Below are 56,538 nucleotides of genomic sequence, written 5' to 3'. Positions count from 1 at the left end.
AACGCTCGGCCTCGGCCACGGCATCGGCCTGATGCCGGCGATGAAACTCGGCACGTGTGACAGGCGCGTGGTCAGCGTGAGTCATTCACTGGCCTTGAAGGTGGTCAACTCACCCTTGCGCCATTTGGCAACCTTGCCGGTCACCGCCTTGAGCAACTTGCCCAGGCCTTCCTGCACCTGCTGCTGCGCGGCGAAGACCAGCATCACGCCGTGGCCTTCACGGAATACGATGCCCTCGCCTTCCGGCACCGACACGAACGCGTAATCACCCACGCCATAAACATTCAGCTTGATTTCGCGAAAACGCATTTCCAGTTTGCCACCTTCCCGGCTGGGTAATACGGCAGCGCGGAAATGGTCGCCGACTTTCAGTTCCAGGCGCTGTTTGTCATCGACCACCAATGCGCTTTCGGTGTCGATTTCGGCCATATACAGGCCCTCAGGGTTCTGTTCGGTGACATAGACAAAACGGCCCTGGAACAGTTTGGCCAATTTTCCGCGCAAATCGCCCAAGGCGAACAACGCATGGGTATCAAGAGTGTTGACTGCCAATGAAGTAATCCTCAACCGGTTACAACCCGCCCTCACACAAGCTCGGTGAGGCACGGCCATTTCTTATCGATAGGCGAAAAGAGTAATGAAGCGATATGCGAAATGTCTGCGCCCGCTGGCGATACAGCGTGCAGGATTCTTTACTCTGGCTTGCCAGATCTGGCCTCAATACAGGCTTTCGACATATTCCCAACTCGGGAAGCGTAATATCTGACAACAAACCCGCCAAAAAAGATGCGGCAGGCAATGCCAGAGCGCGCGCAAGAACGGGCTCTGTCATCCATCAGCGCATTACTGGAGAAAGAATATGCACGAAAACACCGAAATCCGTCGAGAGGCAAAGCGCATTTCTTACATACCAACGGCCTGGGCAACACCCCGCCTGCTCGCCCGGAGCACTCAAGGCGCTCAGGCTGCCAGCCCTTTCCTCAACTGCTGCAGCCAAGCAGCCTGACACTCCAGCGCCTCCTCACGGGTGGCGAATGCGGTACCACGGCGCTCGCCATTGACCAGCACCACCCAGCAGATGCGCTTGCCCAGCGCCTGCAGTGTGGCTGGCACACCCGAACCAATCATCACGGCTACATCGACCCGGCTATTCATCATTCCCTCCGGAATTTAATTAGCACCCTAACGATAAAGCCATGATACGCCTGCCCACGGCGAGGTAACAGCACATCGCCGTACAGCAGTGTTACGCGCGGGGCAACAAAGCCAGCAGCTGGCAAGAAACGCAAAAAGCCCCAGGGATCGCTCCGTGGGGCTTGGCACCGCGCGCGGGGTTATACCTGGCGCTGGTGGCGGTCGAGCTGCTCGTGGCGCTCCTGGGCTTCGATGCAGTACTTGGTGGTCGGGCTGATCAGCAGGCGCTTCAGGCCAATCGGCTCACCACTGTCATCGCACCAGCCGAAGCTTTCGTCGGCAATACGGTCCAGGGCCATTTCCAGCTGTGGCAGCAAGCGCTGGTCGCGGTCGATGGCATTGACCAGCCAGCTACGCTCTTCCTCGACAGAAGCCACGTCAGCAGGGTCCGACGGGGTGTCCAGGCCTTCGATGGTGGTACGGCTCAGCTCGATGCGTTCATGGGTTTCGACTTTCATCGCCTGCAGCAGGCCAGCGAAGAAAGCCAGCTGGTCAGCGTTCATGTAGTCATCGGCCGACATGGCCAGCAACTGTTCCTTGGTCATCGATTTCTCTATGAAAAAATGTGCATTTGGGCGATTCGGGTGCCGCCGACGCCTTGGCATCGGCAGCGGAATTCTTCAAGCGCCAACCGGCACTCTTTTACAGGGGGCGGAAGTCTAAGGCGCCACGTCGCGTGGAGCAACTGCAAATGGGTGCGAATTTGCTTCCGTTGCTTAGAATCCGCTGGTCGGTGCCTTCAGTTCAACCCCACTGCCCTCGCCATACTGTGAGTGCGGCTCTGGCTTAGGCTTTTGATCTGGCTTTTGATCTGGCTTTTGATCTGGCTTTTGATCTTGATCTTGATCTTCGCGACTTCAGGAGGCCGAACGCAGGCCTTGCGGAGGGAGGTGACGGGCATGGATGCCCGTCAAGCGCTGAGGCCCCATGGATGGGGCCTGCAGCGCGTACTCCCGGGAGCGAGGCCGGAGTGAGGGAACCCCGGAGCGCAGCGCAGGGGCCGGATGATGGGAGCGCATGCGTTTTTTGGTTACTTTTTGTCGCGTTTGACAAAAAGTGACTCGCCGTAAGGGCGAAAAGGTGAGTAAGCGTCGCCATCGCAAACGGACTGTTCGCCGTTTCAATACCGCCGCATAAGCTCTTGCTCTTGCTCTGAAGCGTGGGCCTTAACAGAGGGTAAACATTCGTTCGCGATGGTGGCGCCAAGTCACCTTTCCGCCCTTCCGGCGGGTTACTTTGGTCTTGGCCAAAGTAACCAAAGCCGCCCGCTCCCATCATCCGGCCCCTACGCTGCGCTCCGGGGTCCCCTCGCTACGGGCATGCTCCCGGGAGTACGCGCTGCAGGCCCCATCCATGGGGCCTCAGCGCTTGACGGGCATCCATGCCCGTCACCTCCCTCCGCATGCCCTTCGCTCGGCCTCCTGAAGTCGCAATCTGTGTTGCCTGAACTACCGCGCGCTTAGAAGCAAAAACAACGGCAACGGCAACGGCAACTAACCGAGTCTGATCAACGATCCTTGAACTGCGCCTCGCGCTTGGCGATGAAGGCCGCCATACCCTCTTTCTGATCTTCAGTAGAGAACGCCGCATGGAACACCCGCCGCTCAAAGCGCACCCCCTCGCTAAGGGTCACTTCGAACGCACGATTGACGCTCTCCTTCACCATCATGCTCACCGGAATCGACTTGCTGGCAATGGTCGCGGCCACTTTCAACGCCTCTTCCACCAGCTCCGCCTGCGGCACGATACGCGCCACCAAGCCAGCACGCTCGGCCTCTTCAGCCCCCATCAGGCGCCCGGTCAGGCACAGTTCCATGGCCTTGGCCTTGCCCACCGCGCGGGTCAGGCGCTGGGTGCCGCCCATGCCCGGCAACACACCGAGGTTGATTTCCGGCTGGCCGAACTTGGCATTGTCGGCGGCGAGGATAAAGTCGCACATCATCGCCAGCTCGCAACCGCCGCCCAGGGCAAAACCGGACACCGCGGCGATGATCGGCTTGCGCCGGTTGGCAATGCGGTCAGAGTCGCTGAACAGGTCGTCGACGTAGATCTGCGGGTATTGCAGCTCGGCCATTTCCTTGATGTCGGCACCAGCGGCAAAGGCCTTGGCCGAGCCTGTCAGCACCACACAGCCGATGTTCGGGTCACGCTCGAGCTGGTCCAGGGCCTGGTTGATCTCGCCGACGATCTGCGCGTTCAGCGCATTCAGCGCCTGCGGGCGATTGAGGGTGATCAGGCCGACCTTGCCGTGGATGTCCAACAGGATGGTTTCGAATGCCATGCAGTCCGCTCCTTCAAAGATTGCGCGCAATAACCATGCGCTGAATGTCGCTGGTGCCTTCGTAGATCTGGCAGACCCGAACGTCGCGGTAGATCCGCTCCAGCGGGAAGTCACTCAGATAGCCATAACCGCCCAGGGTCTGCAAGGCATCCGAACAGACCTTTTCGGCCATTTCCGAGGCAAACAGCTTGGCCATCGACGCTTCCACCAGCGCCGGCTGCCCGGCATCGCGCAATGCAGCGGCGTGCAGCACCATCTGCCGGGCCACGGCAATTTTCGTCGCCATGTCGGCCAGGCGGAAGGCCACGGCCTGGTGTTCGATCAGCGCCTTGCCGAAGCTTTGCCGCTCGTTGGCATAATCGCGCGCCACTTCGAACGCCGCACGGGCCATGCCCACCGCCTGCGAGGCGATACCAATACGGCCACCTTCGAGGTTGGCCAGGGCGATCTTGTAGCCCTCGCCTTCCGCGCCCAGGCGGTTGGCCACCGGCACGCGCACATTGTCAAAGACGATCTGGCAGGTGTCGGAGGCGTGCTGGCCGAGCTTGTCCTCGACCCGCGCCACCTGGTAGCCCGGCGAATCGGTGGGCACGATGAAGGCACTGATGCCGCGCTTGCCGGCAGCCGGGTCGGTAACGGCAAACACGATCACCACCCCGGCGTTCTGCCCGGAGGTGATGAACTGCTTGCTGCCATTGAGCACATAGTGGTCGCCGTCCAGACGCGCGCGGGCCTTCAGGCTACTGGCGTCAGAACCCGCCTGCGGTTCGGTCAGGGCAAAGGCACCCAGCATTGCGCCGCTGGCCAGCGGGGTGAGGAACTGCGCTTTTTGCTGCTCGCTGCCAAAGCGCAGAATCGGCACGCAGCCCACCGAGTTGTGCACGCTCATGATGGTCGAGCAGGCGCCATCACCGGCGGCGATTTCTTCCAGGGCCATGGCGTAGGCCACGTAACCGGTGTCGCTACCGCCCCACTGTTCCGGCACCAGCATGCCGAACAGGCCGAGCTCGGCCATCTCCTCGATGGCTTCCTTGGGGAAGCGATGCGCCTTGTCCCATTGCTCGGCAAACGGCTTGAGGCGCTCCTGGGCGAACGCCCGTACCGCATCGGCGATTTGTTGTTGCTCGTCAGTTACCAGCATGGTTCACCTCAATACAGGCATTCAACGGCCATGGCAGTGGCCTCGCCACCGCCGATGCAGATGGCCGCCACGCCACGGCGCAGGTTGTTCTGGCGCAGGGCCGACAGCAGGGTCACCAGGATACGCGCGCCGGAAGCACCGATCGGGTGGCCGAGGGCGCAGGCGCCACCGTGGATATTGACCTTGTCATGTGCCAGGTCGAGGTGCTTCATGGCCGCCAGGGTGACCACGGCGAAGGCCTCGTTGATCTCGAACAGGTCGACATCGGCCAAGTTCCAGCCCGTGCGCTTCAGCAGTTTGTCGATGGCGCCGATCGGCGCGGTCGGGAACAGCGCCGGGGTGTCGGCGAATGCGGCGTGGCCGTGGATCACCGCCAGCGGCTTGAGGCCGCGCTTGGCAGCTTCGGAGCGGCGCATCAGCACCAGCGCCGCAGCACCATCGGAAATCGAGCTGGCGTTGGCGGCAGTCACCGTGCCGCCTTCGCGGAAGGCGGGCTTGAGCTGCGGGATCTTGTCCAGGCGCGCCTTGGGCGGCTGTTCATCGTCCTTGATGACGCGCTTTTCCTTACCCTCGGTGACTTCCACCGGAATGATCTCGGCAGCGAAGCGGCCGTTGCTGATCGCCTCCTGGGCACGGGTCAGCGAGGCGATGGCGAACTGGTCCTGGGCTTCGCGGCTGAAGGCATTGGCCTGTGCACAATCTTCGGCGAAGGTGCCCATCAGGCGGCCTTTGTCGTAGGCATCTTCCAGGCCGTCCATGAACATGTGGTCGATGATCCTGCCGTGGCCCATGCGGTAACCACCGCGGGCCTTGTCCAGCAGGTACGGGGCATTGCTCATGCTTTCCATGCCACCGGCCACCACCACATCGGCCGTGCCGGCCAGCAACAGGTCATGGGCCATGATCGCCGCCTGCATGCCCGAGCCACACATCTTGTTCAGGGTGGTGCAGGTGGTGTGCTTGTCCAGCCCGGCCCCCAACGCCGCCTGGCGCGCTGGCGCCTGGCCCTGGCCGGCCGGCAGCACGCAGCCGAACAGCACCTGCTCGACGCTGGCGGCGTCGATGCCGGCACGCTCCACGGCGCCACGAATGGCCGCGCTGCCCAGTTGTGGCGCGGTGAGGCTCTTGAGGTCGCCCTGCAGGCCGCCCATGGGCGTGCGCACGGCACTGACGATAACGATCGGGTCATTGGCGAGGGTCATGTTCGCTCTCCTTACTTCGCAGCCATGCGCAGCGCACCGTCGAGGCGGATCACCTCGCCGTTGAGCATGCTGTTTTCAATGATGTGGCGGGCCAGCGCGGCGTATTCCTGCGGGCGGCCCAGGCGCGGCGGGAATGGCACCCCGGCGGCCAGCGAGGCGCGCACTTCCTCGGTCATGCCGGCCATCATCGGCGTTTCGAAAATACCTGGGGCGATGGTCATCACGCGGATGCCGAAGCGTGCCAGCTCGCGGGCGGCAGGCAGGGTCAGGCTGGCGATGGCGCCCTTGGAGGCAGCGTAGGCGGCCTGGCCGATCTGCCCATCGTAAGCGGCGATAGAGGCGGTATTGATGATCACCCCACGCTCACCGCCTTCATCGGCCGCCCCTTCGGCCATGGCAGCAGCAGCCAGGCGCAGCAGGTTGAAGCTGCCGACCAGGTTGACGTTGATGACCTTGGCGAAGCTGGCCAAACCATGCGGGCCTTGTTTGCCCAGCACCTTCTCGGCACCGACGATGCCGGCACAGTTGACCAGCCCGTGCAGGCTGCCAAAGGTACTGACGGCGGCATCGACCGCCGCCTGCGCGGCCTGCTCGTCGCTGATGTCCGCCACCGCGAAGCGCGCGTTGTCACCCAGTTCGCGGGCCTTGGCCTCGACGGCCTGGGCATTGAGGTCGACCAGCATGACCTTGGCGCCGGCCTCGACCAGCATCTGCGCGGTGGCAGCGCCCAGCCCGGAGGCAGCGCCGCTGACGATGAAATGTTTGTTGGCTATTTGCATGATCGGTTTTCCTTTCAGGCGCTGGCAGGGGTGGCCTGTTGCGCTTGTTGTTTGGCGACTTCCTGGTTACGCAGGATGAAGCGTTGCAGCTTGCCGCTCGGGGTCTTGGGCAGCTCGCTGACGAATTCGATTTCCCTGGGGTAGGCATGTGCATACAGGCGCTGGCGCACGTGCTGGCGCAGGGTTTCCTCCAGCTCGGCGCTGCCCTCGTGGCCGCTGGCCAATACCACGAAGGCCTTGATCAGTTCGGTGCGCTCCGGGTCCGGCTTGCCGATCACCGCCGCCTCGATCACCGACGGGTGTTCGATCAACGCGCTTTCCACGTCGAACGGGCCGACCCGGTAACCGGAGGTGGTGATCACGTCGTCACTGCGGCCGACGAAGCTGATGCTGCCGTCCTGGTTCAGCTCGACGGTGTCGCCGCTGAGGTAGTACTTGCCGACGAAGGCCTTGGTCGGCAGGCCGTGGTAACCAGCGAACCAGCACAGCGGCGACTGCTCGCGGTCGACCGCGAGGATGCCTGGCTGGCCAGCCGGCAGCTCGTTGCCCTGCTCATCCAGCACCACGATGCGATGGCCGGGGATGGCGAAGCCGGCCGAACCCAGGTGCACCGGGTGCTGCAGGCCATGGTGGTTGCACAACACCATGCCCAGTTCGGTCTGCCCGTAATGGTCGTGGATGGTCACACCCAGTTCGTCGGCGAACCAGCGGATCACTTCCGGGTTGAGCGGCTCACCGGCACTGCTGACCACCCGCAGGCGGCCCTTGACCGGCGCCGCGAAGTCCTTGCCGGCAGCGATCAGCAAGCGGTACGCGGTGGGCGACCCGGCCAGGTTGGTGATGCCCAGCTTGTCGATCACCCGCGCGCAGCTTTCTACACTGAACGGGCCATCGTAGAAGGTGGTGGCATGGCCCAGCGACAGCGGGCCAGTGACGGCGTAGTACAGGCCATAGGCCCAACCCGGATCGGCCAGGTTCCAGAAGTTGTCTTCGGGGCGCAGGTCGATGGCATCGCGCATGTAGCCCTGGAAGGCGACGATGGCCTTGAGCGATACCTCGAGCGGCTTGGCAGGCCCGGTGGTACCCGAGGTGAACATCAGCAGAAAAGGGTCGTCGCCCTTGCGCAGCACGGGCTCGCACGTGCTGTCAGCGCAATCCAGCGCGTGCTGGAAGTCCAGCTCGCCAGCACTGGCACCGACGGTGATGATGGTCGGGCACCCGGTGACCTGGTCGAGCTTGTGGCGGTTGCCGCGGTCGGTGACCACCACCCGCGCGTGGGATTGTTCGAGCCGGTGCTCGATGGCCTTGGGCCCAAAGGCGGTGAACAGCGGCTGGTACACCGCGCCCAGGCGCCAGGTGGCAAGGATGGTCACCAGCAACTCGGGCGTGCGTGGCATGAGGCCGGCAACGCGGTCGCCAGGGCCTACGCCTTGCTGGCGAAGCACGTTGGCGAAACGCGCCGCCAGCCCTTGCAATTGCTCGAAGGTGTAGCGGGCGCTGTTACCCTCGCGGTCTTCCCAGATCAGTGCGACCCGGCCACTGCCGGCATGGCGGTCGCAACATTCGATACAGGCATTGAGCGCGTTCAGCGTGCCATGCAGTGCCGCGTCGACGGCACCATGATGGTTGAACGAACGGACGGCCTCGGCGTAATCGCGCATCGTCAGACTCCTGGTTTCTTATTGTTGGAGTTGCACCCTCGGTCTGACGATGTTCGCGCCGCTCGGCGCTGGGGGCAATGGCCAAAGCTGTCAAACGGACTGAGCGGATTGGCCTGCCTCGGGCTCGCCCTCCTCCAGGGCCTCGCGGGTCAGTTGCAAGACCAGGTGATGCTCGGCCGATTGCCGCTCCGTCATCAGTACCTGCCATCGATCCGTGTAGTCCTGGCTCGTCAGGGTAGTGCTCAGGCTGTCGAGCTCGGAACCCCGTGCGGCGAAGTCCTCGGCGATCGCGGCAAAGGCTGCCGCGTGCCGCCGCTTGAGGTGGATGCGCCAGAAGTCCCGTTCGGCGATGTTTTCGGCCAGGGCCCCGCTCGCTTCCGCGCCCCGGACCGCCTCGAGTGCCGCACGCTCGAGGTGGGGTGTGATTTCGGCAAGCCGCTCGAACATCATCGTACGAGGCTGGCAAGGCAGGTCGAGCGCATGAGCCAGATGCACCCGGTAGCCGAGAATGACCTCCAGGACATCGGTATCCGGGTCGCTCGCCAGCCGCTGCAGGGCATCCTGATGAGCGAAGCGCTCCAATGCTTCGAGGCGGAACAGGCGCCGCCCCAGTGCCAGCAAGGCATGGCCCGCTTGTCCGGTAGTACCTTGCAGATTGGCCTGGTGGACCAGTATCTGCAATTGCACGCGGCTGAAGCGCTCTGCGGTGCTATCATGGCAGCCCAGTTCCTCGCGCGCACGGTCGAACACTGCCTGGCGAAGGTCGGCATCCTGCTCCACGGCGCTCAGCACCCCCCAGACCTGCTCGGTAAGCGCTGCCCTGGCATGGGTGAAATCAGTGGTTTGAGTGAGATTGGCCAGCAACTGCAACAGGTCCAGGCTCTCTGGCGCGCCCGCCAAACGGTTCCACAGCGCCGAACGTGTCGTGAACTGGCCAGGGTCGCCGACGGCAAGCCACAGGCTTCGGGCGGTGGCCACGTCCACTTCATTGGCCCGGATAGCCTCATACGGGTCGTTGACATACAACCGCGTGTATTCCTGGTGCGCCAAGGGGTTGCGCAGCAGGTTGAAGCGGCTTCTGAAAGACCACGGCGCTTGTAGCAGTTCAGGCGGCAATGTACTGATATCGTTGTCGCTGAGGTCGACGATCGTCAACAACCTGGACCGCTCCAGGCCCCTGGGCACGCTACTCAACCGGCAGCGCTTCAAGCGCAGTATCGACAGGTGGGGCAACGCCTGGAAACGCAATGCCAACGAACGCAAGGGGTTGTGACTCAGGTCGAGCACGCGCAAGTTCGGTAACGAAGACAGCGTATCGGCACCCGAGGCGTTCATGCGGATTCGATTGGACATCAAGCGCAACGTACGCAACTCGGTCAGTTGGCTGACACCCGCGGGAATGGACGTAAGGCGATTGTTGCTCAGGCTCAACGTGCGCAGAGAGGTGAAGCAATGCAAGAAACCTGTGGGGAACTCTTCTAGCGCCGCCCCGGCCATCACCAACTCGGTGACATGAGAAAAGTCGCTGCCCGCTGGTAGCTCCGGCAGTTGGCCGATGTGCCAACCGCTCAAATCCAGGCTCATCTCGTTGGTCAGCCCATTGCCCCCCTCGTAGCGCCACGCCGAGAGCAGACGGGCCGCGAACTGCCTTCGCGCCCCTGAGCGCGCGCCCCCCGTCCAGCGCGACAGGGTACTTTCGAGTTGCGCGTAATTGTGCTCTTGAGCAAGCAAGCTTTCAAAAGGCGAGCCAGGTTGCAACAGCAGCCGTTCCAGGTATCGATCGACATCCCGATCATGGAGCTGTGGGTAAAGGGCCCGGATGCGGCTCTTGAGCACACTGATAGAGGTTTCCCGCCTTGATGCATTCCCACCCAGCGGATAGCCCACACGCCCATCCGGTAGGCGCTTGCCGGGGTTGAACCATGGTGCGTCATCACGCCAGCCAAGCAGGTTCAGAATCTCCTTGCGCGCGGCGGGCAAACCTTCGACCAGCTTCGACCGCAAGCGCTCTGCCGGCTCGCTGCCAGAGATGCCCATCCGCTGCAGGTCGGCGGGGCCCAGCAACGCCACCAACGCCTGGAAGATGCCCGCCGGCTCCGGCACCTCTGTGGCATGCTCCCGCCCATGGCTGTCGTAAAGGCGGAAGCGACCTTGCCGCCAAACCAGGACTACACGCCCCTCGGGTGCGCCTTGAGGATCCAGCTCGGTCAAGAGCCGGCCGCTGTCCGCCCCCTCGCGCAGCTCGAGGTTGATCGAGCGAGGCCATCCGGGCAGTCGCCGCAGCAAGGCGATGATCAGTTCCCCGGTGCCATTGGTATAGGCACTGCGCAGGAACAAGCCCTCCAGGGCCCGGTTCACCCTGGCCAGTCGAAGCAGGGCACGGGCCTTCCTGGCGACCGCCAGTGGAACACGTGCCTCGACCTGGGCCACTTCAGCCAGGATGGGGTCGACATCACGTACCGCCTCTACCGCATAACGTTCGGGGAGCCCGGAAAAGTCGCGCCGAACCAACGTTGCCAAGGGGTTCATTACCGGCCGGGGCCCAGACAGGTGTTCCAGCAGGTTGCCTTGCAGGTGCGCAGACTCCTCCAGCAGCCAAGCGCCCAGTGCGTCCTCGCCCAACCCTTGTGTTTCCGCGTGCGCGGCGCACCATTGGCGAATCGACGGATCGCGGATGCTGCCAGCGGATTGACCCAGGGCATCCAGTTCACGGCTGATCCGATCATCCGCAGCGAACCGCAGCAAAGTGTCACGCAGGTTGAATGGCGCAGGACGCATCTCGACCAGCACGCCCCGCAATTCCTCCGCGTCGACGCCCGCCACACGCAACACCTGCTCGGCACGGGCCGGGGACAAGGGCGGGTCCTGCGGCCACACACGATCGAGCATGTCGGCACGATCATCCCAGTGCCTGGGCTGTTCGAGGCGAAGACGCCAGGAACGCTCGCCATTGAACTCGACCCGCGGCTCGAAGGCGTTTTCGCGTCGTGAATGACGCAGGCGCCAAGCCTGATGCTCCTCGGGACGATGGACCTCGTAGTAGCGCTGGCCCACACGTAACCAGCGGCGCGTGTCGCTGGCATAGAGCCCGTCGTCGCCAAGGGTGGCGTCTTCAGGGGTCGACTCGTAGGCCAGCAGGTCGCGATGCCACAGGCGTGATTCCTCCTCCCCAGTGCTCACCGGCTCCATTGCATCGACGAAGGCACTGCGTGGGAACCCACGCGCCACCAGGCTCACGCCCGCGACCGTGGCCGCCGTGACGACGACGGTTTCCGCAACCCCGAGCATGTGCTCCAGCGCTTCGTGCTGGTGCCCTTCGTGCCAATCGATAGCGCCTTCGTAGACGTGGTCAAGCGTCTGCACGACCAGCTGGCCGAGCAGCACCATGCCCACCACGGGGCTGGCCAGCCCAGCCAGCCCCAACGCGGCCAGGCCGATCTCCTTCCATTGGTTGAGCCGTGCCTCGGCGGCGCGATGATCGGCATCGGCACTCGAAACCAGCTGCAAGCGGGCATCGTCCTTGACGCGTTCGATTTGGCTTGCCGCCAGTTCGGCGAAGATAGCGCCATGCATCACCGCACCTTCCAGCTGCAGGTCGGGCTGGTCGTCGAGCAGGCGCTTGCCGAGCGTAGCCAGGAACTTTGGGCGGTCCTTCAAGGCGATCAGTTGCCGGATTCGTTCACGGCCATCCGGCTTGAGCAACTCGGCCACCAGGAAGTCGTTCAACCCTGAAACCGAGCCGAAATGGCGCAGCGGCTGCTCGGTGTCACTGGGCATGTAGAGCACGACCCCGAGGCTATCCCCGTGCGCATTGCGCAGCTGGATCTTCAGGCTCTGCGCAACGGGGCACTCCAGCATGTGCAACGCGCCGGCGTACGCCTGTGCGCCACCCTCTTGATTGCCACCCCCATTACCCAACAACCGGCGCAAGGCGGTTAGATGCACCGTCTCGAGCTGCCCCTTGAGCGCGGCCAGCTCACATGCCAGGGCGAACGCCGTGCGCTGGTGACGCGCCAGAGCCTGCTGCGCGGCCGGGGTGAACAGGCGTGCGAGCAGGTCGTGATAGCGCTTGCCCACGTCCTCGGTATGGCAGCGTTGCGTAAAGTCCGCCAGCGAGGTGAAAAGCACGGCCTTGTCGCCCTTCCTGACAAGGCCGCTGCCTTCGTAGAAGGGGTTGCCCGCGGGCAATCCTTGCATCAATCGCAACAGCGCCGGGAAGCGCACATAACGCAGTTCATCCTCAGGCAGGCTACCGCCTGGGCTCACCGTGAAGCGGCGCCGTACATCCAGCCATTCAAGGTCGTCGAGGCTGAGCCCCGGCGGGATTTCGGCCGCCAGCAAGGCCGTGAACCGCTGGGCCGCGAACTGCCGCGGCGACACCAGGCCTGCGGTTGCCGCCGTCACCTGCGCCCGGCTCTGCCGGTGGGCCTGGAAGCAATCGCGCAATGCATTGACCTGTGCCGCGGACGCGCGCTGCAACCAGTCCGGCAGTTGCGTGGCGATGAAATCATCAGTGGCAGAGGCCAGCTTGCGGGCAAGCGCCGGTGGCAGTGAGGGTGGGGTGGATTGGGTCATATCTGCATCCTCGCAGGTCAAAGGAGGCTTGACACTGAGGCAATCACCCACCGCACAGCAGAGGGAAAGGACGCATCCCCGTGTGGCTGATGAGTATGCCCCCTAGGGCGCCGTCCCCTGCAGGATCACGTGGCGGTAGTGGCCAGGATTGCAACCGAACCACTTGCGAAAGGCCTTGTAGAACGAACTGCTGTCGGCAAAGCCAAGGCGCTCGGCGATCTCGGCGAGCCCCAGGTCGACATCGGCCAGCCAGGCGATGGCCAGCTCGCGCCGCACGCTGTCCTTGAGCCCTTGGTAGGTCTGGCCTTCCTCGCCCAGCCGACGGCGCAGGGTCGAGGCCGAGATGCACAAGGCGCTGGCCTGGCCTTCGGCATCGGGCCAGGCGCCTGGGTCGGCGCGCCGCAGTTGCTCACGGATGCGCCAGGCCAGGCTGGCCGGGTCGCGGTACTTGACCAGGATGTTGCCTGGCGCCTCGGCGAGGAAACGTTGCAACTCCTCCTGGGTGCGTCGCAGCGGCAGGTCCAGGCAGTCGGCACTGATGATCATGCGCGTGCGCGGGCGCTCGAACTGAAGATTCTCGGAAAACATCACCCGGTAGTCGTCGCAGAACGGTGGCTCGGCGCAGCGCAGGTCGATGGCGAGGATCGGGATACGGCGCCCGGCCAGCCAACAGGTCACGCCATGGATGATCATCCACAGGGTGAAGTAGGTGAAAGCGCGGCGCGGCGCATCGCGAGGCTCGCCGATGACGATCTCGGCCAGGCTCTGCTGGCGCACCAGGCTCGGCTGCAGGTCTTCGAGCATCAGCGAAAGAAACGCCAGGGCGGTCTGCAGGCCCGCACCGAGAGTCGGTTGGACCATACTCGCACGGCACAGGAAGGCCAGGCTGCCGCTGCGCAGGCCGCGCGGGTCCATGGCGAAGAATTCGTCGTTGCAGCGTCGCGCCAGCAAGCGCCAGAGCCGGGCATAGGCCTCGGCGCTCACACGCGCCTCGGGCAGGTCGAGCTGGGACGCATCGATGCCCGCCCTGGCCAGCAGCGGCGCATCGGGTTGCCCCGCCGGGCAGGTCTGCAACAGGGCTTCGCGCACCAGTTGCATGGAAATGGTGTCTTTCTCGCTCATCGGCCATCCAGCGCCAGTGGTTTCAGCCGGCCATCTTAGGCCCGCCATGGAAAAACGCCAGCCGGTGTCATTGCTTCAGCAACTGCCAGCTCCTATAGAACTGCACACAACTGATTGATTTAGCAGGGACCCTGTGGGCTGCCTCACACGCTGGCAGCCAAGCCCAGGAAAGCCTGGATCAGGCGCAGCTCGCGGCGCCGCTCCAGGCAGCCGATCATATGCTGGTTGACCAGACCAGCACCGGCCAGTGGCCGCGCCACCACCCTCGGATCATGCGCGACTTCGGTGGATGAAACCACGCCGATACCCAACTCCGAGGCCACCGCCTCGGTGACCGCCTCGCGGCTGTCCAGCTCCAGCAGCACGCGGGGCTGCACGGCCGCCCTGGCACAGGCTTGGTCGAAGGTACGCCGGGTGGTGGAACTGGGCTCGCGCAGCACCATGATCTGCTGGTGCAGCTCAGCCAGCGGCAAGTCACCCTCGCCGCTGGCCCAGGCATGCCCCGCTGGCAGCAAGGCGCACAGGCGCGACTCACACAGGTTCTGCAAATGCAGGCCCTTGCGTGGTTCGATCTCGGTCAGCACAGCCACGTCGGCATGCTCGCTGAGCAATGCCGCCAAGGTTTCCTGAGCATTGCCCAGGCGCAGGTTCACAGTGATGCCCGGGTAGCGCTCGCGCAGCAGGGCGAGCATTGGCATTACCCGGTGCGGGCCGTCGGCGGCCACTTCCAGGCGCCCGGTCAGCAATTGCCGGTTGGCCTCGAGCATGGCCTGCGCTTCTTCGGCCAAGCCGAACATGGCGCGGGTAATGGCCGCCAGGCGCGTTCCCTCTTCGGTCAGTTCTACCCGCCGCGCGGTGCGCCGTAGCAAGGTGATCTGGTAATGCTCCTCCAGTGCCTTGACGTGGCCAGTCACCGCCGGCTGGCTGATGAACAGCCGTGCGGCAGCACGGGTGAAACTACCTTCACGGGCGACAGCATCGAAGGCACGCAGCTGGAACAGGTTCATATATATCGGCCTGACTTATAGCTCGGATAACAACAAACAATTTGATTGATGGCAGCGCGAATTGCAACCTAGGCCCCGTAGTTTCACTCCACCGCTTGTGAGGAAAAACGGAATGAGCAACGCCCCTATCCTGCTGACCCCCGGTCCCCTGACCACATCAATCCGCACCCGCCAAGCCATGCTGGTGGACTGGGGCTCCTGGGACCGTGACTTCAACCAACTGACCGCCAGCGTCTGCGAACAACTGCTGGCGATCATCGACGGCAGCGCCAGCCACCACTGCGTCCCCCTGCAAGGCAGCGGCACCTTTGCCGTGGAAGCGGCCATCGGCACCCTGGTGCCGCGTGACGGCAAGGTTCTGGTGCTGATCAACGGTGCCTATGGCCAGCGCCTGGCGAAGATCTGCAAAGTGCTGGGCCGCACCTACAGCACCTTCGAAACCGCCGAAGACCAGCCGACCACCGCCGCCGACGTCGACCGCCTGCTGGCTGCCGACCCGGCCGTAACCCACGTGGCGCTGATCCACTGCGAGACCAGCACCGGTATCCTCAACCCGTTGCCAGAGATCGCCCAGGTGATCAAAGGCCACGGCAAACGCCTGATCATCGACGCCATGAGTTCGTTCGGCGCATTGCCGATCGACGCCCGCGAAATTCCGTTCGAGGCACTGATCGCGGCCTCCGGCAAATGCCTGGAAGGCGTACCGGGCATGGGCTTCGTCTTCGCCGAGAAAACCGCCCTGGCCGCCGCCGAAGGCAATGCCCACTCGCTGGCCATGGACCTGCACGACCAGCACGCCTACATGGCCAAGACCGGCCAATGGCGCTTCACCCCGCCGACCCACGTGGTTGCCGCCCTGCACGAAGCACTGCAGCAATACAACGAGGAAGGCGGCCTGCCGGCCCGCCACCAACGCTACGCCGACAACTGCAAGACCCTGCTCGACGGCATGGCCGCCATCGGCCTGCGCAGCTTCCTGCCCGCCGAGATCCAGGCACCGATCATCGTCACCTTTCATGCGCCGAAAGACGCCCGCTACCAGTTCAAGGATTTCTACGAGCGGGTCAAGGCCAAGGGCTTCATCCTCTACCCGGGCAAATTGACCCAGGTCGAAACCTTCCGCGTCGGCTGTATCGGCGTAGTCGGTGCCGACGGCATGCAAGCCGCCGTGAATGCCGTGGCCGAAGTGCTGCGGGAAATGGAAGTACTGGACATCTGACCCTCTGCCCATTCGATTTCAGGAGTTAGCGCACATGAACTACAGCAACCCCACCCAGCTGCAAGCCGCCATCCTTGACTGGGCCGGCACCGTGGTCGATTTCGGCTCCTTCGCCCCGACCCAGATCTTTGTCGAAGCCTTTGCCGAATTCGATGTGCAAGTGTCCATCGAAGAAGCACGTGGCCCGATGGGCATGGGCAAGTGGGACCACATCCGCACCCTGTGCGACGTGCCGGAAATTGCCGAGCGCTACCGCAAGGTGTTCGGCCGTACCCCGACCGACGATGATGTCACCGCCATCTACAACCGCTTCATGCCGCTGCAGATCGAGAAGATCGCCGTGCACTCGGCGCTGATTCCCGGCGCCCTGGACACCCTTACCGGCCTGCGCCAGGGCGGCCTGAAGATCGGTTCATGCTCGGGCTACCCGAAAGTGGTGATGGACAAGGTGGTGGAACTGGCCGCGCAGAACGGCTACGTGGCCGACCACGTGGTAGCCACCGACGAAACCCCGAACGGCCGCCCATGGCCGGCCCAGGCCTTGGCCAACGTGATCGCCCTGGGGATTGACGATGTGGCCGCCTGCGTGAAGGTCGACGACACCGTGCCGGGCATTCTCGAAGGCCGCCGCGCGGGCATGTGGACCGTGGCCCTGGTGTGCTCGGGCAACGCTCTAGGGCTGACCTGGGAAGGCTACCGCGCGCTGAGCGCCGAGAAGCTGGAAAGCGAACGCCAGCGCATCCACGCGCTGTTCGCCGGCTCCCGCCCGCACTACCTGATCGACACCATCAACGAACTGCCCGAAGTGATCGCCGACATCAACCGACGCCTGGCCAAGGGCGAGATGCCACAGGCGTTCTGAGCCGGTCTGTCAGCCAGATGGGGCTGCTTCGCAGCCCTTTCGCGACACAAGGCCGCTCCCACCTCGACCGCATAGGCCTCAAGCCCTGTGCAATACCTGTGGGAGCTGGCTTGCCAGCGATGAGGCCAGCCCAGGCAATACAAAACTGTTGCTCTCACCAGTGCCCAGTGGGGGCGTAATGCTGTTCACTTAAGCAATTGGGGCCGCTCTGCGACCCATCGCAGCGGTTCGTCGCCACGACAAGCCAGCTCCCACAGGTACTGCACAGGGCTTGAGATCCATGCGATCGGTGTGGGAGCTGGCTTGCCTGCGATGGGCTGCGCAGCAGCCCCAATCAGTGTGACATCACTCTTAAGTGAACAGCATTACCAGTGGGAGCGGCCTTGTGTCGCGAAAGGGTCGCAACGCGACCCCATTGGCCCGACACTGCTACTCCGGCAACTGCACCTGCGGCTTGGTCGCGGCAAAGATCGCCCAGCTCGACACGAACAACGCCGCGATCAACGGCCCGATCACGAAGCCGTTGAGCCCGAACACCGCCAGCCCGCCCAGCGTCGACACCAGGATCAGGTAGTCCGGCATGCGCGTGTCCTTGCCCACCAGGATCGGCCGCAGCACGTTGTCCACCAAACCAATCACCAACACCCCGAACGCGGTCAGGACCACCCCCGGCAGTATCGCCCCGGTCAGCAGGAAATACGCTGCCACCGGCGCCCACACGATCCCCGCGCCCACCGCCGGCAGCAGCGACAGAAACGCCATCAGCACCGCCCACACCAGCGCGCTGGGAATATCCAGCACCCAGAAGATGAAACCGCCCAGCGCCCCCTGGGTAATGGCCACCAGCACGTTGCCTTTCACCGTCGCCCGCACCACGCGGTTGAACTTCAGTTGCAGGCGGCGCTTCTGGTGCTCGGGCAGCGGCACGGCCAAGCGCACCCGACGGGCCACCTCCGCGCCTTCGCGCAGGAAGAAGAACAGCAGGTACAGCATGATGCCGAAGCTGACCAGGAATTCGAACGTGCCCTGGCCAAAGCTGTACGCCTGGCTGGCCAGCACCTGGCTGCCTTGGGTGGCCCACTTGGTGATCTTCTCGCGCAGCCCGTCGAGGTTGCCCATGCCCATGCTGTCCAGGCCACGCTGGGCAAACGCCGGGAGCATGTCCTTGCCGCGCTCGACATAGCCGGCGATGTCCAGTTGCCCGCTCTCGATGCGTTGGTACAGCGTGGCACCTTCCTGCACCAGCAGCACGCTGGTGATGATCACCGGCAAAATCGCCACCAGCAGGCACACCAGCAAGGTCGTGGCCGCAGCCAGGTTGCGCCGGCGCCCAAATCGCATCAGCAGGTGCCGCTGCAGCGGGGCAAACAGGATGCCGAGTATCACCGCCCAGAAGATCGCGCCGTAGTACGGCAGCAGGATCCAGACAAAGGCGATGGTCACCAACGCCAGGAGTACTGCCAAGGCTTTGTTCTGTAGCGCGGTTTCGTTCATCGCGGGTCCTCGCATGGCTTCTGGATATTAGTACGCAGCGCCTGGGCAAAAGTGCCACCACGCCTTTGACGCAAATCAATACGCGCCTTGTCCGCCAGCGCTAGCATCCGCGCCTTTTGCCCCGGTGCGCACATGAACCCTATCGCCAAGCCCGAATTGCTAGCCCCCGCCGGCACCCTCAAGACCATGCGCTACGCCTTTGCCTATGGTGCCGACGCGGTCTACGCCGGCCAGCCGCGCTACAGCTTGCGGGTGCGCAACAACGAATTCGACCATGCCAACCTGGCGCTGGGCATCCAGCAGGCACATGCCCTGGGCAAGCGTTTCTACGTGGTGGTCAACATCGCCCCGCACAATGCCAAGCTCAAGACCTTCCTCAACGACCTGGCGCCGGTGATCGAGATGGCGCCGGATGCACTGATCATGTCCGACCCCGGCCTGATCATGCTGGTGCGCCAGCACTTCCCGCAGATGCCGATACACCTGTCGGTGCAGGCCAACACGGTCAACTGGGCCAGCGTACAGTTCTGGCAGCAGCTGGGCCTGAGCCGGGTGATCCTGTCGCGGGAGCTGTCGCTCGAAGAGATCGAGGAAATCCGCCAGCAGGTGCCGGGCATGGAGCTGGAAGTGTTCGTCCATGGCGCGCTGTGCATGGCCTACTCCGGCCGTTGCCTGCTGTCGGGCTACCTCAACAAGCGCGATGCCAACCAGGGCACCTGCACCAACGCCTGCCGCTGGAAGTACGACGCCGCGCCAGCCACCGAGAACGCCACTGGCGACATCGTGCGCGAGGTGCAACCGACCCTGGGCCTGGGCGCCCCCACCGAACAGGTGTTCCTGCTGCAAGAGAGCAACCGCCCCGGCAGCGAAATGCCGGCATTCGAGGACGAGCACGGCACCTACATCATGAACGCCAAGGACCTGCGCGCCATCCAGCACGTCGAGCGCCTGGCCGGCATGGGCGTGCATTCGCTGAAGATCGAAGGCCGCACCAAATCGCATTTCTATTGCGCCCGCGCGGTGCAATCGTACCGCCAGGCGATCGACGACGCCGCGGCCGGGCGGCCGTTCGACCGCACCCTGATGGGCAACCTCGAATCCCTGGCGCAACGCGGCTACACCGAAGGTTTCCTGCGCCGCCACGTACATGACGAGTACCAGAACTATCAGCGCGGCAACTCGGTGTCCGAACGCCAGCAGTTCGTCGGCGAGCTGACCGGTGTGCGCGTCGATGGCTTGGCCGAGGTCAAGGTGAAGAACCGCTTCGCCGTGGGTGACCACCTGGAACTGATGACCCCGCGCGGCAACTACCATTTCGACCTGCACCGCCTGTGCGACCGCCAGCAGCAGGCCATCGACGTGGCGCCGGGCGACGGCCATGTGGTGTACCTGCCCATCCCGGAACAGGTCGCGCTCGACTACGCCCTGCTGATGCGCGACCTCAGCACCGACGAGGTGGCAAGCTGACAACGCTGTAATGTGCGCCTCAGCTGCCTGACAGGCGCCAGCGGCGAACATCGTGGCCGCCTTGCTCGAAATCTGGAGGCTTGCGCAATCTTTGGGGGAGCTGAAGGCAGCTTACGCTATGCTGCTGACCAATCGCTGGATACTGGAACCGACCCTGGAAGGCAACCTCTACGGCCGCAACGATGCCAAGCGCGAGCAAGGCGCGCGAAGATCTCGGTCAGACCGCCTGGTCGCTGGTATCCGCCTGCGTTTCTGAAGGAGTGCTTCACCATGCTGCGCAAACACTTGCTGCCCCTTGGCCTGCTGGCCATCACTGGCCTGGCCCAGGCCGCCGAGACCATCGACGTCTACCGCGACCCCAACTGCGGCTGCTGCAAGGCCTGGATCAGTCACCTGCGCGACAACGGCTTCACCGTCAACGACCACGTCGAGCCGAACATGAGCGCGGTCAAGCAACGCCTGGGCGTGGCGCCGCGCCTGGCGTCGTGCCACACCGGGGTGATCGACGGCAAGTTCGTCGAAGGCCACGTGCCGGCCGAGCAGGTACGCCTGCTGGCCAAACGCAGCGACCTCAAGGGCCTGGCCGTGCCGGGCATGCCCATGGGCTCGCCCGGCATGGAAATGGGTGACCACAAAGATGCCTACCAGGTCATCGGCGTGACCCTGGATGGCCAGGACAGCGTGGTCGCCAACTACTGATGCTCAGCCTGGGCTGGCTTCACGCCTGGTAACACCTTTCACGTTCCAGGCGTGCCACTGGCTGTTACAGTCGCCCATTCCCACATGGCCCTACACGGAGTCCCCCCATGCTGCGCGCAACCGCCCTGGCCCTGGCCTGCCTTGCCGGCAGCCCGGCCTTCGCCGCCGAATCGCCCACCTATGGCCCCCAGCTCGAAGGCTTCAGCTACCCGCACCCGCTCAAGCATTTCGATTTCTCGTCCCAGGGTCAAACCCTGCAGATGGGCTACATGGACGTGCCCGCCCAAGGCCAGGCCAACGGCCACAGCGTAGTGCTGATGCACGGCAAGAACTTCTGCGCCGCCACCTGGGAAACCACCATCGACGCCCTGAGCAAAGCCGGCTACCGGGTCATCGCCCCCGACCAGGTCGGCTTCTGCAGCTCCAGCAAGCCGGCGCATTACCAGTACAGCTTCCAGCAACTGGCGGACAACACCCATACCTTGCTCGAACAACTGGGCATCAAGCAGGCCATCGTGCTCGGCCACTCCACCGGCGGCATGCTCGCCACCCGCTACGCGTTGATGTACCCGCAGCAGGTGGAGCGCCTGGCGATGGTCAACCCGATCGGCCTGGAAGACTGGAAAGCCCTGGGGGTGCCCTACCGCACCGTGGACCAGTGGTATGCCCGCGAGCTGAAGCTGGATGCCGAGGGCGTGCGCGAGTACGAACGCAAAACCTACTACGCCGGGCGCTGGAAGCCGGAGTACGAGCGCTGGGTGCAGATGCTGGTGGGTCTGAACAAAGGGCCGGGGCATGAAGCGGTGGCGTGGAACTCTGCGCTGATCTACGACATGATCTTCACCCAGCCTGTGTACCACGAGTTCAAGGACCTGCAGATGCCGACCCTGCTGCTGATCGGCGACAAGGACACTACTGCCATCGGCAGTGATATCGCGCCACCGGACGTGAAGGCCAAGTTGGGCAAATATGCGGAGCTGGGGCCGCGGGTGGCAAAGCTGATCCCCAAGGGTGAGCTGATCACCTTCGAAGGCATGGGGCATGCGCCACAGATCGAAGAGCCGATGCGGTTCAACCGCACACTGGTCGAGTGGCTCGGGCGGTAAGCCCTGGATTGGGGCGCTTTGCGCCCCTGTGGGCTGCGCTATCGCGCAGAGAACTCAATTCGTAAGCGCGACGCGGCCTCTGTGGGAGCGGGCGTGCCCGCGAAGAATCCAATGCGGTGCATGGCACCGGCTGCGCCGGTGTTCGCGGGCAAGCCCGCTCCCACAGGGATCGCGCAAGCTTTTCTTTGAGCAAGGCAGTTGAGTTGAGCCCACTGGCCTCTCTACATTTTCCAGATCTGCGCCTCGGTCCAGCCCAACTCGGCAAAGTCCCGCGCCCGCAACCCAGCCTCTTCCTCACAGAAAAATTCATCCAGCTGCGGTGGCCGTACCGCCGTGTCACTGAGCATCGCGTGCACCTGCCCACGGTGATGCATCTGGTGCTCGAACAGGTGCGCCAGCAAGCGCAACCGCTGCTCACGCTGCACTCGCTCGGGCCGCACGATGCTCACATAGCGTCCCAGGTCGTCGTCGCGCAGCCCCCGACAATAAGCGATCAGCCGGTGGTCGGCCTGGGCTTGCTCGGCATGCAGGTCGGTGCAGGTGGCAAACGGCTGCTCCGGGTCGAAGAAGCGCTCGCCATCGGCATCGGGCTGCTCGCCACGTTGCTCGCACTCGAGCATATGCAGGTAGAACCAGTCCACCGTCAGCAAGTGGTTGAGGGTGGCTTTGATCGACGGGAAAAAGCTGCAGCGCGGGGCGACGAATTCGTCCTGGCTCAGTTGCAGGCAGGCCTTGTACAGACGGTGGTTGGCCCAGCCATTGTTGTAGGCCTGGGTCAGCAGATGATGCGACAGCGGCTCCATGGGTCGGCTCCTTGTCAGGCGAAGCGTTGCAATTGCATCTCCCGTAGCCGGCTCAAGGTCCGTTGGTACGGGAACGCCAGATACCCTTGAGTGTAGAGGGCATCGAGCGGCACCTGCGCCTCCAGGTACAACGCTATCCGGCGGTCGTAGCATTCGTCGACCAGGGCAATGAAACGGCGCACCGCATCGTCCTTGGGTGACAGCGCCGGCAGTTGGCGATCGCCGGCCACCACCCGCGCCGCGCCATCCTCGGTGCCGCGGGCGATACGACCAGCCCGTTGCTCACCACCCAGCGCCGGAATGCCCGACACCAGAATGGCGCGAAAACGGTCGCACAGGGCCATGAACTCCATGGCCGCCAGCGGTTGTTCGCAAAGGTCGGCAAAGCGGCACCAGATGGCATGCTCGCTGCGCCGTACCACCTGCACCTGCCTTGAGCCGATGGCCAAAGGCTGATCGCTGCCAGCGTCATCTGGACTGAGCTGCCGGAACACCTCGCCCAACGGGCTGGGCTGCCCCGCTTGCGCCACCCAGTAACGCTGCCGTTCGGCACCTGGGTGCAGGCGATGATCCTGCTCGCCAGCCACCGGCAATACCTGCATGTGCCGCTGGATAGCGGCGATGGCGGGCAGAAAACGCTCGCGGTTGAAACCGTCGCGGTAGAGCTGCTCGGGTGGCTGGTTGGAGGTGGCGACGATCACCACGCCATGGTCGAACAGCACCTGGAACAGGCGGCCGAGGATGATCGCGTCACCGATGTCGTTGACGAACAACTCGTCGAAGCACAGCACGCGGATCTGCCGGGCCAGCTCGCCGGCCAGCGCCAACAGCGGGTCGGCGGTGCCGTTGAGCTGGAACAGGCGCTGGTGCACCCAGGCCATGAAGTGATGGAAGTGCTGACGCCGGCTGGGTACGCGCAGGCAGCGGTGGAACTGGTCCATCAACCAGGTCTTGCCGCGGCCGACCGGGCCCCACAGGTAGATGCCCGGGATGACGCGGCCCTGTTCGACTGCCTGGAAACAGCCCTGCAAGGCCTCGACGGCGCGGGCCTGGGCCGGGTCAGCGACAAAACCCTGGGTGCTCAGGGCTTGCTGGTAGAGGGAGTGGGGGTCGATAGTCATGCGGCATTATCTGCAGCGGCCTCATCGCCGGCAAGCCGGCTCCCATAGGGATTGCATCAGGGCTGACAGATGCTGTGGCAAGCACCTGGCAACCCTGATGCCCTTGCCAGAAACCATAGAATCGCCCACAGGGATTGCACATGGCTTGAGGGCAATGCGGTCGAGGTGGGAGCTGGCTTGCCGGCGATGAGGCCGGTGCAGGCAACCTTTGCCTCAGCCCTCGGCCAATCCTACTTTCAGCAACTTGCCGTCCTTGTCGTCGGTCAGCACATACAGGTACCCGTCCGGCCCCAACCGCACATCGCGAATACGCGCCTTCAATTCGCCCAGCAAACGTTCCTCATGCACCACCTTGTCGCCGTCCAGTTGCAGGCGGATCAGCTCCTGGGTGACCAGCGCGCCAATGAACAGATTGTGGTCCCAGGCCTTGAAGGTCGGGCTGTCGTAGAACGCCATGCCGCTGATGCCTGGCGACTTCTCCCACACATGGTGTGGGTCGACCATACCCTCCACGTGCTTGCCCTTGGCCTCGGGTATCGGCAACAGCGAGTAGTTGACGCCGTGTGTCGCAATCGGCCAGCCATAGTTCTTGCCGGGTTCGGGGATGTTGATCTCGTCGCCGCCGCGCGGGCCATGTTCGTGGGTCCAGAGCTTGCCGGTCCAGGGGTTGAGCGCGGCGCCTTGCTGGTTGCGGTGGCCGAACGACCAGATCTCCGGCCGTACGTTGTCCTTGCCGACGAAGGGGTTGTCCTTGGGCACCTCGCCGTCCGGCAGAATGCGCACGACCTTGCCTTGCAGCTTGTCCAGGTCCTGGGCAGTCGGGCGCTGGTTGTTCTCGCCCAGGGCGATGAACAGGTAGCCGTCGCGGTCGAACACCAGCCGCGAACCGAAGTGGTTGCCCACCGACAGCTTGGGCTGCTGGCGGAAGATCACCGTGAAGTTTTCCAGCCGGGCACGGTCCTCGGACAGCTGCCCACGGCCGACCGCGGTACCCGCCTTGCCATCACTACCCTCCTCGGCGTATGACAGGTACACGGTGCGATCCTTGCCGAACTCCGGCGACAGCAGCACATCCAGCAGGCCGCCTTGGCCCTCGGCCCAGACCTTGGGCACGCCGCTGATGGGCGGGCCAACCTTGCCTTCGGCGTTGACCACTCGCAGGTTGCCGGCGCGCTCGGTCACCAACATGTCCTTGCCGCCCGGCAGGAAGGCCAGCGCCCAGGGGTTGCGCAGGCCGTCGGCCAGGGTGCTGACGGTCAACGTGCCTTCTTCACTGCGAAACTGCTGTTCGGCCGCTGCCTGCGCCAACAACGGCAGCAGTGCAGCGGCGGTCAGGGAGACTAGCCAGGTAGCTCGGGACATGCGGGATTCCTTTCTACAAGAGATTTCGAAGAGGATTCACGGCGCGCGTGGGTTGTCGCGCGGCGGCCGGGCGGGTTCCAGGTTCGGGGTTTGCTGCTGGCGACGCAGGTTGTCGCCGTTGCCGATACCGCGGTTGTCCAGGGTGGGGGGACGCTGGTAAGGGTCGGTGGACGGGCCGCGTACGGGGGGCGTGGCCGGCATGCTGCCCTGGCGGCTGTTGGGGTTGGCGCGCTGGATCGGGCTGTTGTAGGGGTTGTTGTTGCCAGCGGCGAGTTGCAAGGGTGACTCGGGGCCAGCTTGCGCGGGCAGGCACAACGCCAGGCCGAGGGCCAGGATAGGCAATGTCGGGGTCATGCTTCACCTCCTGTACGAAAATGCCGCGCCTGGTGGGTTTGATAGCCTAAGGCGCGAAGGGTTCGCGGCAAAAGTGTGAATGCGGGTGGAGATAATTCCTGATGTTTCAGTATGAGCCTTGGAGGGCTGCTTTGCAGCCATTCGCGGCGGTCCGCCGCGAATGAGCCAAACGTCTACTGGCCTTTGTCCACCTTGTGCCGCGCCGCATACAGGCACAGCATCTCCATCGCCAGGGTCGCCCCCGCCAACGCGGTGATATCGGCATGGTCATAGGCCGGCGCCACTTCCACCAGGTCCATGCCCACCAGGTTGATGCCGCGCAGCCCACCCAGAATTTCCAGCGCCTGCACCGTGCTCAGCCCGCCACATACCGGCGTACCAGTCCCTGGCGCATAGGCTGGGTCAAGACAGTCGATATCGAAGGTGAGATACACCGGCCGCTCACCTACGCGCTGGCGGATCGCCGCGATCACCGCCTCGGTACCTTGGCGGTGCACCTGCCGGGCGTCGAGGATGGCAAAACCCTGGCTGTCGTCGTTGGTGGTGCGCAGGCCGATCTGCACCGAGCAAGCCGGGTCCACCAGGCCTTCACGTGCGGCATGCCAGAACATGGTGCCATGGTCGATACGCTTGCCCTCCTCGTCCGGCCAGGTGTCGCTGTGCGCATCGAAGTGGATCAGTGCCAGTGGGCCATGGCGGCGGGCATGGGCCTTGAGCAGCGGATAGCTGATGAAGTGATCGCCGCCCAGGGTGAGCATGGCGCAACCCGCTTCCAGGATATGCGCGGCGTGGGCCTCGATGCTGTCCGGCACCGACTGCGGCGTGCCACTGTCGAAGGCGCAGTCGCCATAGTCGATCACTGCCAGGTGGTCGAACGGGTCGAACGCCCACGGCCAGTGCCGGGCCCAGGCCTGCTGCACCGAGGCAGCGCGAATCGCCCGCGGGCCGAAGCGCGCGCCAGGGCGGTTGCTGGTGGCGGTATCGAACGGCACACCACTGACCACCACATCCACCCCACGCAAGTCGCGGCTGTAGCGGCGGCGAGAGAAGCTGGTAATGCCGGCGTAGGTACTTTCTGCGGCAGTGCCATACAGGCTGTCGCGGGTCATTGCCTGGTCGTTGCTTGCGGCTTGCTCCACGGTTGGGCTCCTTGGTCGTTATGGGTTACTGCCGGGTGCGGAAGGCGGTCCACAGGCGGTTGCGCTGGCGCAGATCGGCCAGGGCCATGCTGCGGTCGGCGAACAGGCGTTGGCGCACCTCGGCAGGCGGGTAGATGTCCGGGTCGTTTCGCACCGCCTCGTCCACCAGCGGCGTGGCCGCCTGGTTGGCATTGGCGAAAAACAGCGTGTTGGTCAGCGCAGCCACCGATTCGGGCTTGAGCATGAACGCGATGAACGCCCGCGCTGCCTCGGGATGCGGGGCGTCCTTGGGAATAACCAGGTTGTCCTGCCACACCAGCGTACCTTCACGGGGGATGCGGTAGATCAGCTTGAACGGTTTGCCGGCATGGCGCGCCTGGTCGGCAGCCATCGCCGCATCGCCGTTGTAGGTCAGCGCCAGGCACACGCTGCCGTTGGCCAGGTCGTTGATCTGCCGGCCATTGGCGACATAGCTGATCGACGGCTGCAACTGACTCAGCAAGGCCTGCGCCGCGGCGAGGTCGGCCTTGTCCTGGCTGTAAGGGTCCTTGCCCAGGTAGTTCAGGGCCACGCCGATCACCTCCTGCGGCGAGTCGGGCATGGCGATGCCGCAGTCCTTCAGGCGGCTGGCATACTCAGGCTTGAACAGCAGGTCGAGGCTGTCCAGCGGCACATCACCCAGGCGCTGGCGCACCGCCTCCACATTCACCCCCAGGCCCAGGGTGCCCCAGGTGTACGGCACAGCGTAGCGGTTGCCGGGGTCAGCCTCGGCCAACTTGGCCAGCAGGTCCTTGTCGAGGTTGGCGTAGCCGGGCATGGCCTGGGCATCCAGCGGCTGCAGGGCATTGGCCTTGAGCGCCCGGGCCAGCACGGTCGACGATGGCACCACCACGTCGTAGCCACTGCCACCGGTCAGCAGCTTGGTTTCCAGCACTTCGGTGGTGTCGAAGGTGTCGTAGCGCACCTTGTAGCCCGTCTCCCGTTCGAAGCGCTGGAGGGTTTGCGGGGCGACGTAGTCCGCCCAGCTGTAAAGGTTGACGACCTTTTCTTCAGCCTGCAGTGGCAAGGCCAGGACCAGGGACAGCAGGCACAATGATCGACGCATGGCGGACACCTCGGCAAATGGGTGGATGCCGCGAGGATGCCAGCCGGGTTACATTGCAGGAATGGCAAGTTTGCAAAGCTGACATTCTTCAGGAGCAATGTGATGCTCGGACAAGTGCACGACCCCGACCTGCACCTGCTGCGGCTGTTCGTCACTGTAGTCGAGGCCGGTGGTTTCAGCGCCGCCCAGGGCGTACTGGGCCTGAGCCAGCCCACCATCAGCCAGCGCATGGCGCAGTTGGAAACACGCCTGGGCTACCGCCTGTGCAGCCGCGGCAAGGGCGGCTTCCACCTGACGGAAAAAGGCGCGTTGCTACTGGACGCAGCCCGTGGGCTGCTGCTGAACATCGAGCAGTTTCGCCAGCAGGCCAATGGAGTTGGCGGGCGGCTGTTGGGGAGCGTGCGTATCGGCATGGCAGAAAACCAGGACAAGGCGGTGAGCCTGAAGCTGGCGACGGCCATTGCGGCGTTTCGCACGCGAGAAGAGTCGGTGCAGCTGGAACTGATCAGTGCGCCGCCAGCGGAGCTGGAGCGGCAGTTGCTGGAGCAGAAGCTGGACTACGCCATCAGCTACTTCTCCGGTAATCAGGCAGCGTTTGATTACCGGCCGTTGTTCGAGGAGCGGCAGCGGCTGTATTGCGGCAAGGGGCATATTCTGTTCGGCACATCCGGCGTCGAGCGGGAGCAGTTGCTCGACATGGACCAAGTGCGTCACCCCTACCGGTTTCTCAAAGGCGGTGAACCGTTCCAGAGCCAGCGCAGCATGGCGGTGGCGGAACAGATCGAGAGCGTGCTGGCATTCATTCTGTCGGGGCGGCATATCGGTTATCTGCCGTGCCATTGCGCGCAGGGGTGGGAGACTGAGGGGCTGTTGTGGGCGCTGGATCCGGGACTGGATTTTGTCGTGCCGTTTACCCTGGCCAGGCACCGGGCGCAGATAGTCGGTGAGGCACAGCAGGCGTTTGCGCAGGATTTGCTGGCGGCGTTTGCCTGAACAACAACCCTGAGGCATGCACGGCCCCTGTAGGAGCGGCCTTGTGTCGCGAAAGGGGTGCGCAGCGCCCCCAGGATTTCAGCTCCGCAGCACATATTGCTGGGGCCGCTTTGCGGCCCTTTCGCGACACAAGGCCGCTCCTACAGGAGGCCAATCCAACCCTTTGGATCAGGGTCAGTAAGCCAGGCTCCAGGTCAAGCTGTAGGTGCGCCCGCGCCCCTGGTAGTCATACAGGTATGCCGGCCCGTAGGTCGGCGAATAGAACAGCGTCGCGCGCTGCCCCCAGACCGTGCTGTACTGCTTGTCCAGCAGGTTCTGGATGCCGGCGCTGAAGGTACCGAAGCCGGTGTCCTGGCTGGCCAGCAGGTCGAAGGTGGTGTAGCCGTCGATTTCGTGGTCGGCATCGTCCTTCAGGCTGAATGCATGGTTGGCCTGCAGCCGTGCGCTGCGGCCATCGCCCTTCCAGCCGACGAACGCGGTAGCCTTGGACAGCGAGGCGTAGCGGGCATCGCGCTTGATCCAGCCACCATCGACGTCTTCTTCCTCGGAGCGGGTCAGGTGCAGGGTTCCTCCCGCCTCCCAACCCGTCTGGAAGTGCCGGGTCAGTGCGCCTTCAAAACCGAAGTCACGGCTCTTCTGCTCTTCCACGTCGATGTTCAAGGTTTGCGAATCGACATTGATGATCTTGTCCGACCAGATGTAGTACAGCGCCGCCTGGGCATCCCAGTCCAGGTCGGCATAGCGCCAGCCCAGTTCCACCTGGCGGCTCTTGATGCCGGCCAGCGGGTTATCGGCCACGCTCAGGCCCGGCTTGCCGTAGTACTTGGCCGGGTCCGGCAGGTCGAAGCCTTCGCCATAGTTGGTCCACACTTGGTGGCCATTCTTGAAGTCGTAGATGGCGCCAACGTTGAACAGGTTGACCTGGTAGTCGTTGCTGCCGCCCGGCACGCCCTTGAAGTCGCTGACGTCGACGTCCATCTGCTGGCGCCGGGCGCCGCCGGAGAAGGTCAGGTTATCGGTGGCATGCCAATCCAATTGGGCATACACCGACACGCCATCGACCCGGTAGCTGGGGTAGCGCGGGGCCTTGCTGTCCTTCTCCATCTCCAGGCCACCCGATTCGGAGGACGCCAGAGCGTTGAAGGTGGTCTGCTCGGCATTGAAGCGCTCGCGGTCCAGGTCAACCCCGTAGGTCAACTTCAGCGTGTCCCACTGCTTGGCGAACAGGCCCTTGAGGCTGGTGACCTCGAAGTTCTGCTGCGAGGCGGCGAAGTACACCCCGCGCGAACCGGTAGGCGTGGCGCGGTTGTAGTACGGGAATGGGTAGAAGTTGTCGTCTTCCTTGCGGTACGAGGCCTGCAGGTAGAAGTCCTGGCCCAGCACGTCGGTGTGGTGGTAGTTGGCGTTGAGCAGCAGGCGCCGGGTACGCGGCTCCAGGTCCGACGAGTAGCCGCTGCGCAGCTCGGCATCTTCCAGGTCGGACGGGGCGTTGTAGTTCAGGTGGGGAAAGTAGATGCCAGTGCTGCCATGGTTGCCCGAATCGTAGTACTGGGCCAGCAGGTCGAGGCTCTGCTCGTCGTTGAACTGCAACCCCAAGGTACCGAGCACGTCGATGGTGCGGTTGTACTGCAGGTCGGTCTGGGTGTTGTCGATGAAGATCTGGTCGCCAGCGCCATCGTAAAAGGCTTCGTTCTGCTCGCCGGAGATGCCCAGGCGGGCGTTGACCCGCTCGTTGCCGCCGCTGATCGACTGGGCGATACGGGTGGCCAGGTCGTCGCTGTTGTTGAAGCCGCTGCTGGCACCCAGCTGGGTCTCGAAACGCGCCGGGCCGGGTTCGCCCTTCTTGGTCACGATATTGATGATACCGCCAGTGGCGCCGCCGCCGTAGATGGCACTGGCGCCGGACAACACTTCGACACGTTCGACGTTGAACGGCGAAATGCTGTCGAACTGCCGCGACAGGCCACGCGAGCTGTTCTGGCTGACCCCGTCGATCATCACCAGCACGTTGCGCCCACGCATGTTCTGGCCGTAGTTGGTACGCCCTTCAGGTGCCAGGTCGAGGCCTGGCACCAGTTTGCCAATGGCTTCCTTCAGGCTGACGCCGCTGTCGATCTGCTCACGCAGCTGCTGCTGGTCGACCACCCAGACGGTGCCGGGGATTTCACTGATCGCGGTGCTGGTCCGCGAGGCCACGCTGACCTCGATCGGCTTGAGGTTGACCGCCTGCGGCGCCGCCTCGGCCTTGCGCAATGTCACTGTCCGGGCGTCGCTGAAGTGCCAGCTCATGCCGCTGCCAGCCAGCAACTGTTGCAGGGCCTGTTCGACGCTGTAGCTGCCGTGCAAGGCCTGGCTGGCCTGGCCGGCGACATCGCTGGTGGTGTACAGCAGGTGCAAGCCCGCCTGGTCGGCGAATGCGGTCAGGGCCTGGTCCAGGGGCTGGGCCGGCAGGTCGAGTTGTACCTGGCGGGCCTGAACCTGAGCCTGTTCGGCAGCGGTCGAGGCCCATGCCTGCAGCGGGCCGGCCAGCATGGCGAGGGCACTGCAGGACATCAGGGCATGGTGAAGAGGACCGCAGCGGCGGTGCAAAGGCTTGAGCTTCAGAGGCACGTATGAGCTTCCAGACAAGTCGTAAATGAGAATGGGTTGCTGATCAGTCCCACTACGACGATCTGGCTTGCAGGAACTTGCAGTGCCAAATGGAAAATATTTTCATTTTTCCTGTACCGGCCTCTTCGCGGGTAAACCCGCTCCCACAGAAACTACACAGAACTCAAGGTGTGGTGTAGCTGTGGGAGCGGGTTTACCCGCGAAGAGGCCAGTACAGCTAACTCAATACACCACAGCCAGCCACGGCAGGTAGGTAACCTTCAGGCCATAGCGCTGCTCAAGCGTGCGCAGCAACGCTTCAGGCTCATCGAGGTCGAACACGCCGCTGACTTCCATCGCCGCCAGCTTGCTGTCGGACAGCACGATACGCCCGTGCCGGTAACGTTCGAGCTCTGCCAGCACCTGCCCCAGCGGCTTGCCGTTGAAGATCAACTTGCCGCGCTGCCAGGCAGTCTGGGCGCCGGCATCGGGCGCCACCGTCAATTGCTGTTCGCCGACTTTGGCTTCGCCGCGGGCCAATACCACGCGCCCATCGCGGCGCACGCTGAAGGTCGCGGCACTGCCCTGCACCGACCCGCCGGCCGTATCGACCACAAAGGGCCGTGGCTCGTCCGTGGTCTCGAACAGCGCCTCGCCGGCATCCAGCACGACCCGGCGCTCACGCTCGCTGAACGCCACACTCAAGGCACTGGCGCTGTTCAGCGTCACCCGCGTGCCATCGGCCAGGGTGATCACCTGCCGCTCGCCCAACCCGGTGTGGTAGTCCGCCAGCAGCACCGGCGCCTGCTGCCAGCCGGCCACCGCGGCGGCCAGCAACACCAGCGAGGCGGCCACGCCCGCGGCCCAGTGGCGCTTGCGCCGGGCAGGCACTGCCGCAGTTGCCTGGGCGGTTGGGGTATGGCCGATGTCCAGCCACAGCGCCTCGGCCTCGCGCGCCGCCTCGGCATGGGCCGGGCTCAGCGCGCACCAGCGCCGGTAACGCGCCTGGTCCGCGGTGCTGGCGTTGCCCGAATGCAACAGCACCTGCCAGTCGAGGGCATCGTCGGAAAGGTCGCTGATGGGTTGGGCAGCAGGCATGGCGCACAGGTCAGTCATGGTTGTGTTTGAGCCAGTCACGGCAATGGCGCAGGGCCTGGCCGATGTATTTTGCCACCATACTCTCGGAAACGCCCAGCCGTTGTGCGATCTGCGCCTGAGTCAAGCCTTCGACGCGGTTCAGCAACAGCGCCTGACGGGCATTGTCGGACAACTGCGACAGCGCTTCATCGAGGATCTGCAGGCGCTCCCGGGCCAGCAACGCCGCCTCGGGCGCCGGCGCCGGGCAGGCCACCTCGCCGGCCCCGTCGCTGTCGTCATGGCTGGCGGCGATGCGCTGCTCGCGGCGCAAGGCATCGATCGCCAGGTTGCCGGCCACGCGGAAGATGAAACTGCGCGCGTGCAGCACCGGCACCGCCTGCTCATCGATTTTCACCAGCTTCAGGTAGGTTTCCTGCGCCACGTCGGCAGCACGCTGGCGGTCGCTCATGCGGCGGGTGAGGAACTGCAGCAGGTCGTCGTAGTGCTCCTGGAAACTCGCCAGCAAGCCCGACACGGGTGACGTCAGCATGGGATGGGGAATAGCCAGTAAGAGTAGTTATCGGGCGTTAATGAGAAACAGTATCTTTCATATGAATGGATACTTTCAACGTCAACGCGCATTTGCCACACTGCCGGTTCGCTCACTCTGGCAAGGTCGCACCCCATGACTGCCCGTCTGCACCGCTACACCCGCCTGTTCCTGGCCCTGCTGCTGGCCTGTGGGCTAAGCGCCTGCGCATTGTTCCAGGCACGCGACCCGCTGAATATCAGCGTGATCGGCATCGAGCCGCTGCCCGGACAGGAACTGGAACTGCGCATGGCGGTGAAGATACGGGTGCAAAACCCCAACGAGGCGCCGCTCGACTACAACGGCATCGCCCTCAACCTGGAAGTGAACGGCCAGCCGCTGGCCGCCGGGGTCAGCGACCAGCAGGGGCACATTGGCCGTTATGACGAAGCGGTGATCGTGGTACCGGTGAGCATCACGGCGTTTTCCTTCCTGCGCCAGGCTTATGGGCTGGGCAAGCTGGATTCGCTGCAGGGGTTACCCTACAAGCTGCGCGGCAAGCTGGCGGGCGGGCCGCTGGGGACCGTGCGCTTTGCCGACGAGGGCAAGCTCGACCTGCCCAAGGGCGGCAACTGGTAAGCGCCCGCTTGCGCCATGATCAGCGGTTGGTGCTGGCCGCGGCCATCAGTTTGTTGACTTCACTGCGCACCATGCTGGCATATTCGGGTGGCGTCATGCCGTCCAGTTCGGCCCGCACCCACTCGGCCCATTTGCCCTTGCGCCGTGGCTTTTCGGCGATCAGCCGGGCCGCTTCGCCCTTGGCCTTGCCCAGGTTGTTCTGCCACATCTCGAACAGCCGGGCCTTCTCTGCCTCGATCTGCGCCCGTTCCTCGAAGCTCATGTTGGCCAGATTGAAACTCATGAAGGTACCTGCAGGTTTGAAAATGGCCGCTATCTTACACCCAGGCAACGCTACATCGGAAAGCCAGCGCAACTTTCCCGACGCGGCAGCATCCATTGTTCAAACCACCCCATCGACGAGGACGAGTTCATGGCCCGGAAAAACGCCACACTGGCCGACAGCGATCAGATCAAGGACCAGGTATTCAGCGAACTGCAAGCGCTGATCGAAGAATCGGAAAAGCTGCTCAACGACAGCGCCGCCCTGGTGGGCGACGAGGCAGAAACCCTGCGCGCCCAAGTCAGCCTGAAGCTACGCCAGGCGCGCGAGGCAGCCAGCAACGTGCGCAGCAAGGCGCAACCGGTGGTGGAGGCCACCCAAGACTACATCGGTGGTCACCCGTGGCAAACCGTGGCCATTTCCGCAGGCCTGGGGCTGGTGGTAGGCCTGTTGCTGGGACGACGCAACTGAACCTTGGGCCGCCTGGTGCGAATCAGGCGGCCTGCGCCAGCGGGATACCGCTGTGGAAGCGCAGTTCCTGGTCCGGCGTCTGGATCAGCTCCACTTCCGCTGCGCGCACCAGTTCCACCCGGCGGGCGATGTCCGCCTCATCGCCGTAGTTGTGCGCCAGTTTCAGGTAACCCTGATAGTGGCGCGCTTCACTCTTCAGCAGGCCATGGTAGAAGCGGCCCAGTTCCTCATCCAGGTGCGGCACCAGTGCGGCAAAGCGCTCGCAGCTGCGTGCTTCGATGAATGCCCCCACCACCAGCGTATCCACCAGCTTGACCGGCTCGTGGGCGCGCACCAGGCGCCGCAGCCCCGACGCATAGCGCCCCGCCGACACCGGGCGCAATGGCACGCCACGGCGCTTCATCAGGCGCAGCACCTGCTCGTGGTGCACCAGCTCCTCACGGGCCAGGCGCGACATCATGTTGATCAGGTCGAGGTGGGTGTTGTACTTGGCGATCAGGCTCAAGGCGGTGCTGGCGGCCTTGAATTCGCAGTTCTTGTGGTCGATCAGCAGGGTTTCCTGGTCGGCGAGCGCCGCCTCGATCCAGGCGTCTGGCGTCGGGCAACCAAGAAAGGCGTCGATTTCGGGGATCAGGGACATAAGCGTGCAACCACACAGGACAGGCAGGGCCGGCGATTATACCGGCGGCGGCGGGCGGCGCCAGTGACTATGCTTGATGTACATCAAGCGCCAGCGGGGGAAACGCCGACTATAGTCAGGCATTGGCCGCCACCTTTGAAGGGAGTTCACGCCCATGCAAGCCGTACGCAGCATCCTCGTCGTGCTCGACCCCGCGCACGCCCATAGCCGGGCACTGACCCGGGCCAAGCTGATCGCCGGTGTGACCGGGGCCCGCCTGCACCTGCTGATGTGCGACAAGCAGCATGACCACAGCGCCCTACTGAGCCTGCTGAGCAGCCAACTGCACGATGACGGGTACGATAACGTCACCCATGAGGAGGCCTGGCACGACAACCTGCACGACACCATCATCTGCGTGCAGCAGGCCGAGGGCTGTGAGCTGGTGATCAAGGAACACCGCCCGGACAACCCGCTGAAAAAAGCCCTGCTCACCCCCAGCGACTGGAAACTGCTACGCCAGTGCCCTTGCGCCGTGCTGATGGTCAAGAGCGAGCGGCCGTGGACCGGGGGCAATATCCTGGCCGCGGTGGACGTGGGCAACCAAGACGAGGACCACCGCCGCCTGCATGCGAGCATCATCGACCACGGCTATGCCATTGCCGGGCTGGCCAAGGGCGAGTTGCACGTCATCAGTGCCCATCCATCGCCGATGCTGTCGGCGTCGGACCCGGTGTACCAGCTGAGCGAGACCATCGAAAAGCGTTATCGCGAGGCCTGCAAGGCGTTCCAGGCGGAGTACGACATCAGCGAAGACCGCTTGCATGTGGCCGAAGGGCCAGCGGACGTGCTGATCCCGCATACCGAGAAGCTGCTCGATGCCGTGGTGACGGTGATTGGCACCGTGTGCCGTACGGGGATTTCCGGGGCGTTGATCGGCAATACCTCGGAAGTGGTGCTGGACTCGCTGGAAGGGGATGTGCTGGTGCTGAAGAGCGAAGAGGAAATCGCCCACCAGGCCGAATTGGCCCGTGGCTGAGTCCAACCTGTAAGGGCCCTATCGCCGGCAAGCCAGCTCCCACAAGAACCGCATTGACCTCAAGTCATATGCAGTACCTGTGGGAGATTCTATGGTTTCTGGCAAGGGCATCAGGGTTGCCAGATGCTCGCCACAGCATCTTCAGTGCGTGTGGCAAACACCTGTCAGCCCTGATGCGATCCCTGTGGGAGCTGGCTTGCCGGCGATAGGGCTGCGAAGCAGCCCCCAATCAACACCGACAGCTAGGCCAACGCCTCCCGCACCTTCGGGTCCAGCCCCTCGCCGGCATTGGCCTCGACCCATTCCGCCAACTGCCGGCGCATCGCCGGTGTCCAGAAGCTCTGCAGATGCTGCCTGATCCCTTGCACCGCCAACGCCCGGTCCGGTTCGCTGTCGAAGTAGTGGGCAATCTGGTTGGCCATCTTGACCAGGTTGGCGCTGCTCATCGGCGCACCTCGGCTTTTTCCGCCTTCTCTGCGGTGCGACGTTCCTTCAGCAAACGCCGCTGTTCATCGCTGAAGTCCTGATAACGCTTCTGCCATTGCGACGGCTGGAACACCTTCACCACCTCCACCGCCGTCACCTTGTACTCAGGGCAGTTGGTGGCCCAGTCGGAGTTGTCAGTGGTGATCACGTTAGCCCCCGACTCAGGGAAGTGGAAGGTGGTGTACACCACCCCCGGCGCCACCCGCGCACTGACCTTGGCCCGCAGCACGGTCTGCCCGGCGCGGCTGCCGATGCCGACCCAGTCACCGTCGTGAATACCGCGGCTTTCGGCGTCGGTCGGGTGAATTTCCAGGCGGTCGGCATCATGCCAGGCCACGTTGCCAGTGCGCCGGGTCTGGGCGCCGACGTTGTACTGGCTGAGGATGCGCCCGGTAGTCAGCAACAGCGGGTAGCGGTTGTTGACCTTCTCATCGGTGGGCACGTAGCCGGTGAGCATGAAACGCCCCTTGCCACGCACGAACTGGTCGATGTGCATGGTCGGTGTGCCGTCGGGCGCGGCGTCGTTGCAGGGCCACTGCAGGCTGCCATGGCGGTCGATCTCGGCGTAGCTGACGCGCTGGAAGGTCGGCGTCAGGCGGGCTATCTCGTCCATGATCTCGGAGGGGTGGCGGTAGTTCATCGGATAGCCCAGGGCGTTGGCCAAGGCCACGGTGGCTTCCCAGTCGGCCTTGCCGGCCAGCGGTTCCATGACCTTGCGCACCCGCGAAATACGCCGCTCGGCATTGGTGAAGGTGCCGTCCTTTTCCAGGAACGAGCTGCCGGGCAGGAACACATGGGCGAACTTGGCCGTCTCGTTGAGGAAGATGTCCTGCACCACCACGCACTCCATGGCGCGCAGGGCCGCGGTCACATGCTGGGTGTTGGGGTCGCTCTGGGCAATGTCCTCGCCCTGGCAGTACAGGGCCTTGAAGCTGCCATCCAGCGCCGCCTCGAACATGTTGGGAATGCGCAGGCCAGGGTCGGGCTGCAAGGTCACCCCCCAGGCACGCTCGAACTCGGCGCGCACGCCCTCGTTGGAAATATGCCGGTAGCCAGGCAGCTCATGAGGGAACGAGCCCATGTCGCACGAACCCTGCACGTTGTTCTGCCCGCGCAGCGGGTTCACCCCTACCCCTTCCCGGCCGATGTTGCCGGTGGCCATGGCCAGGTTGGCGATGCCCATCACCGCCGTGCTGCCCTGGCTGTGCTCGGTCACGCCCAGGCCGTAGTAGATCGCCGCGTTGCCGCCGGTGGCGTACAGGCGGGCAGCAGCGCGGATCTGCTCGGCGGGCACGCCACAGACCGGGCCGAGCACTTCGGGGGCGTTTTGCGCCTGGCTGACGAAGTCGCGCCAATGGCTGAAGTCCACGGTTTCGCAGCGGGCATCGATAAAGCGCTGGGCCAGCAGGCCTTCGGTGACGATCACGTGGGCCAGGGCGTTGAGCATGGCCACGTTGGTGCCTGGGCGCAGTTGCAGATGCAAATCGGCGCGGGCGTGGGGCGAGTCGACCAGGTCAATGCGCCGTGGGTCGATCACGATCAGCCGCGCGCCTTGGCGCAGGCGCCGCTTGAGTTGCGAGCCGAACACCGGGTGGGCATCGGTGGGGTTGGCGCCGATCACCAGCACCACGTCGGCCTGCATCACCGAATCGAAGCTCTGCGTGCCGGCCGACTCGCCCAGGGTCTGCTTCAGGCCATAGCCAGTGGGCGAATGGCATACCCGCGCGCAGGTATCGACGTTGTTGTTGCCGAACGCCGTGCGCACCAGTTTCTGCACCAGGTAGGCTTCTTCGTTGGTGCAGCGGCTGGAGGTGATGCCGCCGATGGAGTCGCGCCCGTACTTGAGCTGGATGCGGCGGAACTCGCTGGCGGCATAGGTTACCGCCTCGTCCCAGCTCACTTCCTGCCACGGATCTTGCAGGCGCTTGCGGATCATCGGCTTGGTGATGCGGTCCGGGTGGGTGGCGTAGCCCCAGGCGAAGCGGCCCTTGACGCAGGCGTGGCCGTGGTTGGCGCCGCCATTCTTGTCCGGGACCATGCGCACCAACTGGTCACCCTTCATTTCGGCACGGAACGAGCAGCCGACCCCACAGTAGGCGCAGGTGGTGATGACCGCGCGCTCGGGCTGGCCAAGCTGCACCAGGCTCTTTTCCGTCAGCGTCGCGGTCGGGCAGGCCTGCACGCAGGCGCCGCACGACACGCACTCGGAAGCGAGGAAGTTGTCGCCGCCCGCTGCCGCCACCCGCGATTCGAAGCCGCGCCCGGTGATGGTCAGGGCGAAGGTGCCCTGGATGTCCTCGCAGGCGCGCACGCAGCGGCTGCAGACGATGCACTTGCTCGGCTCGTAGTCGAAATACGGGTTGGATACGTCCTTTTTCTCGGCCAGGTGGTTGGCGCCGTCATAGCCGTAGCGCACCTCGCGCAGGCCCACCTGGCCAGCCACGCTCTGCAGCTCGCAGTTGCCGTTGGCCGAGCAGGTCAGGCAGTCCAGCGGGTGGTCGGAGATGTACAGCTCCATCACGTTGCGGCGCAGGCCGGCCAGGCGCGGGGTTTCGGTGCGCACCACCATGCCTTCGCTGACCGGCGTGGTGCAGGAGGCCGGGTAGCCACGCATGCCTTCGATTTCCACCATGCACATGCGGCATGAGCCAAACGCTTCGAGGCTGTCGGTGGCGCACAACTTGGGGATGTTGGTACCGAGCATGGCTGCGGCACGCATCACCGAGGTACCAGCGGGCACGCTGATGGCACGGCCGTCGATGCTCAGGCTGACCTGCACCTCGCTGTCGCGGGCCGGGGTGCCCAGGTCGCTGCTTTTATCAGAAGCGGGGTCGAAGTAATTGATCACTGCGCGGCCTCCGTTTGGGTCAGGCCGAAGTCGGCGGGGAAGTACTTGAGCGCGCTGGCCACCGGATAGGCGGTCATGCCGCCCATGGCGCACAGCGAGCCGTATTGCATGGTGTCGCACAGGTCGCGCAGCAACAGGGCCTGGTCATGGCGCTCGGTGAAATCACTCGTCGCGATCAGCCGGTCGACCACTTCCATGCCACGGGTCGAACCGATGCGGCACGGGGTGCACTTGCCACAGGATTCCTCGGCACAGAACTGCAGGGCAAAGCGCGCCATGCTGGCCATGTTCAGGGTATCGTCGGCCACCACCACACCACCATGGCCAAGCATCGCGCCCATGGCGGCGAAGGCTTCATAGTCCAGCGGCGTATCGAAGTGACTGGGCGGCACCCAGGCACCGAGCGGGCCACCTACCTGCGCGGCCTTCAGCGGCCGGCCACTGGCCGTGCCGCCGCCATAATCTTCCACCAGCTCGCGCAGGGTCAGGCCAAACGCGCGCTCCACCAGGCCGCCCCGACGGATGTTGCCGGCCAGCTGGAACGGCATGGTGCCCAGCGAACGGCCCATGCCGAAATCACGGTAGAACGCGGCGCCCTTGGCCAGGATGACCGGCACTGAGGCCAGGGTGAGCACGTTGTGCACCAGCGTCGGCAGGCCGAACAGCCCCTGCAGCGCAGGCAGTGGCGGCTTGGCGCGGACGATGCCGCGCTTGCCTTCGATGGATTCGAGCAGGGCGGTTTCTTCGCCGCAGATATAGGCGCCGGCGCCGACCCGCACCTCCAGGTCGAAGGCCTGGCCGCTACCGGCCACGTCGGTGCCGAGATAGCCGGCATCACGGGCGATGGCAAACGCCTGGTCGAGCACGCGGATGGCGTCGGGGTATTCCGAGCGCACATAGATGTAGCCCTTGTCGGCACCCACGGCGAGGCCGGCAATGATCATGCCTTCGATCAGCAGGAAGGGGTCGCCCTCCATCAGCATGCGGTCGGCAAAAGTGCCGGAGTCGCCCTCGTCGGCATTGCACACCATGTACTTCTGCCCTGCCCCTGCCTCACGAACAGTGCGCCATTTGATGCCCGCCGGAAATGCCGCGCCGCCACGGCCGCGCAGGCCGGAATCGAGCACCGCGGCGACCACTTCGGCACCGCCCAGGGCTACGGCAGCTTCCAGGCCGGCGAAACCACCGTGGGCACGGTAGTCGTCCAGCGACAGCGGGCGGATGATGCCGGCACGGGCGAACAACAGGCGCTGCTGGGACTTCAGATATGGGATTTGTTCGACCGGCCCCAGTGCCAGCGAGTGGCCACCCGGCGCACCGGTCAGGGTATCGAGCAATGACGGCACGTCTTCCAGGGTGACCGGGCCGAAGCCTAGGCGCCCTTGCGCGCTGTCGCACTCCAGCAGCGGCTCCAGCCAGTAGAGCCCGCGTGAGCTGGTGCGCTGGATTTCCAGCGGCAGCTGGCGGCGCTCGGCCTCGCGCTGCAAGGCATCGGCGACCTGGTCGGCACCAACGGCACGGGCCACCGAATCGCAGGAGATGTATACCTTCAGCATGCTGCATCCTCCCGACAACCGTTCACCAACGTGCGCAGGCGTTCAGGGGTGAGGCGCGCATGCACTTGGCCATCCAGCTCCAACGCCGGCGAGCAGGCACAGGCGCCCAGGCAATACACCGGGCGCAGGCTGATGGCGCCGTCGGCGCTGGTGCCGTGGTCGTCCAGCGCCAGCTGTTCGCGCAGTTGCGCGGCCAGGGCCTCGGCACCACGACTCTGACACGATTCGGCGCGGCACAGGCGCAGGGTGTGGCGCGCTGGCGGCGAGGTGCGGAAATCGTGGTAGAAACTGATCACCCCGCGCACCTCCGCCAGGCTCAGGTTCAGGGCATGGGCGATTTCGGGGACGGCGGCATCGGGGATATAACCGATGTCGTGCTGGATGGCATGCAGGATCGGCAACAGGGCGCCGGGAGTATCCTTGTCGCGGGCCAGGATACGCTGGATCATGGGCAGGTGGAGCAGTTCATCAGGCATACAGCGGACCTCGGCATCACGGACCCCGCCTTTGTCGTGATGAGGGCAGGTATCCAGCGTGTTCTGCTGTGGCGCGCCGGCCACGTCACGGTTACGTGGTATCAGCGGCCTCCTTGCCCCCGGCCGCACGTCTGCGCGCGCTGGTCCGAAGGCATCCTGCAAGCATGGCACTTGTGGCGCCGGGAGGTTGCGTGCGAGCGACCAAGCGTATCCTGAAACCGACGCGGGCTCTTTTTGCCATTGCGCGGTCTGCTCTTGTGGGAGCAACTGCCTTGTGTTGCCTGGGCTGGCCTCATCGCCGGCAAGCCAGCTCCCACAGGTACTGTGCCGATTTCGGGCGCACGCTATTACCTGTGGGAGCGGCTTTAGCCGCGAACACCGGCAAAGCCGGTGCCATCCATCGCGGCCTCAGGCCACCGCCTTGTCCCCGCTGCGCCCGGCTTCGAGCTCACGCACCAGCGGCAACACGTGCTCGCCGAAATACGCCACTTCTTCCTGGAAATGCAGGAACCCGGACAAGATCAAATCCACCCCCACCGCCTTCAGCGCAACGATGCGCTCGGCGATTTGCTGCGGGGTGCCGATCAGGTTGGTCTTGAATCCATCGTTGTACTGCACCAGGTCCTCGAAGCTGGACTTGGCCCAGTTGCCCTCGCCTTCCGGGCTCGCAGCACCGGCATGCTTCACCTCCTGGCCAAACGCCCGCACCGCCTCGGGGTTGGCCTTGTCGATGATCGCCTGCAACACTGCCTGCGCCTCTTCCTCGGTGTCACGGGCGATGATGAAGGCATTGACCCCGATCTTCACCGAATGGCCGTTGGCTGCCGCCTTGGCGCGAAGGTCATCGACCTGGGCCTTGATCCCTTCCACGCTGTTACCGTTGGTGAAATACCAGTCCGACACCCGCGCCGCCATGTCCCGCGCCGCACGCGAACTGCCACCTTGGAAGATCTCCGGGTGCGGCTGCTGCAGCGGCTTGGGTTTGAGGTTGTAGTTACGCAAGCGATAGAAGTCGCCGTTGAACGTGAAGTTGTCCTGCGTCCAGATCCCCTTCAGCGCGCGGATGAACTCCTCGGAGCGGCGATAGCGCTCGTCGTGATCCAGCCATGGCTCGCCAATGGCATGGAACTCGCCCTTGAACCAGCCCGAGACCACGTTGATGGCAATGCGGCCGTTGGTGAACTGGTCGATGCTCGCCAGCTGCTTGGCCGCCAGCACCGGGTTCCACGGGCCTGGCAGGATCGCGGCGATGACCTTGAGCTTTTCCGTGGCGGCCAGCAGCGCATGGCTGATGGTGACCGATTCATGCTGGTTGTCGGCACCGTAGCCGGCGGTGAAGCGGATTTGCGACAGGGCGTAGTCGAAGCCGGACTGTTCGGCGATTTGCGCTAGCTTGCGGTTGTAGTCGATGTCCCAGCTGGTGCGCTGCTCGATGGTGCTGACCACCAGGCCACCGCTGACGTTGGGGACCCAGTAGGCGAACTTGATCGGGGTGTGGCTCATGGGATGGCTCCTTGGGAATCCTTGAGGGTTCAAGGTGGTAGGAGCAGCAAGCGTGCCAACCAAAAACAAAGTTCAGTATCAATGGCTTAGCAAAATTCCTGAGCACGGCCAGGTGCATTGCGCATAGCAGACTGTCGAATCACTGTTGCCCCTGCAACAGCACGTCTGAGGACGCCCACCACAACGCCTGGCAAGCGCTCGGCGGTCAAGTACCGGGCCCCCACGCTATAGCCCTACACCGTCAACCGCGCCAACCGCTGCAACGCCCGAATCACTTCCTGATCCCGCTCCTCCAGCACATCCGCCTGGATAAGGGCGATCACCGCCTTCAGCAACTCGGTCTGATTCATCGCTGTTCGCTGTTGAAGCGCCAGCATGTCCTGCGCCATGTGCGGATTGACCTTCATCGACAACCGCCTGAACGCGCTTCGATCGACTTGAGCTGCTGTTTGCGCGCCTCGCGGATGGCCGGCGTGGATTGAGGCGGAATGGCGACCACCCCATCGCAGCGGGTACATACCCCTACCAGAATGTCCTTGGCCATCCCTTGGCCATCACTGAACGGTACATCCCGGCGAACATAGTGCGTGGGCACCACTGCCTGGCAATGCTCGCATAGCGCTTTTCCGCTATCCCCTTCTAGAAGGATCTTCATGATCTGGGTACTCCCCTGTTTCAAGCGCCGCTATCACGGCGCGTTGGCCACGGCTTGCCTTGGCGATCGCTTTCGCCCCTGCAGCCGCGGCATCCGCTGCTCTTCGTCGATCGCGGCCCCCACGCTACGCTTTATGATGCCGCTTACGCTGCCTCCAGCTCCAGTCGAGTACGAGCCCCGGCGTCGGACCGTTTCAACATCGCGGCCGGAATCGCCAGAATCAGCAAACCGCTGACGAACAGGCACGCGCCCAGCACGTAAGTGCCATTGTTGATATTGCCGGTCATCTCCTCCGCCATTGCGGTGATCATCGAGCCGGTGAAGCCCGACAGGTTGCCGATGGCATTGATCATGCCGATACCCGCCGCTGCCGCGACACCCGAGAGCACGGTACCCGGCAACGTCCAAAAGATCGGCATCAGGCTCAATACACCCGACGCTGCAACCGTCAGGAAGAGGATCGACAGCGTGATGTCATGGGCAAACGCGGCGCTGAGAATCAGTCCGCAACCGCCGATGAATGCAGGTATTGCGGCATGGAAGCGGCGCTCGCCGGTACGGTTGGAATGACGTGCATTCAGGAACATGGCGATGACGGCCACACCGTAGGGGATGGCGGTCAACAGGCCAATTTCCAGGGTGCTGGTCACGCCGGCGCTCTTGATGATCGACGGCATCCAGAAAGCAAGACCGTAAAAGCCTGTGTTGAAGGTCAGAAGGATGAACACCAGCAGCCATACCCGCGGGTTGAAAAAGACATCGGCCAGTCGGGAAACCTTGCCGCGCTCGTCCTGTTGCAGGTTGGCCTTGAGCAACAGCTTCTCCTTGTCGGAAAGCCAGCTCGCCTTGTCGATGTTGTCGCACAGGCAGGTGAATACCACCACCGCCATGATCACCGAAGGTACCCCTTCGACCAGCAGCATCCACTGCCAACCCGCCATGCCATGCCAGCCGTCCATGCTGGTCATCAGCCAGCCCGAGAGCATGCCGCCCAGCGTGAGGCTAACCGGCATCGCCATCAGGAAACCCGACATCACCCGGCTCTGCCGATGGGTCGGGAACCAGTAGTTGAGGTACAGGATCACGCCTGGAAAGAAGCCGGCCTCACAGATGCCCAGCAGAAAACGCAGCACGTAGAACATGGTGCTGGACTCGACATGGAAGAACACCGCAAGCGGCTGGGTGAAGGCTACCGCCATGGAGATGATCGCCCAGCTCATCATGATGCGGGCGATCCAGAATCGGGCGCCATACCGATGCAGCAACAGGTTGCTCGGCACCTCGAACAGGAAGTAACCCCAGAAGAACACACTGGCGCCCAGGGCATACACCGTATTGCTGAACTGCAGGTCCTCGAGCATGCTCAATTTGGCAAAGCCGATGTTCACCCGGTCGAGATAGGCCGCCATGTAGCACAACAGCAGTACCGGCAGAATACGCAAGATGACCTTGCGGTAAGTGCGATCTTCGAAAGCCTGATCGCGAACGGCGTCGACAGTTTGTTGATGTTCCATACCCAAGCCTCTTGGCATGTCGTGCATGCCTGATTGTTGTTATCGAAAGAGCCGGGCGCGACAGCGCCCATTGGTAGTGCCTGTTAGCAAATCGGATCACGGCTGGGCTGGCCATCGACCAGTCGCAGCAGGCCCAGTGGGTTGGCGTCGCGCAACGCCTCGGGCAGCAAGGCATCGGGGAAGTTCTGGTAGCACACCGGACGCAGGAAACGGTCGATCGACAGGCTGCCGACCGAGGTGCCGCGACTGTCGGACGTGGCCGGGTACGGGCCGCCATGGACCATGGCGTCGCACACCTCGACACCGGTCGGGTAGCCATTGACCAGCACCCTGCCGGCCTTTTGCTCTAGGATCGCCACAAGCGGCGCAGCCTCGGCCAGGTCACCAGCTTCACCGATCAAGGTGGCCGTCAGTTGGCCGCCCAGCGCGTGCAGCGCGGTCAGCAACTGGGCCTGGTCGGCCAGTTCGACCAGTACCGTGGCCGGCCCGAAGACCTCCTCCTGCAGCAATGGCTCACCATCCAACAGCAATTGCGCATCGGCCTGGAACAGCTGCGGCCAGGCCCGGTTGCCCTGCTGCTCAGCACCGGCCAGATGGCGGATACCGGCATGCGCCTTGAGCGTGGCCACACCATGGGCATAGCTGGCCAGGGTGCCGCTGTTGAGCATGGTCTGCGGTGCATGGTCGGCCATCTGCGCACGTAGATGCTCGATGAAGGCGCTGAAGTCAGGGGAGCGCACGCCCAGCACCAACCCGGGATTGGTGCAGAACTGTCCGCAGCCCAGCACCACCGAAGCCGCCAGCTCGCGGGCCACCGCCTCGCCACGGGCGGCCAGCGCCCCCGGTAGCACCAACACTGGATTGATGCTGCTCATTTCGGCGAACACCGGGATCGGCTGTGGCCGCGCCGCAGCCATGTCGCAGAGGGCACGGCCCCCCTTGAGCGAGCCGGTGAAGCCCACGGCACGGATGGCCGGGTGCTTGACCAGCGCTTCACCGACCGCGCCGCCGAAGATCATGTTGAACACCCCGGCCGGCATGCCGCAGCGCTCGGCAGCGCCGACGATAGCCTCGGCCACCCACTGCGCCGTGGCCATGTGGCCGCTGTGCGCCTTGAACACCACCGGGCAGCCAGCCGCCAGTGCCGCGGCGGTGTCGCCACCGGCGGTAGAGAATGCCAGGGGGAAGTTGCTGGCGCCGAACACCGCGACCGGCCCCAGGCCCAGGCGGCACTGACGGATGTCGAGGCGTGGCAGCGGAGTGCGCTGGGGTTGTGCACGATCGATGCGGGCGCCAGAGAAATCACCACGGCGCAGCACGGTGGCGAACAGGCGCAACTGGCCGCTGGTACGCCCCCGCTCACCCTGGATGCGCGCCGCTGGCAATGCCGTTTCACGGCAGACGGTGTCGATGAAATCGTCGCCCAGGGCATCCAGTGCCTCGGCGATGGCGTCAAGAAATTCGGCCCGGCGTGCCGCGGACAAGGCCCGGTAGGTCGGGTAGGCAGCGGCCGCCGCCAATGCTGCCGCGTTCACGTCTTCTTCCGTGGCCTGATGAAACGCCCCAGGCAGCGCCTGCCCCGTATGCGCATCGACACTTTGCAAGGTGGCCTGGCCGGTAGCACGGCGAACTCCGCCGATGAATTGCTGGCCTGCGTGTGAAGTCATTCGGTAATTCCTCGCCATTGCGTCAGACATTGGACGCTAATCTAGGCGGCTCTGCGATTCTTGCCCAATGGCTTTTCGGGATCATCCGATAACGATCTGTTATCACTCAGTTTGCGCCTGCCGTGCGTTGGCCACGAGAATTTCGGCGAATTCCAGGGCCGCGCCGCTCAAGGGCTCGCCTTTGCGGGTGAGGATGCCGTAGTCCTGCGGCGTCAAGTGCAGCGGTGTATCGAGGTTGACCAGCACACCGCTGGTCAGATGCGGCTCGACCATCGCCTGGGGCAGCATGCCGATCATCGGGCCGCCCAGCAGCACTTTCAGGAAGGTCTGCATGGAGATGGTATCGATGGTATTGCGCGGTACCGCCACGCCCGCTTCGGCGAACGCACGCTCCATGCGCCCGCGGATCGGCGTGCCCTTGGGGTATAGAATCCATGGCCACTCCAGCAACTGCGGCAAGGTCACCGGCCCGGCATCGCACAACGGGTGCTGGTCATTGACCACGAAGCAGAATGGCTCGGGCGCCAGCGGCTGGAAGTCGAACCGCTGCTGCTGCGACACATCGGTAAAGCGAGCAACGGCCAAGTGCAGGTGCTTGTCCTCGAGCATGGCCATCAGATGGTCGCTGGTCTGCTCCACCACCTCGATCGACAGCAACGGCTTGCGTTGCTTGATCGCGACGATGGCATCTGGCAGCGCCACGGCAGTGGCAGCAAAGATGCCGCCCACCTTCAAGTGGCCATGGCCGCCCTGGCGCAGGTTGTCGATCTGGTCGACGAAGTTGCGCGCATCGTTCAGCGCCACCTGGGCATAACGCACGACCTGCTCGCCCAGCGAGGTGGGCGGCATGCTGCGCGGCAGGCGTTCGAACAAGGCAAAGCCCAGCAGGTGCTCGATCTCCTTGAGCATCTTGCTGATCGCCGGCTGGCTGAGATTCATCTGCTGCGCCGCCAAGTGCATGTTGTGGGTGCGCCCGAGCGTATCGATAAGCACCAGGTGGCGGAATTTGAGCCAGTTGCAGACATGGGTGAAGGAAAGGTCCGACATGGAATCCACCTTTGGTGCAATAACCTATTGTTATCGAATAGTGAAAAGATGCCATTGGAGTTTATCGCGTGACGTGCCTAGCGTGCAGCTCTCAATAGCCAAGAGAGTTTTTGCCATGCCGATGATGCTTACCCCCGCCAATACCCTGCCCGAGGACGGCTTGAGCGGAACCCTGGTCGGCCGTGCCTGGACACCCGGTGAACCCGGCGGCCCATCGCTGATCACCCTGCGCGCCGACGGCGTGTTCGATCTGTCCGAGCATTTCGCCACCCTCAGCCAGTTGCTCGAATGCGCAGCCCCCTTGCAGATGGTGCGCAGCACCCCGGGGCGCTTCCTGTGCAGCCTCGAGGCGTTGCTGGGCAACAGCGGCGAGGCGTTCGATGCGAGCCTCCCCTACCTGCTGGCCCCGGTCGACCTGCAAGTGATCAAGGCCGCAGGCGTGACCTTCGCCGCCAGCATGATCGAGCGGGTGATCGAAGAGCAGGCCGGTGGCGATGCCAGCAAAGCCGAGGCTGTGCGTGCCACGGTACGCTCGGTGATCGGCGACAACCTGCGCGCGGTCCGTCCTGGTTCGGAACAGGCCATGGCGCTGAAGACGTTGCTGATCGAACAGGGCATGTGGTCGCAATACCTGGAAGTCGGCATCGGCCCGGATGCCGAAGTGTTCACCAAGGCCCCGGTGCTGGCGGCGGTCGGCAGCGGCAGCGCGATCGGCGTGCACCCGCATTCGGCATGGAACAACCCCGAACCCGAAGTGGTGCTGGCCGTCGACAGTCGTGGCCGCATCCATGGCGCGACCCTGGGCAACGACGTCAACCTGCGCGATTTCGAGGGCCGTAGCGCCCTGCTGCTAAGCAAGGCCAAGGACAATAACGCTTCCTGCGCCGTCGGCCCGTTCATTCGCCTGTTCGACGAAACCTTCGATCTGGATGCGGTGCGCCGCTGCGTCATCGACTTGGAAGTCCAGGGCACCGACGGCTACCGCCTGGTCGGCAGCAGCTCGATGGACCAGATCAGCCGCGACCCGGAAGACCTGGTCCGGCAGACACTCAACGAAAACCACCAGTACCCTGACGGTTTCCTGCTGTTCCTCGGCACCCTGTTCGCCCCCACCGAGGACCGGGACGAGCCAGGTGCCGGGTTCACCCACAAACTTGGCGACCAGGTGCGCATCGCCAGCCCGTTGCTGGGCCAACTGCGCAACGAAGTGACCACCAGCGATCAGGCTCGGCCCTGGACCTTCGGGCTAAGTGCGATGATGCGCAACCTGGCCGCTCGAGGGCTGCTGCAACGCTGACCGGCGCCAATGAATACAAGAGAGAACGACATGACCGATACCCCGAAACGCCCGCTGCGCAGCCAGCAATGGTTCGACGATCCGAGCCACGCCGACATGACCGCGCTGTATGTCGAGCGCTACATGAACTATGGCCTGACCCGCGACGAATTGCAGTCAGGGCGGCCGATCATCGGCATCGCCCAGACCGGCAGCGACCTCACCCCCTGCAACCGCCACCACATCGAGCTGGCCCAGCGGGTGAAGGCCGGCATCCGCGATGCGGGCGGGATTCCCATGGAGTTCCCGGTGCACCCGATCGCCGAGCAGAGCCGCCGGCCAACCGCCGCGCTGGACCGCAATCTGGCATACCTGGGCCTGGTTGAAATCCTCCACGGCTACCCGCTGGACGGCGTGGTGCTGACCACCGGTTGCGACAAGACCACCCCGGCCTGCCTCATGGCTGCGGCCACCACCGACCTGCCGGCGATCGTACTCTCTGGCGGGCCGATGCTCGACGGCCACCACAAGGGCCAGCTGATTGGCTCGGGCACGGTATTGTGGCATGCGCGCAACCTGATGGCCGCTGGCGAAATCGACTACGAAGGCTTCATGGAAATGACCACCGCCGCGTCACCTTCGGTGGGCCACTGCAACACCATGGGTACGGCGCTGTCGATGAACGCCCTGGCCGAGGCCCTGGGCATGTCGCTGCCTGGCTGCGCCAGTATCCCAGCGCCCTATCGCGAGCGTGGGCAGATGGCCTACGCCACGGGCCGGCGCATTTGCGAGCTGGTGATGCAGGACGTGCGCCCGTCTTCGATCATGACCCGCGAGGCGTTCGAAAACGCGATCGCCGTGGCTTCGGCACTGGGCGCCTCGAGCAACTGCCCGCCGCACCTTATCGCCATCGCCCGGCACATGGGCATCGAGCTGTCGCTGGACGACTGGCAGCGCATCGGTGAAAACGTGCCACTGCTGGTCAATTGCATGCCGGCGGGCAAATACCTGGGCGAAGGCTTCCACCGCGCCGGCGGCGTGCCAGCGGTGATGCACGAACTGCGCAAGGCCGGCCGCCTGCACGAAGCCTGCGCCACGGTCAGCGGACGGGCTATCGGCGAGATCGTCAGCGACACCGTCACCAGCAACCGCGACGTGATCCTGCCGTTCGACCAGCCGCTCAAGCACAGCGCCGGTTTCATCGTGCTCAGCGGCAACTTCTTCGACAGCGCGATCATGAAGATGTCGGTGGTCGGCGAAGCCTTCCGCAAGACTTACTTGGCCGAGCCTGGCAAGGAAAACAGCTTCGAGGCCCGGGCTATCGTGTTCGAAGGCCCCGAGGATTATCACGCGCGCATCGACGACCCGGCGCTGGACATCGACGAGCGTTGCATCCTGGTCATCCGGGGTGCGGGGACCGTGGGTTACCCGGGCAGTGCTGAAGTGGTCAACATGGCACCACCGGCAGCGCTGATCAAAAAGGGCATCGACTCTTTGCCCTGCCTGGGCGATGGCCGCCAGAGCGGTACCTCGGCCAGCCCCTCGATTCTCAACATGTCGCCGGAGGCGGCGGTTGGCGGAGGCCTGGCGCTGTTGCAGACCAACGATTGGCTGCGGGTCGATCTCAACCAGCGGCGTGTCGATCTGCTGGTGGACGACCAGGAGGTGGCGCGCCGTCGTGCAGCCTGGAAACCGAGCATTCCAGCTTCGCAGACACCGTGGCAAGAGTTGTACCGCCAGTTGGTGGGCCAGCTTTCAACGGGTGGTTGCCTGGAACCGGCGACGCTGCACATGCGCGTCATTGCGCGTGAAGGTGGGATGCCACGGCATTCTCATTGAAAGAGCGCTGAATGATCGGCCTACCGCAGTTCACTGGTGACTCTGGTAGGCCGGTTTTCATAGAACGACATCAGCTGAACACCCAGAGCACCCGGGTGGGCTTGTCGGTGAGGTTGGCGTAACGAAAACTGGTGTGCGGTTGCAGTTGGAAACTGTCACTGGCGCACAGCGTTACCGGCTCGCCGCCATCCAGCCAGACGGTCAACTCGCCTTCGAGCACGAAGCAGCCCTGTTCCGCGCTGTCGTCCAGGTACTCCTCGCCACTGCTGGCCCCCGGCTCCAGGTGGCTATCGAGCATGGAGAACGCACCCGTTATCGTCGGGGATGCCAGCACATCGGTGATGCCGCCTGCCAAGTGCAGCGTGCGACGCTCATGAGGGCGGGTAACCCAGTCGAGCTCGCGAGGCTTTTCCAGCTTGTAGAAGTAGGCCGTCGAGACGCCGAGTTCTTCGCTGATAGCCGTGAGGTCGGCCACGGTTGGGCGCGATACGCCCCGTTCGACCTGGGAAAGAAAGCCCACCGAACGGCCGATGCGCTGGGCCAGCTCGCCCAGCGTCAAGCCTTTGAACTTGCGCAGGTCGCGAATCAGTACGGCCAGGCCTTCGATCTCTTCGTGCACTTTCATAGTTGAATCGCGACTATCGGACGGGAAAATTAATGCCGTGAAAAGTACATGATTCATCTCGCAAAGCAAAATTGTTCAAGGCTCTACCAGAACCAGCAGGGCGGGACAGGGACTGACGGCTGGTAATTTGGGGCCGCCGTGCGGCCCATCGCTGGCAAGCCAGCCCTCATAGAACAACAGATAACTTATTGATTTGGCAGGGGCTCTGTGGGAGCGGGCGTGTCGAGGCGTCGAACCGCCGCGAACACCGGCGCAGCCGGTGCCATCCACCGCGTTGGATTCTTCGCGGGCGCGCCCGCTCCCACAGAGGCCGCGTCGCGCTTACGAATTGAGTTCTCTGCGCGACAGCGCAGCCCATAGGGATGGGTGATCTCCCACAGGGTCCGCACAATTCCTGAAATATGCGCTTTACCTGTGGGAGCTGGCTTGCCGGCGATGGGCTGCTCAGCGACACCCCTGGCCTTAGCGAACCGCCTCGTACGTCAGGTCCAGGCACTTGCGGGCCTTTTCCACCAGTTCGTCGATCTCCTCGATGCTGATCACCAGCGGCGGCGCGATGATCATGGTATCGCCCACGGCGCGCATGATCAGGCCGTTGTCGAAGCAGTGCTGGCGACAGATCATGCCCACGCCCTTGCCTTCGTAACGGGCGCGGGTGGTCTTGTCTTTCACCAGCTCGATCGCACCAAGCATGCCCAGACCGCGCACTTCACCTACCAACGGGTGGTCCGCCAGTTCGCGCAGACGCTGCTGCAGGTAAGGCGCGGTCTTGTCGTGCACCTGCGTGATGATCTGCTCGTCACGCAGGATCCGCAGGTTCTCCAGGCCCACCGCTGCCGCCACCGGGTGGCCGGAATAGGTGAAGCCGTGGTTGAAGTCGCCACCTTCGCTGATGACGTTGGCCACTTCGTCACGAACGATCACACCGCCCATGGGGATATAGCCGGAGGTCAGGCCCTTGGCGATGGTCATCAGGTCGGGCTCGAGGCCGTAGTAGTCGGTACCGAACCACTCACCGGTACGGCCGAAGCCGCAGATCACTTCGTCGGCGACGAAGAGGATGTCGTACTTGGCCAGAATCTCCTTGATCTTCGGCCAGTAGGTCTGCGGTGGAATGATCACGCCACCGGCGCCTTGGATCGGTTCGGCGATGAAGGCAGCGACGTTGTCTTCGCCAACTTCAAGGATCTTCTTCTCCAGCTGCTCGGCCGCCCACACGCCGAAGTCGGCCTCGCTCATGTCGCCGCCTTCACCGAACCAGTATGGCTGCGGGATGTGCACGATATCCGGGATCACCCCGCCCTGCTGGTGCATGCCGCTCATGCCGCCAAGGGCGGCGCCTGCCACGGTGGAGCCGTGGTAGCCGTTGATGCGGCCAATGATCACCTTCTTGTTTTTCTGCCCCTTCAGCGCCCAGTAATGGCGGACCATGCGCAGCACGGTGTCGTTGCCTTCGGAGCCGGAGCCGGTGAAGAACACATGGTTCATGCCGTGCGGGGCCACATCGGCGATCGCCTTGGCCAGTTCCAGCGCAGGTGGGTGCGCAGTCTGGAAGAACAGGTTGTAGTAAGGCAGTTGCTTCATCTGCTGGCTGGCGACCTCGGCCAGCTCATCACGGCCATAGCCGACCGCCACGCACCACAGGCCGGCCATGCCATCGAGAATCTTGTGGCCTTCACTGTCCCAGAGGTACACACCCTTGGCCGAGGTGATGATGCGCGGGCCTTTCTCGGCCAGTTGCTTGACATCGCTGAACGGGGCCAGGTGATGGTCGCGGCTCATCGCCTGCCAGGCAAGGGTCTGCGAATTCTGTTCACTCATTGACTTCACTCCATCAAGTTGCGCAGCCGTGCTGCGCGGGTACTTTTTTGTATGTGGGAACGGTCGCTGTTCAGGCGCTCAGCAACAGCCTCTGGCGCAGCACCGAGCGCTGCCGGCAGGCCTTGCCAAAGGACTGGAAGATGGTCAGGTAATGCGGGTTATCCATGACCTGGAACTCGGGGTGCCATTGCACGGCCAGGGCAAAACCCTTGCTGTTCTCCACCGAAATCGCCTCCACCAGGCCGTCGGGTGCCAGCGCTTCCACCCTCAGCCCGGGGGCCAGTACGTCGATGCCCTGCCCGTGGATGGAATTGACGTCGAAGATCGCCGGCAAGCCCATGCGGTCAAGCAGGCCGCCAGGCTCGACATGCATGGTGTGGCGCGGACCATATTGCTTTTCGATCGGCTCGCCCTTGCCTTCGCGGTGGTCCATGAATACGCCAGCCTCGTGGACCTTCTGGTACAGGGTGCCGCCCAGCGCCACGTTCATTTCCTGAAAACCACGGCAAATGCCCAGCACCGGCACGCCAGCGGCAATTGCCGCACGCATCAGCGGCAACGTGGTGGCGTCACGCAGCGGGTCGTGATGAGTGCCCGCGACACTGGCCGGGCCGTTGTAGTGGAACGGCTCGATGTTGGACGGCGAACCGGTGAAGATCAGCCCATCCACCACGTCGAGGATATCGGCGCTGTCCATCAGCTCGCCGAGGCTGGGTATCACGATGGGCAAGCCACACGCCGCCTTGGCTGCCGCGCGTGCGTACTTCTCGGCGATGGTCTGGGTGGCATGCTGCTCAATCATGCTGGTGCATGCGGTAATGCCAATAACGGGCACACGTGGCATATCTTCCTCCGGCAAATCGGTATTGCGCGTGGTATTCGTTGGAAAGGCGTTGCTGTTCGAATCGCAGCCGCTACAGGAACCAGCGGTACTCTCGGGCATCGATGTGGTGCATGAAATCCAGTTGCTCCTGGTATTTGTTTTCGCAATAGACCATCACGAATTCACTGCCCAGGCCCTCGTTGAGCACCGGGTGGTGACGCATGGCGGCCAGGGCGCTGAGGGCATCCTTGGGGAAATCGATGCCGCTCTGGCGGTTGTCGTTCAGCGGGGCGATGGGTTCGACGCCACGATCCAGGCCATGCTCCATCCCGGTCAGGATGGCCGCCAGCACCAGGTACGGGTTGGCATCGGCGCCAGCGAGGCGGTGTTCGATGCGCAGGTTGCGCGGGTCGGACTCGGGAATACGAATGCACGCATCACGATCCTCGAAGCCCCAGCTGGCCTTGCTCGCCGCGTTGACCATCGCGCCGTAACGGCGGTAGGCATTGTGGTTGGGGGCGAAGATCGGCATGCAGTGGGGCAGCAGCTCCAGGCACCCTGCCACCGCATGGCGCAGCTTGCGCTGTTCAGCGCCCGCCAGGATGTTGTTGCCGGCGGCGTCATACAGGCTGACGTGCACATGCATGCCACTGCCCGGCGCATGCAGGTATGGCTTGCTCATGAAGCTGGCACGGTAGCCGTGTTTCATCGCGATACCGCGGGTACTGCGGCAGAACAGCGCCGACCAGTCCGCCGCGCTCAAGGCATCGTCACTGTGGGCGAAATTGATCTCGAACTGGCCTGGGCCCAGCTCCGCGGTGATGACGTTCGCCGGCACGCCCTGCTCGTTGGCGCCATCGACCATCTCGTGCAGCACCGACGAGAAGCGCGACAGCCGCTCGATGTGCATGTTCGGCTGGTCGTCTTCGTCACCGGTCGCGGTATCGCGTGGGTACTGTGGCAGGCCGTTATCGAGCTTGCGGTCGAACAGGTAGAACTCCAGCTCGAAGGCCACTACCGGATGAATGCCACGCTTGGCCAGGCGTTGCAGCACGCGGGCCAGCACTTCACGGGGCTCGAACTCGATCGGCTCGGCGGTGCCGTCGGAGGTGATCAGCATCTGGGCGATCACTTCCTTTTCCCAGCGCACCGGCTTCAGCGTGCCCGGCACCAGGCGCCGGGCAGCATCCGGGTCGCCGTCGGCGAAGCAGTAGTCACCAATCGGGTACAGGCCACCCTGGGTGCCCAGCAGCACGCAGTTCTGCGGCAGCTTCAGCGGCGCGCCGGCGGCCACTTTTTCCAGCATGTCCATGGGGTAGCGCTTGCCGTAGAAGTGCCCAGGGATATCCAGTGCAATCAGGTCGACATAACGTATTTCTGGGTGTTCCGCTCGGAACGAGCGCACTTCAGTCAGCAGATCCGGAAAGATGACACTCATCTTCTTGTCCTTGTGAGGTGAACGAATTCAATTGAAGACCCAGAGCACGCGGGCGGGCTTTGCCGTCAAGTTGGCGTAACGGAACTGCGCATGGGGTTGCAACTGGAAGCAGTCGTTGGCCCGCAGGGTCACGGCCTCGCCCTGGTCCAGCCATACCGTGAGTTCGCCTTCGAGCACGAAACAGCCCTGCTCGGAACGGTCGCTCAGATACTCCTCGCCACTGCTGGCACCTGGCTCTAGATGGCTGTCGAGCATGGAAAAGGCGCCGGCGATGGTGGGCGACGCCAGCACATCGGTGATACCCGCCTCGAGGTACAGCGTGCGCCGCTCGTGAGGGCGCGTGACCCAGCCGATGCTGCGCGGCTTGCTCAGGTTGTAGAAGTACGCGGTCGATACGCCGAGCGCTTCGCTGATGGCGGTGAGGTCGGCCACGGTCGGGCGCGAAACACCGCGCTCGACCTGGGAGAGGAAGCCGACCGAGCGGCCGATGCGCTCGGCCAGCTCACCCAGGGTCAGGTTCTTGAATTTGCGCAGGTCGTGAATAAGGATCGCGAGGGCTTCAACCTCTTCGTGCATCTTCATCGTTTTAGACTGCCGTGAAATTTTTATGTTTATTTTTCATGAAAAAATACATGAAAAATTTCACGCGTCAAGCCGAATCTGTCGCAGCCAAAGGCCACCTGCCCTGTTTGCGGGAGCGGCGGTGCGGCGATCCGATTCACCCGCGAAGGGTCCAGCACGGTGAATGGCACCGGCTCTGCCAGGAGCAAGTGGTAACAAACGCGCATATGAAATGTGCACAAAATTCCCACTTCAAGTTTCAGCCAGGCACGAAGCAATTAGCCATCAAAGCCGGACGCCGTGAATACCCTGCACCTGACTGGTTGGTACGAATATTGTTTGTATACAAATTCAAAAATAAAAGTACACAACCATCATGGAGTCCCGATGGCGTCGATTTCGCGTTCCGATGTTAGCCAGCTTGATGCTCTCCCTACCGACACGGCCGAGCCCGGCCAGGTGGCATTGAGCCCGCGCCTATACAGTGCCGAC

50 protein-coding genes and 1 pseudogene (1 of these 51 only partly in view) are annotated in these 56,538 nt (G+C 64.0%); 12 read left to right on the top strand and 39 right to left on the bottom strand.

The features are described from left to right. From TZ03_RS23370 to TZ03_RS23315, 12 genes are all read right to left on the bottom strand, one after another. A protein-coding gene (locus TZ03_RS23370) for a hypothetical protein (protein ID WP_051100724.1) crosses the window boundary here: on the bottom strand, positions 1-85 show its beginning. Its footprint begins 128 nt before the window's first position; 85 of the gene's 213 nt are visible here — the first part of the coding sequence; it begins with the start codon at positions 83-85; its stop codon lies off the left edge, out of view. Next, positions 82-552, bottom strand: a complete 471-nt coding sequence (locus tag TZ03_RS23365; protein ID WP_051100723.1) for a hypothetical protein — start codon at positions 550-552, stop codon at positions 82-84. Before TZ03_RS23365 ends, TZ03_RS23370 begins: the two co-directional genes overlap by 4 nt. A 408-nt stretch (positions 553-960) precedes the next feature. Further along, positions 961-1,155, bottom strand: a complete 195-nt coding sequence (locus TZ03_RS23360) for a hypothetical protein (RefSeq protein ID WP_051100722.1) — start codon at positions 1,153-1,155, stop codon at positions 961-963. 179 nt (positions 1,156-1,334) lie between these two features. After that, a complete protein-coding gene (locus tag TZ03_RS23355; RefSeq protein WP_051100721.1) occupies positions 1,335-1,739 on the bottom strand; it encodes a TraR/DksA family transcriptional regulator in 405 nt (134 codons plus the stop codon). Positions 1,740-2,701: 962 nt separating this feature from the next. Beyond that, the gene (locus TZ03_RS23350; RefSeq protein ID WP_051100720.1) at positions 2,702-3,475 is read right to left on the bottom strand and encodes an enoyl-CoA hydratase; all 774 of its coding nucleotides are present in this window, start codon (positions 3,473-3,475) and stop codon (positions 2,702-2,704) included. A gap of 13 nt (positions 3,476-3,488) precedes the next feature. Next, positions 3,489-4,616 (bottom strand): acyl-CoA dehydrogenase, encoded by a 1,128-nt coding sequence (locus TZ03_RS23345; protein WP_051100719.1) that lies wholly within the window; start codon positions 4,614-4,616, stop codon positions 3,489-3,491. Positions 4,617-4,624: 8 nt separating this feature from the next. After that, positions 4,625-5,818 carry an acetyl-CoA C-acyltransferase gene (locus tag TZ03_RS23340; RefSeq protein WP_051100718.1) on the bottom strand — a complete coding sequence of 398 codons (1,194 nt, stop codon included), beginning with the start codon at positions 5,816-5,818 and terminating at the stop codon, positions 4,625-4,627. A gap of 11 nt (positions 5,819-5,829) precedes the next feature. Then, positions 5,830-6,597, bottom strand: coding sequence for an SDR family NAD(P)-dependent oxidoreductase (locus TZ03_RS23335; RefSeq protein ID WP_051100717.1), 768 nt, complete (start codon positions 6,595-6,597; stop codon positions 5,830-5,832). A gap of 14 nt (positions 6,598-6,611) precedes the next feature. Then, positions 6,612-8,258, bottom strand: a complete 1,647-nt coding sequence (locus TZ03_RS23330; protein WP_051100716.1) for an acyl-CoA synthetase — start codon at positions 8,256-8,258, stop codon at positions 6,612-6,614. A 90-nt stretch (positions 8,259-8,348) separates the two neighbouring features. Beyond that, entirely contained in the window at positions 8,349-12,833 is a 4,485-nt protein-coding gene (locus TZ03_RS23325; protein WP_053388460.1) for an NEL-type E3 ubiquitin ligase domain-containing protein, read from the bottom strand. Between the two features lie 102 nt (positions 12,834-12,935). Continuing rightward, positions 12,936-13,955, bottom strand: coding sequence for an AraC family transcriptional regulator (locus TZ03_RS23320; protein ID WP_051100715.1), 1,020 nt, complete (start codon positions 13,953-13,955; stop codon positions 12,936-12,938). 143 nt (positions 13,956-14,098) lie between these two features. Further along, positions 14,099-14,962, bottom strand: a complete 864-nt coding sequence (locus tag TZ03_RS23315; protein ID WP_051100714.1) for a LysR substrate-binding domain-containing protein — start codon at positions 14,960-14,962, stop codon at positions 14,099-14,101. Positions 14,963-15,074: 112 nt separating this feature from the next. Here TZ03_RS23315 and TZ03_RS23310 point away from each other — a divergent pair, with 112 nt between their 5' ends. Next, the gene (locus TZ03_RS23310) at positions 15,075-16,181 is read left to right on the top strand and encodes a 2-aminoethylphosphonate--pyruvate transaminase (RefSeq protein WP_051100713.1); all 1,107 of its coding nucleotides are present in this window, start codon (positions 15,075-15,077) and stop codon (positions 16,179-16,181) included. A 34-nt stretch (positions 16,182-16,215) separates the two neighbouring features. After that, positions 16,216-17,043 carry a phosphonoacetaldehyde hydrolase gene (gene phnX, locus TZ03_RS23305; RefSeq protein WP_051100712.1) on the top strand — a complete coding sequence of 276 codons (828 nt, stop codon included), beginning with the start codon at positions 16,216-16,218 and terminating at the stop codon, positions 17,041-17,043. A 429-nt stretch (positions 17,044-17,472) separates the two neighbouring features. Here the strand turns inward: phnX and TZ03_RS23300 are convergent, their stop codons facing one another. After that, positions 17,473-18,537 (bottom strand): AI-2E family transporter, encoded by a 1,065-nt coding sequence (locus TZ03_RS23300; RefSeq protein WP_051100711.1) that lies wholly within the window; start codon positions 18,535-18,537, stop codon positions 17,473-17,475. 132 nt (positions 18,538-18,669) lie between these two features. On the opposite strand from TZ03_RS23300, the gene yegQ reads away from it, so the two are divergent. The 4 genes from yegQ (at position 18,670) to TZ03_RS23285 (ending at position 21,809) form a co-directional block, all read left to right on the top strand. Then, complete coding sequence (gene yegQ / locus TZ03_RS23295) at positions 18,670-20,004, top strand: tRNA 5-hydroxyuridine modification protein YegQ (RefSeq protein WP_051100710.1); 1,335 nt, start codon at positions 18,670-18,672, stop codon at positions 20,002-20,004. 118 nt (positions 20,005-20,122) lie between these two features. Beyond that, entirely contained in the window at positions 20,123-20,260 is a 138-nt protein-coding gene (locus TZ03_RS32070; RefSeq protein WP_082056701.1) for a copper resistance protein B, read from the top strand. A gap of 14 nt (positions 20,261-20,274) precedes the next feature. Further along, the gene (locus TZ03_RS23290; protein WP_051100709.1) at positions 20,275-20,703 is read left to right on the top strand and encodes a DUF411 domain-containing protein; all 429 of its coding nucleotides are present in this window, start codon (positions 20,275-20,277) and stop codon (positions 20,701-20,703) included. 107 nt (positions 20,704-20,810) lie between these two features. Beyond that, positions 20,811-21,809 carry an alpha/beta fold hydrolase gene (locus TZ03_RS23285; protein ID WP_051100708.1) on the top strand — a complete coding sequence of 333 codons (999 nt, stop codon included), beginning with the start codon at positions 20,811-20,813 and terminating at the stop codon, positions 21,807-21,809. Positions 21,810-22,030: 221 nt separating this feature from the next. On the opposite strand, the gene TZ03_RS23280 is transcribed toward TZ03_RS23285, so the two are convergent. From TZ03_RS23280 to TZ03_RS23255, 6 genes are all read right to left on the bottom strand, one after another. Beyond that, a complete protein-coding gene (locus TZ03_RS23280; RefSeq protein WP_051100707.1) occupies positions 22,031-22,612 on the bottom strand; it encodes a DinB family protein in 582 nt (193 codons plus the stop codon). 14 nt (positions 22,613-22,626) lie between these two features. After that, complete coding sequence (zapE, locus tag TZ03_RS23275) at positions 22,627-23,733, bottom strand: cell division protein ZapE (protein WP_051100706.1); 1,107 nt, start codon at positions 23,731-23,733, stop codon at positions 22,627-22,629. Between the two features lie 213 nt (positions 23,734-23,946). Next, complete coding sequence (locus TZ03_RS23270; RefSeq protein WP_051100705.1) at positions 23,947-25,095, bottom strand: PQQ-dependent sugar dehydrogenase; 1,149 nt, start codon at positions 25,093-25,095, stop codon at positions 23,947-23,949. A 36-nt stretch (positions 25,096-25,131) separates the two neighbouring features. Continuing rightward, positions 25,132-25,449: a hypothetical protein gene (locus TZ03_RS23265; RefSeq protein ID WP_051100704.1), complete on the bottom strand. Its 318-nt coding sequence runs from the start codon at positions 25,447-25,449 to the stop codon at positions 25,132-25,134. A gap of 173 nt (positions 25,450-25,622) precedes the next feature. Then, the gene (speB, locus tag TZ03_RS23260; RefSeq protein ID WP_051100703.1) at positions 25,623-26,588 is read right to left on the bottom strand and encodes an agmatinase; all 966 of its coding nucleotides are present in this window, start codon (positions 26,586-26,588) and stop codon (positions 25,623-25,625) included. 25 nt (positions 26,589-26,613) lie between these two features. Further along, the gene (locus TZ03_RS23255) at positions 26,614-27,693 is read right to left on the bottom strand and encodes an extracellular solute-binding protein (RefSeq protein WP_051100702.1); all 1,080 of its coding nucleotides are present in this window, start codon (positions 27,691-27,693) and stop codon (positions 26,614-26,616) included. A 102-nt stretch (positions 27,694-27,795) separates the two neighbouring features. Here TZ03_RS23255 and TZ03_RS23250 point away from each other — a divergent pair, with 102 nt between their 5' ends. Next, positions 27,796-28,686: a LysR family transcriptional regulator gene (locus tag TZ03_RS23250; protein WP_051100701.1), complete on the top strand. Its 891-nt coding sequence runs from the start codon at positions 27,796-27,798 to the stop codon at positions 28,684-28,686. A gap of 174 nt (positions 28,687-28,860) precedes the next feature. Here the strand turns inward: TZ03_RS23250 and TZ03_RS23245 are convergent, their stop codons facing one another. The 3 genes and pseudogenes from TZ03_RS23245 to TZ03_RS23235 form a co-directional block, all read right to left on the bottom strand. Next, a complete protein-coding gene (locus TZ03_RS23245; RefSeq protein ID WP_051100741.1) occupies positions 28,861-31,239 on the bottom strand; it encodes a TonB-dependent siderophore receptor in 2,379 nt (792 codons plus the stop codon). Positions 31,240-31,518: 279 nt separating this feature from the next. Continuing rightward, positions 31,519-32,391 (bottom strand): FecR family protein, encoded by an 873-nt coding sequence (locus tag TZ03_RS23240; RefSeq protein WP_236692886.1) that lies wholly within the window; start codon positions 32,389-32,391, stop codon positions 31,519-31,521. A 4-nt stretch (positions 32,392-32,395) separates the two neighbouring features. Beyond that, positions 32,396-32,902, bottom strand: a pseudogene (locus TZ03_RS23235) (RNA polymerase sigma factor); the annotation flags it as partial. 135 nt (positions 32,903-33,037) lie between these two features. Here TZ03_RS23235 and TZ03_RS23230 point away from each other — a divergent pair. Continuing rightward, positions 33,038-33,520: an LEA type 2 family protein gene (locus tag TZ03_RS23230; RefSeq protein WP_051100699.1), complete on the top strand. Its 483-nt coding sequence runs from the start codon at positions 33,038-33,040 to the stop codon at positions 33,518-33,520. Positions 33,521-33,539: 19 nt separating this feature from the next. On the opposite strand, the gene TZ03_RS23225 is transcribed toward TZ03_RS23230, so the two are convergent. Then, on the bottom strand, positions 33,540-33,803 hold the full coding sequence (locus TZ03_RS23225) for a hypothetical protein (RefSeq protein WP_051100698.1): 264 nt from the start codon (positions 33,801-33,803) through the stop codon (positions 33,540-33,542). Between the two features lie 129 nt (positions 33,804-33,932). Between TZ03_RS23225 and TZ03_RS23220 the strand changes: the two genes are divergently transcribed. Next, positions 33,933-34,253, top strand: coding sequence for a DUF883 family protein (locus TZ03_RS23220; protein WP_051100697.1), 321 nt, complete (start codon positions 33,933-33,935; stop codon positions 34,251-34,253). A 22-nt stretch (positions 34,254-34,275) separates the two neighbouring features. Here TZ03_RS23220 and TZ03_RS23215 read toward each other — a convergent pair whose 3' ends face one another. Next, complete coding sequence (locus TZ03_RS23215; RefSeq protein WP_051100696.1) at positions 34,276-34,893, bottom strand: tRNA-(ms[2]io[6]A)-hydroxylase; 618 nt, start codon at positions 34,891-34,893, stop codon at positions 34,276-34,278. 154 nt (positions 34,894-35,047) lie between these two features. Here TZ03_RS23215 and TZ03_RS23210 point away from each other — a divergent pair, with 154 nt between their 5' ends. After that, complete coding sequence (locus TZ03_RS23210; protein WP_051100695.1) at positions 35,048-35,911, top strand: universal stress protein; 864 nt, start codon at positions 35,048-35,050, stop codon at positions 35,909-35,911. A 242-nt stretch (positions 35,912-36,153) separates the two neighbouring features. On the opposite strand, the gene TZ03_RS23205 is transcribed toward TZ03_RS23210, so the two are convergent. The 10 genes from TZ03_RS23205 to TZ03_RS23165 form a co-directional block, all read right to left on the bottom strand. Beyond that, positions 36,154-36,357 (bottom strand): formate dehydrogenase subunit delta, encoded by a 204-nt coding sequence (locus tag TZ03_RS23205; protein ID WP_051100694.1) that lies wholly within the window; start codon positions 36,355-36,357, stop codon positions 36,154-36,156. Further along, entirely contained in the window at positions 36,354-39,245 is a 2,892-nt protein-coding gene (gene fdhF, locus TZ03_RS23200) for a formate dehydrogenase subunit alpha (protein WP_051100693.1), read from the bottom strand. Before fdhF ends, TZ03_RS23205 begins: the two co-directional genes overlap by 4 nt. After that, positions 39,242-40,801, bottom strand: a complete 1,560-nt coding sequence (locus TZ03_RS23195) for a formate dehydrogenase beta subunit (protein ID WP_051100692.1) — start codon at positions 40,799-40,801, stop codon at positions 39,242-39,244. The genes fdhF and TZ03_RS23195 overlap by 4 nt, the downstream gene beginning before the upstream one ends. After that, positions 40,795-41,277 (bottom strand): formate dehydrogenase subunit gamma, encoded by a 483-nt coding sequence (locus TZ03_RS23190; protein WP_051100739.1) that lies wholly within the window; start codon positions 41,275-41,277, stop codon positions 40,795-40,797. Before TZ03_RS23190 ends, TZ03_RS23195 begins: the two co-directional genes overlap by 7 nt. Before the next feature lie 408 nt (positions 41,278-41,685). Beyond that, positions 41,686-42,780 carry a dimethylsulfone monooxygenase SfnG gene (gene sfnG / locus TZ03_RS23185; RefSeq protein ID WP_051100691.1) on the bottom strand — a complete coding sequence of 365 codons (1,095 nt, stop codon included), beginning with the start codon at positions 42,778-42,780 and terminating at the stop codon, positions 41,686-41,688. A gap of 233 nt (positions 42,781-43,013) precedes the next feature. Further along, the gene (locus TZ03_RS31620) at positions 43,014-43,187 is read right to left on the bottom strand and encodes a hypothetical protein (protein WP_236692885.1); all 174 of its coding nucleotides are present in this window, start codon (positions 43,185-43,187) and stop codon (positions 43,014-43,016) included. Beyond that, the gene (locus TZ03_RS31615) at positions 43,184-43,435 is read right to left on the bottom strand and encodes a hypothetical protein (protein WP_236692884.1); all 252 of its coding nucleotides are present in this window, start codon (positions 43,433-43,435) and stop codon (positions 43,184-43,186) included. The genes TZ03_RS31620 and TZ03_RS31615 overlap by 4 nt, the downstream gene beginning before the upstream one ends. 143 nt (positions 43,436-43,578) lie before the next feature. Continuing rightward, positions 43,579-44,949 carry an MFS transporter gene (locus tag TZ03_RS23175; protein ID WP_051100690.1) on the bottom strand — a complete coding sequence of 457 codons (1,371 nt, stop codon included), beginning with the start codon at positions 44,947-44,949 and terminating at the stop codon, positions 43,579-43,581. 83 nt (positions 44,950-45,032) lie between these two features. Further along, the gene (locus tag TZ03_RS23170) at positions 45,033-46,616 is read right to left on the bottom strand and encodes an aldehyde dehydrogenase (NADP(+)) (RefSeq protein WP_051100689.1); all 1,584 of its coding nucleotides are present in this window, start codon (positions 46,614-46,616) and stop codon (positions 45,033-45,035) included. Between the two features lie 102 nt (positions 46,617-46,718). Further along, positions 46,719-47,663 carry a LysR family transcriptional regulator gene (locus TZ03_RS23165; RefSeq protein WP_051100688.1) on the bottom strand — a complete coding sequence of 315 codons (945 nt, stop codon included), beginning with the start codon at positions 47,661-47,663 and terminating at the stop codon, positions 46,719-46,721. Positions 47,664-47,778: 115 nt separating this feature from the next. Between TZ03_RS23165 and TZ03_RS23160 the strand changes: the two genes are divergently transcribed. Both TZ03_RS23160 and TZ03_RS23155 read left to right on the top strand, forming a co-directional pair. Then, the gene (locus TZ03_RS23160) at positions 47,779-48,960 is read left to right on the top strand and encodes a fumarylacetoacetate hydrolase family protein (RefSeq protein WP_051100687.1); all 1,182 of its coding nucleotides are present in this window, start codon (positions 47,779-47,781) and stop codon (positions 48,958-48,960) included. 30 nt (positions 48,961-48,990) lie between these two features. After that, positions 48,991-50,778, top strand: a complete 1,788-nt coding sequence (locus TZ03_RS23155) for an IlvD/Edd family dehydratase (protein WP_051100686.1) — start codon at positions 48,991-48,993, stop codon at positions 50,776-50,778. Between the two features lie 70 nt (positions 50,779-50,848). Here TZ03_RS23155 and TZ03_RS23150 read toward each other — a convergent pair whose 3' ends face one another. The 5 genes from TZ03_RS23150 to TZ03_RS23130 all read right to left on the bottom strand — a co-directional run bounded on the left by TZ03_RS23150 (position 50,849) and on the right by TZ03_RS23130 (position 56,067). Further along, the gene (locus TZ03_RS23150) at positions 50,849-51,403 is read right to left on the bottom strand and encodes a helix-turn-helix domain-containing protein (RefSeq protein WP_051100685.1); all 555 of its coding nucleotides are present in this window, start codon (positions 51,401-51,403) and stop codon (positions 50,849-50,851) included. 462 nt (positions 51,404-51,865) lie between these two features. Then, positions 51,866-53,224: an aspartate aminotransferase family protein gene (locus tag TZ03_RS23145; protein WP_051100684.1), complete on the bottom strand. Its 1,359-nt coding sequence runs from the start codon at positions 53,222-53,224 to the stop codon at positions 51,866-51,868. A 70-nt stretch (positions 53,225-53,294) separates the two neighbouring features. Continuing rightward, on the bottom strand, positions 53,295-54,068 hold the full coding sequence (locus TZ03_RS23140) for a gamma-glutamyl-gamma-aminobutyrate hydrolase family protein (RefSeq protein ID WP_051100683.1): 774 nt from the start codon (positions 54,066-54,068) through the stop codon (positions 53,295-53,297). 70 nt (positions 54,069-54,138) lie between these two features. Beyond that, complete coding sequence (locus TZ03_RS23135) at positions 54,139-55,485, bottom strand: glutamine synthetase family protein (RefSeq protein WP_051100682.1); 1,347 nt, start codon at positions 55,483-55,485, stop codon at positions 54,139-54,141. A gap of 27 nt (positions 55,486-55,512) precedes the next feature. Then, entirely contained in the window at positions 55,513-56,067 is a 555-nt protein-coding gene (locus tag TZ03_RS23130) for a helix-turn-helix domain-containing protein (protein WP_051100681.1), read from the bottom strand. Positions 56,068-56,538: the final 471 nt, after the last annotated feature.

It is taken from the genome of Pseudomonas sp. 10-1B, assembly GCF_000935045.1.
Classification (GTDB): Bacteria; Pseudomonadota; Gammaproteobacteria; order Pseudomonadales; family Pseudomonadaceae; genus Aquipseudomonas.
This window is presented reverse-complemented; position numbering and strand designations above follow the sequence as displayed.

Bases quoted from the DNA above. Each gene is read 5' to 3' on its own strand.
- TZ03_RS23360 (WP_051100722.1), bottom strand. From the start codon at position 1,155: ATGAATAGCCGGGTCGATGTAGCCGTGATGATTGGTTCGGGTGTGCCA.
- TZ03_RS23355 (WP_051100721.1), bottom strand. From the start codon at position 1,739: ATGACCAAGGAACAGTTGCTGGCCATGTCGGCCGATGACTACATGAAC.
- TZ03_RS23350 (WP_051100720.1), bottom strand. From the start codon at position 3,475: ATGGCATTCGAAACCATCCTGTTGGACATCCACGGCAAGGTCGGCCTG.
- TZ03_RS23345 (WP_051100719.1), bottom strand. From the start codon at position 4,616: ATGCTGGTAACTGACGAGCAACAACAAATCGCCGATGCGGTACGGGCG.
- TZ03_RS23340 (WP_051100718.1), bottom strand. From the start codon at position 5,818: ATGACCCTCGCCAATGACCCGATCGTTATCGTCAGTGCCGTGCGCACG.
- TZ03_RS23335 (WP_051100717.1), bottom strand. From the start codon at position 6,597: ATGCAAATAGCCAACAAACATTTCATCGTCAGCGGCGCTGCCTCCGGG.
- TZ03_RS23330 (WP_051100716.1), bottom strand. From the start codon at position 8,258: ATGCGCGATTACGCCGAGGCCGTCCGTTCGTTCAACCATCATGGTGCC.
- TZ03_RS23325 (WP_053388460.1), bottom strand. From the start codon at position 12,833: ATGACCCAATCCACCCCACCCTCACTGCCACCGGCGCTTGCCCGCAAG.
- TZ03_RS23320 (WP_051100715.1), bottom strand. From the start codon at position 13,955: ATGAGCGAGAAAGACACCATTTCCATGCAACTGGTGCGCGAAGCCCTG.
- TZ03_RS23315 (WP_051100714.1), bottom strand. From the start codon at position 14,962: ATGAACCTGTTCCAGCTGCGTGCCTTCGATGCTGTCGCCCGTGAAGGT.
- TZ03_RS23310 (WP_051100713.1), top strand. From the start codon at position 15,075: ATGAGCAACGCCCCTATCCTGCTGACCCCCGGTCCCCTGACCACATCA.
- phnX (WP_051100712.1), top strand. From the start codon at position 16,216: ATGAACTACAGCAACCCCACCCAGCTGCAAGCCGCCATCCTTGACTGG.
- TZ03_RS23300 (WP_051100711.1), bottom strand. From the start codon at position 18,537: ATGAACGAAACCGCGCTACAGAACAAAGCCTTGGCAGTACTCCTGGCG.
- yegQ (WP_051100710.1), top strand. From the start codon at position 18,670: ATGAACCCTATCGCCAAGCCCGAATTGCTAGCCCCCGCCGGCACCCTC.
- TZ03_RS32070 (WP_082056701.1), top strand. From the start codon at position 20,123: ATGCTGCTGACCAATCGCTGGATACTGGAACCGACCCTGGAAGGCAAC.
- TZ03_RS23290 (WP_051100709.1), top strand. From the start codon at position 20,275: ATGCTGCGCAAACACTTGCTGCCCCTTGGCCTGCTGGCCATCACTGGC.
- TZ03_RS23285 (WP_051100708.1), top strand. From the start codon at position 20,811: ATGCTGCGCGCAACCGCCCTGGCCCTGGCCTGCCTTGCCGGCAGCCCG.
- TZ03_RS23280 (WP_051100707.1), bottom strand. From the start codon at position 22,612: ATGGAGCCGCTGTCGCATCATCTGCTGACCCAGGCCTACAACAATGGC.
- zapE (WP_051100706.1), bottom strand. From the start codon at position 23,733: ATGACTATCGACCCCCACTCCCTCTACCAGCAAGCCCTGAGCACCCAG.
- TZ03_RS23270 (WP_051100705.1), bottom strand. From the start codon at position 25,095: ATGTCCCGAGCTACCTGGCTAGTCTCCCTGACCGCCGCTGCACTGCTG.
- TZ03_RS23265 (WP_051100704.1), bottom strand. From the start codon at position 25,449: ATGACCCCGACATTGCCTATCCTGGCCCTCGGCCTGGCGTTGTGCCTG.
- TZ03_RS23255 (WP_051100702.1), bottom strand. From the start codon at position 27,693: ATGCGTCGATCATTGTGCCTGCTGTCCCTGGTCCTGGCCTTGCCACTG.
- TZ03_RS23250 (WP_051100701.1), top strand. From the start codon at position 27,796: ATGCTCGGACAAGTGCACGACCCCGACCTGCACCTGCTGCGGCTGTTC.
- TZ03_RS23245 (WP_051100741.1), bottom strand. From the start codon at position 31,239: ATGTCCTGCAGTGCCCTCGCCATGCTGGCCGGCCCGCTGCAGGCATGG.
- TZ03_RS23240 (WP_236692886.1), bottom strand. From the start codon at position 32,391: ATGACTGACCTGTGCGCCATGCCTGCTGCCCAACCCATCAGCGACCTT.
- TZ03_RS23230 (WP_051100699.1), top strand. From the start codon at position 33,038: ATGACTGCCCGTCTGCACCGCTACACCCGCCTGTTCCTGGCCCTGCTG.
- TZ03_RS23225 (WP_051100698.1), bottom strand. From the start codon at position 33,803: ATGAGTTTCAATCTGGCCAACATGAGCTTCGAGGAACGGGCGCAGATC.
- TZ03_RS23220 (WP_051100697.1), top strand. From the start codon at position 33,933: ATGGCCCGGAAAAACGCCACACTGGCCGACAGCGATCAGATCAAGGAC.
- TZ03_RS23215 (WP_051100696.1), bottom strand. From the start codon at position 34,893: ATGTCCCTGATCCCCGAAATCGACGCCTTTCTTGGTTGCCCGACGCCA.
- TZ03_RS23210 (WP_051100695.1), top strand. From the start codon at position 35,048: ATGCAAGCCGTACGCAGCATCCTCGTCGTGCTCGACCCCGCGCACGCC.
- TZ03_RS23205 (WP_051100694.1), bottom strand. From the start codon at position 36,357: ATGAGCAGCGCCAACCTGGTCAAGATGGCCAACCAGATTGCCCACTAC.
- TZ03_RS23195 (WP_051100692.1), bottom strand. From the start codon at position 40,801: ATGCTGAAGGTATACATCTCCTGCGATTCGGTGGCCCGTGCCGTTGGT.
- TZ03_RS23190 (WP_051100739.1), bottom strand. From the start codon at position 41,277: ATGCCTGATGAACTGCTCCACCTGCCCATGATCCAGCGTATCCTGGCC.
- sfnG (WP_051100691.1), bottom strand. From the start codon at position 42,780: ATGAGCCACACCCCGATCAAGTTCGCCTACTGGGTCCCCAACGTCAGC.
- TZ03_RS31620 (WP_236692885.1), bottom strand. From the start codon at position 43,187: ATGAAGGTCAATCCGCACATGGCGCAGGACATGCTGGCGCTTCAACAG.
- TZ03_RS31615 (WP_236692884.1), bottom strand. From the start codon at position 43,435: ATGAAGATCCTTCTAGAAGGGGATAGCGGAAAAGCGCTATGCGAGCAT.
- TZ03_RS23175 (WP_051100690.1), bottom strand. From the start codon at position 44,949: ATGGAACATCAACAAACTGTCGACGCCGTTCGCGATCAGGCTTTCGAA.
- TZ03_RS23170 (WP_051100689.1), bottom strand. From the start codon at position 46,616: ATGACTTCACACGCAGGCCAGCAATTCATCGGCGGAGTTCGCCGTGCT.
- TZ03_RS23165 (WP_051100688.1), bottom strand. From the start codon at position 47,663: ATGTCGGACCTTTCCTTCACCCATGTCTGCAACTGGCTCAAATTCCGC.
- TZ03_RS23160 (WP_051100687.1), top strand. From the start codon at position 47,779: ATGCCGATGATGCTTACCCCCGCCAATACCCTGCCCGAGGACGGCTTG.
- TZ03_RS23155 (WP_051100686.1), top strand. From the start codon at position 48,991: ATGACCGATACCCCGAAACGCCCGCTGCGCAGCCAGCAATGGTTCGAC.
- TZ03_RS23150 (WP_051100685.1), bottom strand. From the start codon at position 51,403: ATGAAAGTGCACGAAGAGATCGAAGGCCTGGCCGTACTGATTCGCGAC.
- TZ03_RS23145 (WP_051100684.1), bottom strand. From the start codon at position 53,224: ATGAGTGAACAGAATTCGCAGACCCTTGCCTGGCAGGCGATGAGCCGC.
- TZ03_RS23140 (WP_051100683.1), bottom strand. From the start codon at position 54,068: ATGCCACGTGTGCCCGTTATTGGCATTACCGCATGCACCAGCATGATT.
- TZ03_RS23135 (WP_051100682.1), bottom strand. From the start codon at position 55,485: ATGAGTGTCATCTTTCCGGATCTGCTGACTGAAGTGCGCTCGTTCCGA.
- TZ03_RS23130 (WP_051100681.1), bottom strand. From the start codon at position 56,067: ATGAAGATGCACGAAGAGGTTGAAGCCCTCGCGATCCTTATTCACGAC.